The sequence below is a fragment of the Rahnella sp. RcJ3 genome (assembly GCF_009498575.1).
Lineage (GTDB): Bacteria > Pseudomonadota > Gammaproteobacteria > Enterobacterales > Enterobacteriaceae > Rahnella > Rahnella aceris.
This window is the reverse complement of record NZ_QSNX01000001.1, coordinates 345777-401577: the sequence shown is the minus strand read 5'-3', so window position 1 is coordinate 401577 and position 55801 is coordinate 345777. Positions and strand designations below refer to the sequence as shown.

55 protein-coding genes, 3 tRNA genes, 3 other RNA genes, 3 pseudogenes and 1 riboswitch (2 of these 65 only partly in view) are annotated in these 55801 nt (G+C 53.7%); of the genes and pseudogenes, 26 read left to right on the top strand and 38 right to left on the bottom strand.

The window, feature by feature from the left end:
* Together dusC and DXU84_RS01900 are read right to left on the bottom strand one after the other, a co-directional pair.
* Positions 1 to 518, bottom strand: partial view of a tRNA dihydrouridine(16) synthase DusC gene (gene dusC / locus DXU84_RS01905; RefSeq protein ID WP_015690224.1) — the 5' portion only. The gene continues 415 nt to the left of window position 1, outside the view; only the first 518 of its 933 coding nucleotides appear in the window; it begins with the start codon at positions 516 to 518; its stop codon lies off the left edge, out of view.
* Between the two features lie 58 nt (positions 519 to 576).
* Entirely contained in the window at positions 577 to 2022 is a 1446-nt protein-coding gene (locus DXU84_RS01900) for an MFS transporter (RefSeq protein ID WP_153374651.1), read from the bottom strand.
* Between the two features lie 121 nt (positions 2023 to 2143).
* Between DXU84_RS01900 and DXU84_RS01895 the strand changes: the two genes are divergently transcribed.
* Complete coding sequence (locus tag DXU84_RS01895) at positions 2144 to 2791, top strand: metalloregulator ArsR/SmtB family transcription factor (RefSeq protein WP_013576370.1); 648 nt, start codon at positions 2144 to 2146, stop codon at positions 2789 to 2791.
* A gap of 66 nt (positions 2792 to 2857) precedes the next feature.
* On the opposite strand, the gene rhlE is transcribed toward DXU84_RS01895, so the two are convergent.
* Positions 2858 to 4270, bottom strand: a complete 1413-nt coding sequence (gene rhlE, locus DXU84_RS01890) for an ATP-dependent RNA helicase RhlE (RefSeq protein WP_013576371.1) — start codon at positions 4268 to 4270, stop codon at positions 2858 to 2860.
* Positions 4271 to 4647: 377 nt separating this feature from the next.
* Here rhlE and DXU84_RS01885 point away from each other — a divergent pair, with 377 nt between their 5' ends.
* Positions 4648 to 5850: a multidrug efflux MFS transporter gene (locus DXU84_RS01885; protein ID WP_153374649.1), complete on the top strand. Its 1203-nt coding sequence runs from the start codon at positions 4648 to 4650 to the stop codon at positions 5848 to 5850.
* Between the two features lie 210 nt (positions 5851 to 6060).
* Here the strand turns inward: DXU84_RS01885 and DXU84_RS01880 are convergent, their stop codons facing one another.
* From DXU84_RS01880 to moaA, 6 genes are all read right to left on the bottom strand, one after another.
* Positions 6061 to 6771 carry a Bax inhibitor-1/YccA family protein gene (locus tag DXU84_RS01880; RefSeq protein WP_013576373.1) on the bottom strand — a complete coding sequence of 237 codons (711 nt, stop codon included), beginning with the start codon at positions 6769 to 6771 and terminating at the stop codon, positions 6061 to 6063.
* 118 nt (positions 6772 to 6889) lie between these two features.
* Complete coding sequence (gene moaE, locus DXU84_RS01875; protein ID WP_015690227.1) at positions 6890 to 7342, bottom strand: molybdopterin synthase catalytic subunit MoaE; 453 nt, start codon at positions 7340 to 7342, stop codon at positions 6890 to 6892.
* Between the two features lies 1 nt (position 7343).
* The gene (gene moaD / locus DXU84_RS01870; RefSeq protein ID WP_013576375.1) at positions 7344 to 7589 is read right to left on the bottom strand and encodes a molybdopterin synthase sulfur carrier subunit; all 246 of its coding nucleotides are present in this window, start codon (positions 7587 to 7589) and stop codon (positions 7344 to 7346) included.
* Entirely contained in the window at positions 7586 to 8077 is a 492-nt protein-coding gene (gene moaC, locus DXU84_RS01865) for a cyclic pyranopterin monophosphate synthase MoaC (RefSeq protein ID WP_013576376.1), read from the bottom strand. The genes moaD and moaC overlap by 4 nt, the downstream gene beginning before the upstream one ends.
* 2 nt (positions 8078 to 8079) lie before the next feature.
* Positions 8080 to 8592 carry a molybdenum cofactor biosynthesis protein B gene (gene moaB / locus DXU84_RS01860; RefSeq protein ID WP_013576377.1) on the bottom strand — a complete coding sequence of 171 codons (513 nt, stop codon included), beginning with the start codon at positions 8590 to 8592 and terminating at the stop codon, positions 8080 to 8082.
* Positions 8593 to 8623: 31 nt separating this feature from the next.
* Entirely contained in the window at positions 8624 to 9610 is a 987-nt protein-coding gene (gene moaA / locus DXU84_RS01855) for a GTP 3',8-cyclase MoaA (protein ID WP_015690228.1), read from the bottom strand.
* Positions 9600 to 9756: riboswitch (molybdenum cofactor riboswitch) on the bottom strand. Its footprint overlaps the gene before it by 11 nt.
* Positions 9757 to 10019: 263 nt before the next feature.
* Here moaA and yvcK point away from each other — a divergent pair.
* Positions 10020 to 10928 (top strand): uridine diphosphate-N-acetylglucosamine-binding protein YvcK, encoded by a 909-nt coding sequence (yvcK, locus tag DXU84_RS01850; RefSeq protein ID WP_153374647.1) that lies wholly within the window; start codon positions 10020 to 10022, stop codon positions 10926 to 10928.
* Positions 10929 to 10992: 64 nt separating this feature from the next.
* Here yvcK and DXU84_RS01845 read toward each other — a convergent pair whose 3' ends face one another.
* The 3 genes from DXU84_RS01845 to uvrB all read right to left on the bottom strand — a co-directional run bounded on the left by DXU84_RS01845 (position 10993) and on the right by uvrB (position 13999).
* A complete protein-coding gene (locus DXU84_RS01845; RefSeq protein WP_015690230.1) occupies positions 10993 to 11517 on the bottom strand; it encodes an isochorismatase family protein in 525 nt (174 codons plus the stop codon).
* A 40-nt stretch (positions 11518 to 11557) separates the two neighbouring features.
* The gene (locus DXU84_RS01840) at positions 11558 to 11926 is read right to left on the bottom strand and encodes a VF530 family DNA-binding protein (protein ID WP_013576381.1); all 369 of its coding nucleotides are present in this window, start codon (positions 11924 to 11926) and stop codon (positions 11558 to 11560) included.
* 66 nt (positions 11927 to 11992) lie between these two features.
* Complete coding sequence (gene uvrB / locus DXU84_RS01835; protein ID WP_013576382.1) at positions 11993 to 13999, bottom strand: excinuclease ABC subunit UvrB; 2007 nt, start codon at positions 13997 to 13999, stop codon at positions 11993 to 11995.
* A gap of 1156 nt (positions 14000 to 15155) precedes the next feature.
* On the opposite strand from uvrB, the gene DXU84_RS01830 reads away from it, so the two are divergent.
* The gene (locus tag DXU84_RS01830) at positions 15156 to 15866 is read left to right on the top strand and encodes an ABC transporter ATP-binding protein (protein ID WP_153374645.1); all 711 of its coding nucleotides are present in this window, start codon (positions 15156 to 15158) and stop codon (positions 15864 to 15866) included.
* Between the two features lie 4 nt (positions 15867 to 15870).
* Here DXU84_RS01830 and bioD read toward each other — a convergent pair whose 3' ends face one another.
* From bioD to bioB, 4 genes are all read right to left on the bottom strand, one after another.
* The gene (gene bioD, locus DXU84_RS01825; RefSeq protein WP_121020046.1) at positions 15871 to 16551 is read right to left on the bottom strand and encodes a dethiobiotin synthase; all 681 of its coding nucleotides are present in this window, start codon (positions 16549 to 16551) and stop codon (positions 15871 to 15873) included.
* 135 nt (positions 16552 to 16686) lie between these two features.
* Complete coding sequence (gene bioC, locus DXU84_RS01820) at positions 16687 to 17478, bottom strand: malonyl-ACP O-methyltransferase BioC (RefSeq protein ID WP_013576385.1); 792 nt, start codon at positions 17476 to 17478, stop codon at positions 16687 to 16689.
* On the bottom strand, positions 17462 to 18613 hold the full coding sequence (gene bioF / locus DXU84_RS01815) for an 8-amino-7-oxononanoate synthase (RefSeq protein WP_015690233.1): 1152 nt from the start codon (positions 18611 to 18613) through the stop codon (positions 17462 to 17464). The genes bioC and bioF overlap by 17 nt, the downstream gene beginning before the upstream one ends.
* A 3-nt stretch (positions 18614 to 18616) precedes the next feature.
* Positions 18617 to 19654: a biotin synthase BioB gene (bioB, locus tag DXU84_RS01810; RefSeq protein WP_013576387.1), complete on the bottom strand. Its 1038-nt coding sequence runs from the start codon at positions 19652 to 19654 to the stop codon at positions 18617 to 18619.
* Between the two features lie 128 nt (positions 19655 to 19782).
* Between bioB and bioA the strand changes: the two genes are divergently transcribed.
* Complete coding sequence (bioA, locus tag DXU84_RS01805) at positions 19783 to 21060, top strand: adenosylmethionine--8-amino-7-oxononanoate transaminase (RefSeq protein ID WP_013576388.1); 1278 nt, start codon at positions 19783 to 19785, stop codon at positions 21058 to 21060.
* Here bioA and DXU84_RS01800 read toward each other — a convergent pair whose 3' ends face one another.
* The gene (locus DXU84_RS01800; RefSeq protein ID WP_013576389.1) at positions 21061 to 22014 is read right to left on the bottom strand and encodes a LysR substrate-binding domain-containing protein; all 954 of its coding nucleotides are present in this window, start codon (positions 22012 to 22014) and stop codon (positions 21061 to 21063) included. It abuts the gene before it with no gap.
* A gap of 155 nt (positions 22015 to 22169) precedes the next feature.
* On the opposite strand from DXU84_RS01800, the gene DXU84_RS01795 reads away from it, so the two are divergent.
* Both DXU84_RS01795 and DXU84_RS01790 read left to right on the top strand, forming a co-directional pair.
* A complete protein-coding gene (locus tag DXU84_RS01795; protein ID WP_112197390.1) occupies positions 22170 to 23324 on the top strand; it encodes a methionine aminotransferase in 1155 nt (384 codons plus the stop codon).
* A gap of 41 nt (positions 23325 to 23365) precedes the next feature.
* Positions 23366 to 24145: an ABC transporter substrate-binding protein gene (locus DXU84_RS01790; protein WP_037037147.1), complete on the top strand. Its 780-nt coding sequence runs from the start codon at positions 23366 to 23368 to the stop codon at positions 24143 to 24145.
* Between the two features lie 160 nt (positions 24146 to 24305).
* On the opposite strand, the gene aphA is transcribed toward DXU84_RS01790, so the two are convergent.
* Entirely contained in the window at positions 24306 to 25019 is a 714-nt protein-coding gene (gene aphA / locus DXU84_RS01785) for an acid phosphatase AphA (protein ID WP_153374643.1), read from the bottom strand.
* 271 nt (positions 25020 to 25290) lie between these two features.
* Here aphA and DXU84_RS01780 point away from each other — a divergent pair, with 271 nt between their 5' ends.
* From DXU84_RS01780 to DXU84_RS01765, 4 genes are all read left to right on the top strand, one after another.
* On the top strand, positions 25291 to 26328 hold the full coding sequence (locus DXU84_RS01780; RefSeq protein WP_013576393.1) for an NADP-dependent oxidoreductase: 1038 nt from the start codon (positions 25291 to 25293) through the stop codon (positions 26326 to 26328).
* Positions 26329 to 26369: 41 nt separating this feature from the next.
* A complete protein-coding gene (locus tag DXU84_RS01775) occupies positions 26370 to 27065 on the top strand; it encodes a type 1 glutamine amidotransferase domain-containing protein (RefSeq protein ID WP_013576394.1) in 696 nt (231 codons plus the stop codon).
* A gap of 37 nt (positions 27066 to 27102) precedes the next feature.
* Complete coding sequence (locus DXU84_RS01770; RefSeq protein WP_013576395.1) at positions 27103 to 27585, top strand: kinase inhibitor; 483 nt, start codon at positions 27103 to 27105, stop codon at positions 27583 to 27585.
* A gap of 122 nt (positions 27586 to 27707) precedes the next feature.
* On the top strand, positions 27708 to 28988 hold the full coding sequence (locus tag DXU84_RS01765; protein ID WP_013576396.1) for a putative acyl-CoA thioester hydrolase: 1281 nt from the start codon (positions 27708 to 27710) through the stop codon (positions 28986 to 28988).
* Between the two features lie 143 nt (positions 28989 to 29131).
* On the opposite strand, the pseudogene DXU84_RS25360 reads toward DXU84_RS01765, so the two are convergent.
* The 3 genes and pseudogenes from DXU84_RS25360 to pgl all read right to left on the bottom strand — a co-directional run.
* Positions 29132 to 29182: pseudogene (locus DXU84_RS25360) on the bottom strand (hypothetical protein); the annotation flags it as partial.
* A 17-nt stretch (positions 29183 to 29199) separates the two neighbouring features.
* Positions 29200 to 30582 (bottom strand): annotated as a pseudogene (locus DXU84_RS01760) (methyl-accepting chemotaxis protein); the annotation flags it as partial.
* A 254-nt stretch (positions 30583 to 30836) separates the two neighbouring features.
* Positions 30837 to 31835, bottom strand: a complete 999-nt coding sequence (pgl, locus tag DXU84_RS01755; protein WP_013576398.1) for a 6-phosphogluconolactonase — start codon at positions 31833 to 31835, stop codon at positions 30837 to 30839.
* Positions 31836 to 32005: 170 nt separating this feature from the next.
* On the opposite strand from pgl, the gene DXU84_RS01750 reads away from it, so the two are divergent.
* A complete protein-coding gene (locus DXU84_RS01750) occupies positions 32006 to 32827 on the top strand; it encodes a pyridoxal phosphatase (RefSeq protein ID WP_013576399.1) in 822 nt (273 codons plus the stop codon).
* 55 nt (positions 32828 to 32882) lie between these two features.
* Here DXU84_RS01750 and DXU84_RS01745 read toward each other — a convergent pair whose 3' ends face one another.
* Entirely contained in the window at positions 32883 to 33152 is a 270-nt protein-coding gene (locus DXU84_RS01745) for a helix-turn-helix transcriptional regulator (protein WP_015690238.1), read from the bottom strand.
* Between the two features lie 144 nt (positions 33153 to 33296).
* Here DXU84_RS01745 and DXU84_RS01740 point away from each other — a divergent pair, with 144 nt between their 5' ends.
* Entirely contained in the window at positions 33297 to 33560 is a 264-nt protein-coding gene (locus DXU84_RS01740; RefSeq protein WP_013576401.1) for a helix-turn-helix transcriptional regulator, read from the top strand.
* Between the two features lie 12 nt (positions 33561 to 33572).
* On the opposite strand, the gene modC is transcribed toward DXU84_RS01740, so the two are convergent.
* The 4 genes from modC to DXU84_RS01720 form a co-directional block, all read right to left on the bottom strand.
* On the bottom strand, positions 33573 to 34634 hold the full coding sequence (gene modC / locus DXU84_RS01735; RefSeq protein WP_013576402.1) for a molybdenum ABC transporter ATP-binding protein ModC: 1062 nt from the start codon (positions 34632 to 34634) through the stop codon (positions 33573 to 33575).
* A gap of 1 nt (position 34635) precedes the next feature.
* Positions 34636 to 35325 carry a molybdate ABC transporter permease subunit gene (modB, locus tag DXU84_RS01730; RefSeq protein WP_013576403.1) on the bottom strand — a complete coding sequence of 230 codons (690 nt, stop codon included), beginning with the start codon at positions 35323 to 35325 and terminating at the stop codon, positions 34636 to 34638.
* 177 nt (positions 35326 to 35502) lie between these two features.
* A complete protein-coding gene (gene modA, locus DXU84_RS01725) occupies positions 35503 to 36276 on the bottom strand; it encodes a molybdate ABC transporter substrate-binding protein (protein WP_153374640.1) in 774 nt (257 codons plus the stop codon).
* A gap of 194 nt (positions 36277 to 36470) precedes the next feature.
* Complete coding sequence (locus DXU84_RS01720; protein ID WP_013576405.1) at positions 36471 to 36626, bottom strand: AcrZ family multidrug efflux pump-associated protein; 156 nt, start codon at positions 36624 to 36626, stop codon at positions 36471 to 36473.
* A 189-nt stretch (positions 36627 to 36815) separates the two neighbouring features.
* On the opposite strand from DXU84_RS01720, the gene modE reads away from it, so the two are divergent.
* Positions 36816 to 37598, top strand: a complete 783-nt coding sequence (gene modE, locus DXU84_RS01715; RefSeq protein WP_131638112.1) for a molybdenum-dependent transcriptional regulator — start codon at positions 36816 to 36818, stop codon at positions 37596 to 37598.
* 121 nt (positions 37599 to 37719) lie between these two features.
* Positions 37720 to 39189 (top strand): molybdate ABC transporter ATP-binding protein ModF, encoded by a 1470-nt coding sequence (gene modF / locus DXU84_RS01710; protein WP_037037131.1) that lies wholly within the window; start codon positions 37720 to 37722, stop codon positions 39187 to 39189.
* Here modF and DXU84_RS01705 read toward each other — a convergent pair.
* The gene (locus tag DXU84_RS01705) at positions 39143 to 39973 is read right to left on the bottom strand and encodes a hypothetical protein (protein WP_013576408.1); all 831 of its coding nucleotides are present in this window, start codon (positions 39971 to 39973) and stop codon (positions 39143 to 39145) included. The genes modF and DXU84_RS01705 overlap by 47 nt on opposite strands.
* A 138-nt stretch (positions 39974 to 40111) precedes the next feature.
* Here DXU84_RS01705 and DXU84_RS01700 point away from each other — a divergent pair, with 138 nt between their 5' ends.
* From DXU84_RS01700 to DXU84_RS01665, 8 genes are all read left to right on the top strand, one after another.
* The gene (locus DXU84_RS01700) at positions 40112 to 41059 is read left to right on the top strand and encodes a LysR substrate-binding domain-containing protein (protein ID WP_153374638.1); all 948 of its coding nucleotides are present in this window, start codon (positions 40112 to 40114) and stop codon (positions 41057 to 41059) included.
* Positions 41060 to 41259: 200 nt separating this feature from the next.
* Positions 41260 to 42276, top strand: a complete 1017-nt coding sequence (gene galE / locus DXU84_RS01695) for a UDP-glucose 4-epimerase GalE (RefSeq protein WP_112198509.1) — start codon at positions 41260 to 41262, stop codon at positions 42274 to 42276.
* A 19-nt stretch (positions 42277 to 42295) separates the two neighbouring features.
* Positions 42296 to 43345, top strand: a complete 1050-nt coding sequence (gene galT / locus DXU84_RS01690) for a galactose-1-phosphate uridylyltransferase (protein WP_013576411.1) — start codon at positions 42296 to 42298, stop codon at positions 43343 to 43345.
* Entirely contained in the window at positions 43345 to 44493 is a 1149-nt protein-coding gene (gene galK / locus DXU84_RS01685; RefSeq protein WP_153374636.1) for a galactokinase, read from the top strand. The genes galT and galK overlap by 1 nt, the downstream gene beginning before the upstream one ends.
* A complete protein-coding gene (gene galM / locus DXU84_RS01680) occupies positions 44487 to 45533 on the top strand; it encodes a galactose-1-epimerase (RefSeq protein WP_112198511.1) in 1047 nt (348 codons plus the stop codon). Before galK ends, galM begins: the two co-directional genes overlap by 7 nt.
* A 151-nt stretch (positions 45534 to 45684) precedes the next feature.
* Entirely contained in the window at positions 45685 to 46017 is a 333-nt protein-coding gene (locus DXU84_RS01675) for a PsiF family protein (RefSeq protein WP_037037122.1), read from the top strand.
* 207 nt (positions 46018 to 46224) lie between these two features.
* Positions 46225 to 46977, top strand: coding sequence for a 2,3-diphosphoglycerate-dependent phosphoglycerate mutase (gpmA, locus tag DXU84_RS01670; RefSeq protein WP_013576415.1), 753 nt, complete (start codon positions 46225 to 46227; stop codon positions 46975 to 46977).
* A gap of 247 nt (positions 46978 to 47224) precedes the next feature.
* Positions 47225 to 48490 (top strand): DUF1479 domain-containing protein, encoded by a 1266-nt coding sequence (locus DXU84_RS01665; protein ID WP_153374634.1) that lies wholly within the window; start codon positions 47225 to 47227, stop codon positions 48488 to 48490.
* A gap of 264 nt (positions 48491 to 48754) precedes the next feature.
* Here DXU84_RS01665 and DXU84_RS01660 read toward each other — a convergent pair whose 3' ends face one another.
* Positions 48755 to 49078 (bottom strand): hypothetical protein, encoded by a 324-nt coding sequence (locus DXU84_RS01660; RefSeq protein WP_013576418.1) that lies wholly within the window; start codon positions 49076 to 49078, stop codon positions 48755 to 48757.
* A 137-nt stretch (positions 49079 to 49215) separates the two neighbouring features.
* On the opposite strand from DXU84_RS01660, the pseudogene DXU84_RS01655 reads away from it, so the two are divergent.
* Positions 49216 to 49326, top strand: a pseudogene (locus tag DXU84_RS01655) (GNAT family N-acetyltransferase); the annotation flags it as partial.
* A gap of 107 nt (positions 49327 to 49433) precedes the next feature.
* On the opposite strand, the gene aroG reads toward DXU84_RS01655, so the two are convergent.
* The gene (aroG, locus tag DXU84_RS01650) at positions 49434 to 50486 is read right to left on the bottom strand and encodes a 3-deoxy-7-phosphoheptulonate synthase AroG (protein WP_112151663.1); all 1053 of its coding nucleotides are present in this window, start codon (positions 50484 to 50486) and stop codon (positions 49434 to 49436) included.
* Between the two features lie 203 nt (positions 50487 to 50689).
* On the opposite strand from aroG, the gene DXU84_RS01645 reads away from it, so the two are divergent.
* Together DXU84_RS01645 and zitB are read left to right on the top strand one after the other, a co-directional pair.
* A complete protein-coding gene (locus DXU84_RS01645) occupies positions 50690 to 51019 on the top strand; it encodes a protein YbgS (protein ID WP_013576421.1) in 330 nt (109 codons plus the stop codon).
* A 126-nt stretch (positions 51020 to 51145) separates the two neighbouring features.
* Positions 51146 to 52099 carry a CDF family zinc transporter ZitB gene (gene zitB, locus DXU84_RS01640; protein ID WP_015690251.1) on the top strand — a complete coding sequence of 318 codons (954 nt, stop codon included), beginning with the start codon at positions 51146 to 51148 and terminating at the stop codon, positions 52097 to 52099.
* A gap of 65 nt (positions 52100 to 52164) precedes the next feature.
* On the opposite strand, the gene pnuC is transcribed toward zitB, so the two are convergent.
* The 9 genes from pnuC to cpoB form a co-directional block, all read right to left on the bottom strand.
* Complete coding sequence (gene pnuC / locus DXU84_RS01635) at positions 52165 to 52887, bottom strand: nicotinamide riboside transporter PnuC (protein WP_015690252.1); 723 nt, start codon at positions 52885 to 52887, stop codon at positions 52165 to 52167.
* Positions 52888 to 52945: 58 nt separating this feature from the next.
* On the bottom strand, positions 52946 to 54010 hold the full coding sequence (gene nadA / locus DXU84_RS01630; protein WP_112198513.1) for a quinolinate synthase NadA: 1065 nt from the start codon (positions 54008 to 54010) through the stop codon (positions 52946 to 52948).
* Positions 54011 to 54327: 317 nt separating this feature from the next.
* Positions 54328 to 54447, bottom strand: a non-coding RNA gene (locus DXU84_RS01625) — RtT sRNA.
* A gap of 14 nt (positions 54448 to 54461) precedes the next feature.
* Positions 54462 to 54581: non-coding RNA, RtT sRNA (locus tag DXU84_RS01620), on the bottom strand.
* 14 nt (positions 54582 to 54595) lie between these two features.
* A tRNA-Lys gene (locus DXU84_RS01615) sits at positions 54596 to 54671 on the bottom strand.
* Positions 54672 to 54739: 68 nt separating this feature from the next.
* Positions 54740 to 54815: transfer RNA gene (locus DXU84_RS01610), tRNA-Lys, on the bottom strand.
* Positions 54816 to 54885: 70 nt separating this feature from the next.
* A non-coding RNA gene (locus DXU84_RS01605) (RtT sRNA) lies at positions 54886 to 55004 on the bottom strand.
* A gap of 14 nt (positions 55005 to 55018) precedes the next feature.
* Positions 55019 to 55094: transfer RNA gene (locus DXU84_RS01600), tRNA-Lys, on the bottom strand.
* A 197-nt stretch (positions 55095 to 55291) separates the two neighbouring features.
* Positions 55292 to 55801: the 3' portion of a cell division protein CpoB gene (gene cpoB, locus DXU84_RS01595; protein WP_013576425.1), read on the bottom strand. It continues 282 nt past the right edge of the window; only the last 510 of its 792 coding nucleotides appear in the window; its start codon lies off the right edge, out of view; it ends in the stop codon at positions 55292 to 55294.

The window sequence follows — 55801 nt, the reverse complement described above, 5'->3', positions numbered from 1 at the left end:
TCTTTGGTACGCCCGTGCACCGTCAGTTCCGTTGCACCCGCCTGCTGCACGGCATCTGCAATTTCAAAACTGTGTTCCAGCGAATCCCAGCCGAGACGCACTTTGACAGTCACCGGTAAGTGAGCGGGCACCGCTTCACGCATGGCTTTGGCGCCCTGATAAATCAGCTCAGGATCTTTGAGTAACGTTGCGCCACCGCCACTGCCGTTAACCAGTTTGGACGGGCAACCGCAGTTGAGATCGACACCGTAAGAGCCCAGTTCCACCGCACGGGCGGCGTTTTCGGCCAGCCATTGCGGATACTGACCGAGTAGCTGAACGCGCACTAACGTGCCCGAAGACGTGCGGCTGGCATGATGTAATTCAGGACACAAGCGATAGAAGGATTTGGCGGGAAGCAGCTGATCCACCACGCGCAAAAACTCGGTGATGCACAAATCGTAGTCGTTTACTTCTGTGAGAAGTTCACGAACCAGAGGATCAAGCACACCTTCCATCGGAGCCAGTAATACGCGCATCGCAGTTCAACCCTTAAAAATGACGCGCAAGATTACCGCAAGGCCCGCCGCCGGGCAATTACCCCTGAGACAAATCGCCGCTTAATGAGGTTTTCGCCCTGCCCTGCAAGCGTCTGACTCTGACGGAGCGCCAGGCAATCCACACCGCCAGAAGCGCAGGCACAGCAAACAGCAGGAACATCCAGAATGCCGCGCTGGCTGCACCGCTATCCCCCTTATCAACGCCTGCAAAGTTAGCCACCGTTCCGGCTAACGCCGCGCCAAGCGCCGCCGCAAAAGATTGCACCACGGTTATCGACGCACCGGCTTTTTCGCGATCCTCTTCCGGTGCCTGTTGCAGAACGCGGGTCAGCAAATGCGGCCAGCCGAGGCCAATCCCAAAACCGGCCAGCGTCAGCCCGAGCACTACGCCACTGATATTCAGCCACGGCAGGCCGAAAGCGACCGGTACGGTGAACAACAGTAAAAGCAAACCGGCAGCCAGGATCAGTGGCCCGCAGATAATCGCGCCATCCGCGCGACGGCCTGTCCAGCCGGAACTGGCCACTTCACTTAATGTCCAGCCCGCGGCCGCCGCGGCAGTGATGTATCCGGCAGCCAGCGGGGTCTGACCGTGTAAATGTTGCAGCAGATACGGCACAAACAGTTCGCAACCGAGGCCGATAATCAACAACGTCATCACCAGATACAGGCCATAGAGCGGTGAGGAACGGCGTAAAGCGTTGCGCGGCAGCAGTCTGACATCCGCCGTAAATTCGCGGTGGCGCAAGATTAAAATCATCACCACCGCGACCACGAAACCGAGCAAGTTAATCAGCCCTGATGAAGACAGGCTGCCCGCCGATACCACTAACACTGCGCCGGTCAGCAAGGCCAGTTGCATCAGCGGCAGCGGTTCGTCCGGCTGCCGGTCGTGCCGGGATTTTGGCAAAATCCGCCAGACCCACACCCCGAACAGCGACGTCACCGGCAACAGCAAACCAAACGCCCAGCGCCATGCATGCAGTTCGGCGAAGATACCCCCTACCGCCGGGCCGACCAGCGTCGCAATGCCCCACATCGCCGAAATCAGCGCCATGGCGCGCGGCCAGAGAGATTCTTTAAACAGGAGGTTGATCATCGCGTAGGAGAGTGCGAACAGGAATCCGCCCCCCAGCCCCTGCAGCGCCCGTCCGAGCAGCAGCACCGGCATATTCGGCGCGGCGGTACAAATGGCGGCACCGGCAATAAAAATAGCGGTCGCCATCAGATAGCTGCCACGCGGCCCGGCGGTGCGCATCAATCGTGCAGAAAGTGCTGAGCCGAGAATGGAACACACAACGTACAGCGTAGTGTTCCAGGCATACCACGCCAGCCCGCCGATATCCTGCACAACGGAGGGTAAAATCGTGATGACGATGTAGCTGTTAGTCGCATAAAGCGCGACACCTGCGCTCAGGGTAATGGCACTGCCCCGGTTTTCGGCGCTGAATAAATCCGCCCATCCGTTATGACTTCCCGACATTTTCTCTGCATCCCTTTGGTTTGTACTGTCCACGCATTGAAGCGTGCTGTGGTTATGATATGATTAAAACAAGAAATAACTTGGAATATTTTTTACGTAATCTAGAACCCGTCGAGGCAATATGTCAAGCAATGACCTGGAAAATAAAAATGACGTACGGCAAAGCGTCGCAGAGCGTTTACTGATGCTGCTGAAAACCCACGGGCAACTTCAGGCCAGCGATGCCGGCCATCTGCTGGGTACCACAGGTGAAGCCGCGCGCCAGCAGTTTGTGAAGCTGGCGAAGGAAGGACTGGTGGAAGCCAAATCTGTCTCACAGGGTGTCGGACGTCCGGCGCAGTTCTGGCAACTGACCGCCGCCGGTCATGCGCGATTTCCCGATGCCCACGCTGACCTCACCGTACAACTTTTGCAACTGATCCGCACCTCTCTGGGGGATTCGGCGCTGGATCAGCTCATCACCTCGCGGGAAAAAATCACGCAGGAACACTACCGCCAGGCGATGCTCGGGGCGGTGTCGATGGAAGACAAATTGCAAAGGCTGACGGATATCCGTACCCGTGAAGGCTATATGGCGGACTGGAAAATGCAGGAGGATGGCAGTTATCTGTTTGTCGAAAATCACTGCCCGATTTGCGCTGCCGCAGCTACCTGTCAGGGATTTTGCCGTGCGGAACGCGATGTATTCAGCGATGTGCTGAACGCCAGTGTCGAACGCACCGAACATATTTTGCAGGGTGCACGCCGTTGTGCGTACGTGATTCGTTAGATTACCCGCGAAAAAAAACCGCCTTCAGTGAAGGCGGTTTGATTGCATTACAGGGGATCCGGAAACTTATTTGTTGCCGCTGCCTGCATTGCCGGTGCGACGCTGGCCTGCATGGGCAGGACGCGAACGTGCCGGACGGTTCTCAGCTGAACCACGGTTTTCTGAACCCCGGTTTTCAGACGTGCCGCTGCGCTGACCGTTACCGCCCTGACGCGGAGCGCCTGAACGTGGAGCACCCGTACGCGGTGCGCCAGGACGCTGGCCCTGACGTGGCGCGCCACGACCACCACCGCCGCCGCTGCCCTGACGACCATTGATGATCGGCTCAGCTTTGATGCTCGGATCGGGCTCGTAACCTTCCAGTGCGATGCGAGGAATTTCACGTTTCAGCAGACGCTCGATATCACGCAGCAGTTTGTGTTCGTCCACACACACCAGAGAAATCGCTTCACCGGTGGCTTCCGCACGACCGGTACGGCCGATACGGTGAACGTAATCTTCCGGTACGTTTGGCAGCTCATAGTTGACCACGTGCGGCAACATATCGATATCCAGGCCACGCGCAGCGATGTCTGTTGCCACCAGAACACGGACAGAACCGGCTTTAAAATCAGCCAGTGCACGGGTACGTGCGCCCTGACTTTTGTTGCCGTGAATAGCAGCAGCCGTGATGCCATCTTTATTGAGTTGTTCGGCTAAATGGTTTGCACCATGTTTTGTCCGGTTGAACACCAGCACCTGTTTCCAGTCGCCTTCACCGATCATCTGAGACAGCAATTCTCTTTTGCGTTTCTTATCAACAAAATGAACGCTTTGTTCAATTTGCGCAGAAGCGGTGTTACGACGCGCGACTTCGACAGAGGCCGGGTTGGTCAGCAACTTGCTCGCCAGACCTTTAATCTCATCAGAGAACGTCGCGGAGAACAGCAGGTTCTGACGCTTGGCAGGCAGTTTTGCCAGCAGGCGACGGATATCGTGAATGAAGCCCATGTCCAGCATGCGGTCGGCTTCGTCCAGCACCAGAATTTCAACCTGAGATAAATCAACAGCACGCTGATGTTCCAGATCCAGCAAACGACCCGGCGTTGCGATCAGCACATCCACACCACCGCGCAGTTTCATCATCTGCGGGTTGATGCTCACACCACCAAATACCACCAGAGAACGCAGGGTGAGGTATTTGCTGTAGGCCTGTACGTTTTCACCAATCTGCGCCGCCAGCTCACGGGTTGGGGTCAGGATCAGCGCACGAACCGGGCGACGTCCTTTGAATTGCGCGTTGGTATGGCTGAGCATATTGAGCAGCGGCAAGGTAAAACCAGCGGTTTTACCGGTACCGGTCTGCGCACTCGCCATCAGGTCACGGCCTTCCAGCACGACAGGAATAGCCTGACGCTGAATAGGCGTAGGTTCGCGATAGCCCTGTTCTTCAACAGCACGCAAAATTTCGGCACTTAAGCCGAGGGAATCAAATGACATATAAGGAAAAGCTCCAGTCCACTCTAACCCGAACGGGGTTCGGTGCAGTTTCAAGAGTGGATGATCAGACGAGGCAAATGAGGCATTACCACGAGGATTCGGCACAAACTGCAGTGCGCCAGTTGGGGCGATAGTAGCACAAAACGCCGCTCTGCGTGAAGTTATCTCCTTCAGGCCTGTAACTGATGGTTACAGCCGCAGATTCTGGTAACAGTTTCAGGCCGCATAATCTGCCGCGATAATCCGAAACTTTGACACAGGATAATCAATTATAAACCTGATGAATGGGTTCCCACTTTTTGCGTCCCACTTCACAGATTTGATTGCTATGCTTCTTTTCTCTCACTCCTCTGTCCATAAGGCTACATCGCTGCAACATGGAAACCTGGAAAGTAAATTTAATCTCCGTCTGGCTGGGCTGTTTTTTTACCGGCATGGCGATGAGTCAGATCCTGCCTTTTTTACCCCTTTATATCGAACAACTTGGCGTAACGTCTCATGAATCCCTGAGCCTGTGGTCAGGGCTGGTATTCAGCGGCACGTTCCTGGTTTCCGCCATCGTTGCGCCGTTGTGGGGCAGTCTGGCTGACCGCAAAGGCCGCAAACTGATGTTGCTGCGCGCCGCGCTGGGGATGGCGATTGTCATGATGTTGCAGGGGTTCGCCACCAACGTCTGGCAGCTTTTCATTCTGCGCACACTAATGGGCCTGACGTCCGGGTATATTCCCAACGCGATGGCGCTGGTCGCCTCGCAGGTCCCCCGCGATAAAAGTGGCTGGGCGCTCGGCACGCTGTCTACCGGTCAGGTATCCGGCGTGATTATCGGCCCGCTGCTCGGCGGCTTTATGGCTGACCATCTGGGCCTGCGCACGGTGTTTTTCGTCACCAGCGGCATGCTGTTTATCAGCTTTCTGATCACATTATTTTTGATTAAAGAACGCGTGGTGCCGGTCACCAAAGCCAACCGTCTGAGCGGCAAAGCCGTATTTACTACGCTGCCCTACCCGTGGCTGATTGTCAGCCTGTTCGTCACCACCATGATGATTCAGCTCGCCAACGGTTCCATCAGCCCGATCCTGACACTATTTATCCGCGAACTGTCATCGGATACCAGCAATATCGCCTTTATCAGTGGCGTGATTGCCGCCGTGCCGGGCGTTTCCGCGCTGATGGCCGCCCCGAAACTTGGCAAGCTCGGCGACCGCATTGGCGCGCATCGCATTCTGATTGCCGCGCTGGTTTATTGCTTCATTCTGTTTTGCCTGATGGCACTGATCAATACACCGACCCAGCTCGGGATCCTGCGTTTCATGCTCGGTTTCGGCGATGGCGCGCTGATGCCTGCGGTACAGGCGTTGCTGGTGAAATACAGCAGTGATCAGGTCACCGGCCGGATATTCGGTTACAACCAGTCTTTTATGTATCTCGGGAATGTGGTCGGGCCGCTGATTGGCTCAAGTGCCTCGGCACTGCTTGGCTTCCGCTGGGTGTTTATCGTCACGGCGATACTGGTGCTGTTCAATACGGTGCAGGTTTGGTGGAGTTTTCGGCAGGTGCCGACGGGGCGGGTCAGGTTTTGATTTGCTCCTCCCCCTGCGAAGGGGGAGGCCGGGAGGGGGTTTTAAGGGCTGACACCATTATCCCTGCACACTTCAGCTTTCATTTTTTGATCTTAATACCCCACCCCAACCCTCCCCTTCGCAAGGGAGGGAGCTAATAAACCTAACCTGTCAGCATAAAAAAAGGGACACTTCTCAGTGCCCCTTTCTCATATTTGAAATCAAAAAACCTTACCGGCGGTTGCCGAAGATCCGCAACAGCATCAGGAACAGGTTGATGAAATCGAGATACAAGGTCAGTGCGCCAACAATCGAGTATTTACGAAAGTTATCGCGGTCATCCGCTGACAACTGCGCACCCATATTTTTCAGCTTCTGCGTGTCATACGCCGTCAGACCGACGAAGATCAGCACACCAGCGTACGAAATGATGTTCGCGAGGCCGGAGCTTTTCAGCCACATGTTCACCAGTGATGCCAGCACCAGACCAATCAGTGCCATGAACAACATGCTGCCGATCCCGGTCAGGTCGCGCTTGGTCACGTAACCGTAGACACTCATTGCGCCGAACATACCGGCAGCGACGATGAACGTTCCAAAGATTGAATCACCGGTGTAGACCAGAAAAATGCTGGAAAGCGTCAGACCGGTCAGTGCGGAATACAGCATAAACAGGCCGGTGGCGACCGTGCCGCTCAGGCGATTCACCATGCCGGAAATCACGAACACCAGCGCCAGTTGCGCGATGATCAAGCCGAAGAAAGTAATCTGGCTGGAGAAAACAAAGCTCATGATTTTTTCAGAGCCGGAAGCGTACCAGGCCACAAATGCGGTCAGCAGCAAGCCACAGAACATCCAGCCATACACTTGCGCCATGTACGCCTGAATGCCGGTATTCGCGCGTTCAACAATTGAACCGTTACTGCGTGGATATCGATCCATGATGATTACCCTTTTGCATGGAGGATGAAAAATGAGGCCAAAACAGCCTCCCGATTTGTAAAGCGTATCACAGATAGAGAGAAAAGCATGGGAGGTCTGCGTATGGTTGAGGCGCTATTTACCAGCGCGCCGCCGCCTCTTTATCACTGTCGCGGGCATCGACCCAGCGATCACCCTCTTCTGTGGCTTCACGCTTCCAGAACGGCGCGCGGGTTTTCAGATGATCCATAATGAATTCATTGGCTTCAAAAGCCATGCCGCGATGTGCGCTGGTCACGCCGACAAACACAATTTCATCGCCCGGATACATGGGTCCGACGCGGTGATAAACAGACACACGTTGCAGCGGCCAGCGGGTACGGGCTTCAGCAACAATCTCAGCCAGCGCTTTTTCGGTCATGCCCGGATAATGTTCCAGCGTTAAGGCGCTGACATGATTACCCAGATTATGATTACGCACTTTGCCGGTAAAGGTGACCACAGCACCGTCGGCGTCCGATTGCGCCAGCCAGTTGTACTCATCACCCACGCTGAACGGCGCGGCATCAACAACAATTTTCGTCTGATCCATCTCAGCCCCCGGTGACCGGCGGGAAGAACGCCACTTCATCGCCCGCACGCAGCGGATGCGCCATCGTGGTCAGCGTCTGGTTAACCGCCACCAGTAATTTCCCGGATTCCAGCGCCAGTGCCCAGCGGTCGCCGCGTCCGGTGAGCGAAGCGCGCAGCTCCTCAACCGTGGCGAAATCAGCAGGGAGTTGCAGACCGGAGGTGCCGGTCAGTTCGCGTACCTGCGCGAAGAACAGAATGTCGATCATACTTCCACCTTACCTTCCGCCTTAAAATCTCCTGATTTACCGCCGCTTTTCTCCAGCAGGCGGATCGGGCCAATCACCATATCTTTTTGCACGGCTTTGCACATGTCGTAGATAGTGAGTGCCGCCACAGAAGCCGCCGTCAGCGCTTCCATTTCCACGCCGGTTTTACCGCTCAGACGGCAGCGGGATTCGATGCGCACACGGTTATGTTCCGGCTGTGCTTGCAGATTCACTTCCACTTTGGTCAGCAGCAGCGGATGACACAGTGGGATCAGATCCCAGGTTTTCTTCGCCGCCTGAATGCCAGCGATACGCGCCGTAGCAAACACATCACCTTTATGGTGATTGCCGTTGATGATCATCGCCAGCGTGTCAGCGGCCATTTCAACAAAAGCTTCGGCGCGGGCCTCGCGGACCGTTTCGGCTTTACCGGAAACATCCACCATGTGAGCGTCGCCGGACGCATTAATATGGGTCAGTTCAGACATACTTATTTCTTCAAATGTGGAGTGAAATTGCACGGCCCCTGACGGGCATCGAGCTGCGCTTCAATAATGTTGTCCCAGGCGGTCTGGCAGGCGCGGGTTGAACCGGGCATAGCGAAAATCACCGTCTGGTTGGCGATGCCGCCGATGGCGCGCGACTGAATCGTCGAGGTGCCGATATCTTCAAACGACACCATGCGAAACAGCTCGCCAAAACCTTCGATTTCACGGTCAAACAAAGGCTTCAGCGCTTCCGGCGTATTGTTGCCCGCGTTAAAACCCGTGCCACCGTTGACCAAAATCGCCTGAATCTTTTCATCCGCAATCCACGCAGATACAACAGCGCGGATGCTGTAAATGTTCTCTTTGACAATTTGCTGCGCGACGACATGATGGCCGCCTTCGGTCACCGCTTCTTTCAGGTAATGCCCGGACGTGTCTTCAGCGTCGGTTCGGCGGTCAGAAACCGTCATGATCGCGACAGATAAAGGCAAGAACTCTTTACTGGCTTTGCTCATCAGTTTGCTCCTTAAACGATCAGTACCGGGTTTAGCCGCCGATAAACGACAGGTTCTGAGTAATTCCGGTATTGCCTTCATGCAGGAAGTGGGTTTGTTTTTTACGGCTGAGGCCGCCCTGAATGCGGTCCATCAAATCGTCCTGTTGCATGTCGTCGGCTAATAAATCGCGTAACGGAATGCCTTGCTCGCCGAACAGACACAAATGCAGATTGCCAAGGGCAGACACACGCAGCCGGTTGCAACTGGCGCAGAAGTCTTTTTCGTACGGCATGATCAGACCGATTTCACCCAGATAATCCGGATGACTGAAGACTTGCGCGGGGCCATCGCTGCGTGAGCGAAGTTGTAACTGCCAGCCCTGACGCACCAGTTGTTCGCGCAGCACCTCACCGGAAACGTGGTGTTTGCGGAACAAGTCGCCGCCGTCGCCGGTTTCCATCAGTTCAATGAAACGCAGCTGGATCGGACGGGTTTTTATCCAGTCGAGGAAGGTATTCAGGCTGGCGTGATTGACATCGCGCATCAGCACGGTATTGACTTTCACCTTGCTGAAACCGGCGTCAAAGGCCGCATCTATACCCGCCATAACGTCGCGGAATTTATCCTGACCGGTGATGGCGTGAAACTGGCGGGCGTCGAGACTGTCGACGCTGACGTTGATGTTGGTCAGACCGGCATCGCGCCATTTATCGATATCACGCGCCATGCGATAACCGTTAGTGGTCACCGCGAGGGTTTTGATGGAAGGATTTTCGCGCACTGCGGCAATGATCTCGCAGAAATCGCGGCGCAGCGACGGCTCTCCACCGGTCAGGCGCACTTTTTCCGTTCCCAGACTGGCGAACGCGCGGCTGACCCGACGGATTTCATCGAGCGAGAGAAAGCTTTTATTGCTGTGTCCGTGCGGCTTGTAGCCATCCGGCAGACAATAGGTGCAACGAAAATTGCACACATCTGTGATCGACAGCCGCAAGTAATAAAACTTGCGGGCAAAAGCATCAGTAAGTTGAAGCACCTTAACACCTTTCCAGATACGGGAGATGCGGGCATTTCTGCCATGCACCCTGGTGACTTTCGTCACGGCCAGGGCTCCATATTGTTTCTGTGGGAACGACGTCAGAAAGGCAACTTAGGAACCAGGGCTAGGAGTTGATTCATGCCGTCCGTAGCGGATCGAGAATGAATACGGGGGTAACGGGGGATATTCTAACGCCGCAAAGTCCTGAACGCCAAGATGGTTTTTCGTTATGTATTTTGATACATAACGATTTTTTACGACAAAAGGCTGCATTTTCAACGCTGAAACTGCCCGGTTTTTAATGTCCTGAGAGTGGCGTGAAGGGATAACATCTTGTTGCAAAATTAGGTAAAATCCGCCGCAGAAAACGATGTAAACCCGCCGCTCCCCATTTGAAAGGAAAACCATGCGCAACCGAACATTAGCAGACCTCGACCGGGTGGTGGCATTAGGCGGAGGTCACGGGCTGGGCCGTGTGATGTCTTCACTCTCGCTGCTGGGTCCGCGCCTGACCGGCATTGTGACGACCACCGATAACGGCGGTTCGACTGGCCGTATCCGCCGTTCCGTTGGCGGCATTGCCTGGGGTGATATGCGCAATTGCCTGAATCAGCTGATCACCGAACCGAGTCTGGCGTCGGCGATGTTCGAATACCGTTTCAGCGGCCAGGGCGAGCTGGATGGCCATAATCTTGGCAATCTGATGCTGCGCGCGCTGGATCATCTCACCGTGCGCCCGCTCGAAGCGATCAATCTGGTACGAAGCCTGCTGAAAGTCGACGCAGAACTGATCCCGATGTCAGAACAGCCGGTCGATCTGGCGGCCATTGATGCCAATGGTGAACACGTCCACGGCGAAGTCAACGTCGATAAACTGGCACAAATTCCGCGCGAACTGCGGCTGGAACCCCAGGTGCCGGCCACGCGCGAAGCGTTACAGGCCATTGCTGAGGCAAATCTGATCCTGATCGGGCCGGGGAGTTTCTTTACCAGCCTGATGCCGTTGTTACTGATGAATGATCTGACAACCGCGCTGCGCCGCAGCCGGGCGCATATCGTGTATATCGGAAATCTGGGGAAGGAACTGAGTGTCGCCGCCGCGTCGCTGACGCTGGACGACAAACTGGATATGATCGAGAAACGCATCGGCCGCCGCGCCGATGCCGCGATTGTCGGGCCGAAAGTCAAAATCGGCGGAAGCGCCACTGAACATCTGATTATTCAAAGCCCGCTCGAAGCCAGTGATGTGCCCTATCGTCATGACCGCGACATGTTACGCATGGCGATTGAAGAGGCGCTGCAAAAAATGATCTGATTGGTAAACATCAGAGATAAGAAAGGCCGCGCGATGCGGCCTTTTTTGCGTCCGAAAACTGAATTTACTGCCAGTCAGCCAGGATTTCCGCAGTGGTTTTTACCGTTACCGGATTTCCCGGCACAGATAACTCACGCCACACTTCATTATGCTGCCCGATCAGTTGCTGCGCCGTCGCGTGTGTGCGATCGCCGGTAGTGTGCGCATCTGACGCAACCGTCACGGCATAGCCTTTGCTGGCAGCGATTTTGATGGTGGTGTCTACGCAATAATCCGTTGCACAACCGCAAAGGGTAAAACGGGTCGCATTCAGTTCCTGCAGAACGTTATCGAGTGAAGTGCGGTAGAAGGAATCACAGGCGGTTTTAGTCACAGAAATCGCGCCTTCCGGCTGATGCAATTCCGGTAATATCTGCCAGAATTCGCTGCCTTCGGTCATTTCACCTTCAGCGTGCTGAATGAAAATAACCCGCCCTGCCCGGTCAATCAGCTGATTAATGCGCTCAGCCCGTCCGCTGCGGTCATAACGCGGGGAAGCGAACACCCCGTTTTGCATATCCACCACGATAAGAACATGTTGCTCTGACACGATCCTTCCCCTCAAATGAACAGAATGAAATGCGCGTAAATTACTTTTTCACCAGCGGATGGTTATTCCACGGGCTGTCGGCAGCCGGTTTGGCGGTGCTGACTTTTGGCTTTTGCGGAGCCTGTGCTGAGAGCGGTGTGCGGCGCTTGCTGCGGGTCATATCCGGGCGCAGATGACCTTCAATGAAATCCAGATACAGCGTTTCCACTTCCTTACGCGCCCACGGCGTGCGGCGCAGAAATTTCAGGCTGGATTTCACACTCGGGTCGCTTTTGAAGCAGTTGATATTCACCTGTGAGGCCAGCGCCGGCCAGCCAAAGTTATCCACCAGCGTTGTCAGCAGTTTTTCCAGCGTGACGCCGTGCAGCGGATCTTTCGCTGCGCCAGGGTTTTGTGGTGTATCAGTCATTGGCTCGCTCTTCGTTAAAATGTCTGGGTCATGATTTTTAAGCCGCGCAGTCTACCACCCTTCTCGTTACGAAATCGCAATAAACTGCTCACGCAGGGCATGCAACTCGTCGCGCGTGTTGGCCGCCTCTTCGAATTCCAGATTTTGCGCGTGCGCATACATCTTGCTTTCCAGCTCTTTGATGCGTTGCTCCAGCGCTTTCGGCGTAAGCGATTTGAAGGTTTGCGCCGCTTCGGCATCGCGTTTGTCTTTGTTCTTTTTGGTTTTCGGCTGACCGAGTTGCAGGATGTCGGAGATCTTCTTGTTCAGCCCCATCGGCGTGATGCCGTTTTCGAGGTTGTACGCTTCCTGTTTGGCGCGACGTCGTTCGGTTTCTTCAATGGCGCGGGCCATTGAATTGGTAATTTTATCACCGTACAGAATCGCTTTACCGTTGAGGTTACGTGCCGCGCGGCCGATGGTCTGGATAAGCGAACGTTCAGAACGCAGGAAGCCTTCCTTGTCCGCATCGAGAATCGCCACCAGCGACACTTCCGGCATGTCCAGCCCTTCGCGCAGTAAGTTGATGCCGACCAGCACGTCAAATTCCCCCAGACGCAAATCGCGGATAATCTCGACGCGCTCGACGGTATCGATATCAGAGTGCAGGTAACGCACCTTCTCGCCGTGTTCCTCCAGATACTCAGTCAGATCCTCGGCCATACGCTTGGTGAGCGTGGTGACCAGCACACGCTCGTTAATCGCCACACGCTTGCGGATTTCAGACAGCAGGTCATCAACCTGCGTGGTTACCGGTCGCACTTCGATGATCGGATCCAGCAAACCGGTCGGACGCACGACCTGATCGACCACATCGTCACCGGATTTCTCCAGCTCGTATTTGCCCGGCGTGGCCGAGACATAAATACTTTGCGGCGCCAGGGCTTCGAATTCCTCAAAGCGCATCGGGCGGTTATCCAACGCTGAAGGCAGGCGGAAACCGTATTCCACCAGCGTTTCTTTACGCGAGCGGTCGCCTTTGTACATACCGCCGATTTGCGGAATGGTGACGTGCGATTCATCGACAATCAGCAGGCCGTCAGCCGGCAAATAATCAAACAGCGTCGGCGGCGGCTCGCCCGGCCCGCGGCCAGACAGATAACGTGAGTAGTTTTCGATACCGGAGCAATAACCCAGCTCGTTCATCATTTCGAGATCAAACTGCGTACGCTGGCTGATGCGCTGTTCTTCCAGCAATTTGTTGTTGGCCAGCAACACTTTGCGGCGATCCGCCAGTTCGACTTTAATTTCTTCCATCGCCTGCACAATACGTTCGCGTGGCGTGACGTAGTGCGTTTTCGGGTAGATGGTGAAACGCGGCACTTCATGCTGCACCTGGCCTGTCAGCGGATCAAACAGCGAAAGGCGTTCAACTTCCTGATCAAATAACTCAATGCGCAGCGCCAGATCGTCCGATTCCGCCGGGAACACATCAATCACTTCGCCACGCACGCGGAAAGTACTGCGCTGGAAAGCCTGATCGTTGCGTGCATATTGCAGTTCCGCCAGACGGCGCAGGATCGAACGCTGATCGATAATCATCCCTTTGGTCAGGTGAAGCATCATTTTCAGGTATAAGTCCGGGTCGCCCAGACCGTAAATCGCAGAAACAGAGGCCACCACAATGACATCGCGCCGTTCGAGCAGCGCTTTGGTGGCAGAAAGACGCATCTGCTCAATGTGTTCGTTCACCGAGGCGTCTTTTTCGATAAAGGTATCGGAACTCGGAACATACGCCTCAGGCTGATAATAGTCATAGTAAGAGACGAAATATTCGACGGCGTTTTCCGGGAAGAACTCTTTCATCTCGCCGTATAACTGTGCGGCCAGCGTTTTGTTGGGGGCAAGCACCATCGTCGGACGGTTCAGATCCGCAATCACATTCGCCACGGTAAAGGTTTTTCCTGAACCGGTTACCCCGAGCAATGTCTGGTGCGCCAGTCCGTTCTCCAGCCCTTCTTCCAGACGGCGTATCGCCTCAGGCTGGTCACCTGACGGTTTAAATTCGGAATGCAGTTTGAACTCTTTACTCATGACGGGCTACCTGACTGAAATGGGAATGCATAGGGCCGTGCGCGCTGAACGGGTGAACAGTTTGCGGAAAAATAGTATGAAAGACTTCGCGATTTTTGCCAGCCCTGATTTTACCTTCGCTATAATACTGTATATAAAACCAGCTTCCAATCGATAAAAAGTGTTGGCGTTTTAACGTGCTGTCGAGGCTGCACTTTTTTAGGATATGACGAATGAGAATTCTCACCATCAGATGACATTTTTTCCCAAAATCCGCATTCCCTCCATTTTCTGACCACAGGTTGACGAAGATTGACACAACTATGACGAACGAATTACGGCTGTATTGCTTTTAACTAACTCGTTGATTAAAAACAGTATCATTAAAAAGCTGCGAATACGGGCAAACTAAGCGGAACCCGCATGCTGACTCGCCTGTAGCAACTTTTCTCACTCTCATACACAAGGTTATCCACAGGAATAGTGGATAAGTCCCAGCACGCCCCGCGCTGCGGGAGTTGGTAAAAAACTGAATTTTGCCTTCCGTGGGTCTGAAAGGTCTTTTTTAGTTATTTTTTATCTTTTTTATCTCCTTATTTATGCCTATTTTGCCTAAATTTCTGGGCTGATGTTTCTTGCAAAAAACAAAAGTGCATCTCACCAGAATTTTTTGCTCACGTTTGTCCATGTGTTTGCACCAAAAACAGTGAAGACGGCACTGGCAAAGTGCAGTTCAGCCTGGACTACTCCTTATGGGGTAATCTCAAAAACCTCAGAAATGCTAATGAATAATCCGAAATCATCAGCGGCGCGCCTGTTAACACCCCTGTAACTTCTCTTTCCCTGGCCGTTTTTACAAACTTGGCCTGAGAGTTGCAACGTCTCTGCATGTGGAGGTTGCGACAGCCGGAACTGCTTTTTTCGCCCCGCCATAAAAAATGAGAATTTCCCTGCTTTCAGGCAGGAAAAATCATTTTTAGCGCAAGGAAATGCCCCTTAACCCCATTTATCACTGATTAAGGGGGATTTATCTGTAATTGATGCTGTCAGGTTAGCCGTCAACAAACGGAATTAAATTCTGCGTTGGGGCATTAACAGCGGAACATAAATGTCAGAAATATGACAGTGGCCGTCAAAATGAAGTTCAGCGGAAGGCTCCGTGCGGGAGGGAGGTCTGATGTTAAGTGTAAAATCAGTTAATCAGTATTATGGGCAAAAACATATTCTGTGGGATATCAATCTCGAACTGTACCGCGGTCAATGTACCTGCCTGATCGGGCGAAATGGCGTGGGAAAAACCACGCTGGTGAACTGCATCATGGGGCATCTTCCGGTGAAAAGCGGCGCCATCTCCTGGCAGTCGCGTGACGAAGAGCCGCAAAGTCTGCTGAATTTTCCGGTCGAAAGCCGCGCGCAAATGGGGATTGGTTATGTGCCACAGGGACGGCAGATTTTTTCGCAGATGAGCGTCGATGAAAACCTGCAAATCGCCATGATGGCCAGCCGGAATAAGACCCGTCGCGTGCCGGAAGAGGTGTATGACCTGTTTCCGACATTAAAGGAGATGGGGGCGCGCAAAGCCGGTGAGCTCGATGAAAGCCAGCAGCAGCAACTGGCAATCAGTCGTGCGCTGGTTCAGGAACCTGAATTACTGATTCTGGATGAACCGACCGAGCACACCAGCGCATCGATGGCGGCAAACATGGGCAATATCATTCACCGCCTGAACCGTGATCTCGGCCTGACATTGTTGCTGGTCGGTCATAAACTGCCGTTCATCCGCAGCGTTGCCGACCGGTTCTGCCTGGTCGACGGCGGACGCAACATCGCGCAAGGCACACTGGCGCAGCTTGACGATACATTAGTCAAAAATTATCTGACCGTCTGACGTCTCATGCCGTGAGACGGTTAAGATGAAGATACTGTCCCAAATTAACGTCAGTTCCGGCACTCAGGTACGGGATCTCGCCCAGCAAAGGCGCAGGCAGCATACGCGTGAGCGTATCCATGTATGCCTGATGATGCTTCCCCGTTTCCTGTACGTCGTTAGCTATCCAGCCCGCCAGATGCAATCCGCTTTGTGCGATGGCCTGCGCCGTCAGCACGGCGTGGTTAATGCAACCCAGCCGCATGCCTACCACTAACACTACCGGCAACTGCTCGGCGATAACCCAGTCAGCAAAGGTATAATCTGCCGTCAGCGGTGTGTACCAGCCGCCTGCGCCTTCCACCACCACCCAGTCCGCCAGCGGTTCGAGATGACGTAATCCGTCTGATAGCACCCGCGGATCAATCGGCCGTTTTTCCAGTTCGCTGACGATATGTGGCGAAGTCGGTTCGATAAAGGTGCAGGGGTTCACTTCGTCATAACGCAGCCCGACGGTGCTGTAAGCCTGTAACGCCAGCGCATCACTGTTGCGCGGGCCTTCGCCGGTCATTTCACTGCCGGATGCCACCGGTTTGTATCCGGCTGTTTTGTGTCCTGCCTGCGCGGCAGCCTGCAAAAAAGCGGTGGTCGCGACGGTTTTACCGACTTCAGTGTCGGTGCCGGTAATAAAGTATTTTTGTTTCATGAAAAGCCTGGTGTTGGTTTTAGCTCCCTCCCCTGCGAAGGGGAGGGTTGGGGTGGGGTATTAATGGCAACTCTGACTTTCAAGTTGCCTGCAAAACCCCCTCCCAACCTCCCCCTGCGAAGGGGGAGGAATAAATCAGCGTGGGATCAGTTCTTCGACCTGCAAAATGCCGTAGACCAGCCGGTAGTTGAGCGGCAGGATGCCGTCGCGGCGGACATAGTGTTTGTCCAGCAATTGCAGACGTTCACGCCCGCCCAGACCGCCGAGGCGGCCATTTTTGATGTGCGTCGCACCGATGCCTTTCAGCGAGCGCAGCAGCGACATCACATCGGGGAATTGAGCAACATGATCGCTGAAGGTCACATCATGGCGATACGGCGCGCAGGCTTCGGCGATTTTGTCCGGCGTCAGGAACTGATTCACGTGACGTCGGCCATCGACCTTCATCCATGCCGCGGCCAGCTCATTGAGCGAACCTTCTGCCAGCGTGGAAAACAGCACCAGCCCGCCGTTGCGGGTGACGCGGTGCATTTCTTCCAGTGCGCGTGGCAGCGCGTTACACCACTGCACCGCCAGATTGCTGAAGCAGATATCGACAGAGTTGTCGGCAAACGGCAAACGTTCGATGTCGCCCGGCACGTATTCATCAGCAGAATCCAGCTCACGGGCGCGATTTAACATGCCCTCAGAGAGATCCAGCGCAATGACATTTTTACCCTGCGCACGCCAGTAACGGCTGAAGTGGCCGGTGCCACAGCCCGCATCGACGACAATCTTACCGGCGTCTTGCAGATACGGCGCAGCCAGCGCCAGTAATTCCTCACCCACATCACGCTGCAACTGCGCGGCGTTTTCGTAACTGATGGCGGCACGACTGAACGCATCGGCCACCGCTTGTTTGTTCACTAATTCAGTGACTGCACCCATGAAGGGACTCCAGCAAAAAATCGATATCTTCCGGCTCATGCGCCGCTGTCAGGGTAATGCGCAGCCGCGCACTGCCCGGTGGCACCGTCGGTGGACGGATGGCGCTGACCCACAATCCGCGATCGCGCAAGGTGGATGCCAGATCCAGCGCGGGCTGGTTTTCACCCACAATCACCGGCTGGATCGCCGTCTGTGAACCGGTCAGCGGATACGGCAAACCGGCGGCACCCGCGCGAAAACGGGCAATATTGGCGGCCAGTTTATCACGCAGACCGTCATCCTGCCGGACTCGTGCCAGTGCAGCCTGTAACGCGCACACCTGCGCGGCGGGCATCGACGTGCTGTAAATCAGATGGCGGGCAAACTGCAACAGGTAATCGGCGGTAGCATCATCACACAACACCGCCGCGCCGCTGCAACCGAAAGCTTTTCCGAATGTGACCACCAGCAGTTCCGGCCGGATGCCCTGTTGCCAGCAACTGCCGCGCCCTTCTTCACCGGTAACGCCCACACCGTGCGCGTCATCGACCATCAGCCAGCTACCGTGCGCTTTGGACAAGTTATGCAGATCAGCCAGCGGCGCGGCGTCGCCGTCCATACTGAATACACCTTCGGTCACCACCAGCGTTTCACCGGCTACCGGTTTTTCCAGCAGGCGCTGCAGGGAATCCGGCTGATTGTGGTGAAAACGCCGCAACTGCGAAGGTGCATGGGCTGCGGCTTCCAGTAAAGACGCGTGACTGAGTTTGTCAGCCAGCACGCGATCCTCAGCCTGCATCAGCGCCGCGAGAATCGCCTGATTCGCCGCAAAACCGGAGATAAACAGCAAAGCCCGCGGATATCCCTGCCACTGCGCCAGTTGTTGCTCAAACGCGGCATGCACCTCGCTGTAACCGGTGACGTGTCCTGAACCGCCGCTGCCGACACCGTATTTAGCCGCGCCCTGCTGCCACGCGGCGATCACCTCAGCGTCCTGACTCAGGCCAAGATAATCGTTACCGGAAAAATTCAGATAACGCCGCCCGCCCTGCGTCAGAAAACGCGCACTGCCGCCCTCATTCGGCTGCCGTACACGAAATGCCGCCGCCTGTTTGCGCGCCGCCACCGCGTCGTTGATCCGCGTTTGCCAGCTCACCGGTTATACCGCAGCGTTGTAGAACTGATCGGTATCGGCGTGGACCAGCTGCTCGGCAAGCGCGGCCTGCTGCTGGTTATCGCCCATTTCTGTTTCAAATGACTGCGGGTTAAGCCCCAGCTTGCCGAACAGAATCAGGTCTTTATCTTCTGCCGGGTTTGGCGTGGTCAGCAGTTTGCAGCCGTAGAAGATGGAGTTGGCACCGGCCATAAAGCACATCGCCTGGGTCTGCTCACTCATCTGCTCACGTCCGGCAGACAGACGCACATAAGATTGCGGCATCATGATGCGCGCGACCGCGATCGTGCGGATGAAATCAAACGGATCCACATCGTCATTATCCGCCAGCGGCGTACCTTTCACTTTCACCAGCATGTTGATCGGCACACTTTCCGGCGGCACCGGCAGGTTCGCCAGTTGCATCAGCAAACCGGCGCGGTCTTTGACGGTTTCACCTAAACCCACAATGCCGCCGGAACAGACTTTAATGCCCGCACCGCGCACTTCCGCCAACGTATCCAGACGTTCCTGATAGCTGCGGGTCGTTATGATGCTGCCGTAAAATTCCGGCGAGGTATCAAGGTTATGGTTGTAGAAATCCAGCCCGGCGTGCGCCAGACGCTGTGCCTGCGTAGTGTTCAGCGTGCCGAGGGTCATGCAGGTTTCCATGCCCATTTCTTTCACGCCCTGCACCATCTGCTCGAGGTACGGCATGTCACGATCGTGCGGGTTTTTCCACGCCGCGCCCATACAGAAACGGGTTGAACCGGCGGCTTTCGCCTGTCGGGCAGATTCGAGCACCTGCTCGACTTGCATCAGACGTTCAGATTCCAGCCCGGTTTTGTAACGGGAACTTTGCGGGCAATATTTACAGTCTTCGGGACAGGCACCGGTTTTGATCGACAGCAAGGTGCTGACCTGAACCTGTCGCGGGTCAAAATGCTGACGGTGAATTTGCTGCGCTTCGAACATCAGCTCCAGGAATGGCTTATCGAACAGGGCCTGCGTTTTTTCCAGCGTCCAGTGGGTGCGGGCAGTCATTGCGACTCCTTTAAAAAGTGTTCAGTTGTATTTTTTTCATAATCCGTAAACCATTTTTAATTTGTTTTGGTTTACCGTCAACGTTAAAATTATTTTTTAGTTTACAGCTTACGCCTCAGGATTCGTTTATGACCCCCGCCGATATTGAATTCGACCAGCGCCACATCTGGCATCCGTATACCTCTATGACCAAACCGCTGCCCGCCTATCCGGTGGAATCCGCGTCCGGCGTGATGTTGCAGCTGGCTGATGGCCGCAAACTGGTTGATGGCATGTCGTCCTGGTGGGCGGCAATCCACGGTTACAACCATCCGCAGTTGAACCAGGCGGCCATCGAACAAATCGGAAAAATGTCACATGTGATGTTTGGCGGGATCACCCATCCGCCGGCGGTTGCGTTGTGCCGCCGTCTGGTAGAAATGACCCCCGCCGGGCTGGAATGCGTGTTTCTGGCGGATTCTGGTTCGGTGGCCGTTGAAGTAGCACTGAAAATGGCGATGCAATACTGGCAGGCGCGCGGTGAAAAACGCCAGACGTTGCTGACCCTGCGCAACGGCTATCACGGCGACACCTTTGGCGCGATGTCAGTCTGTGACCCGCAAAACTCGATGCACAGTTTGTATCAGGGTTATCTGCCACAGCATCTGTTCGCCGATGCGCCGCAGAGCCGTTTTGACGGGGAATGGGATGAGGCGGATATCGCGCCATTTGCCAAAATGCTGGACGAAAATCACCGCAAAATCGCCGCAGTCATTGTAGAACCCATCGTTCAGGGGGCGGGCGGGATGCGGATTTATCACCCGTTGTATCTCAAACGCGTGCGTAAGTTATGCGATGAATATGGCGTGTTGCTGATTGCCGATGAAATTGCCACCGGATTTGGCCGCACCGGCAAGCTGTTTGCCTGTGATCACGCCGGGATTTCGCCGGATATCCTCTGCCTCGGCAAAGCCCTGACCGGCGGCTACATGACACTTTCCGCCACGCTCACCACCCGCCATGTGGCACAGGTGATCAGTGACGGCGAGGCGGGATGTTTCATGCACGGCCCGACATTTATGGGCAATCCGCTGGCCTGCGCGGTCGCCAGCGCCAGCCTGCATTTACTTGCGGAAAACCGCTGGCAGGCGCAGGTATTGAGCATTGAGAAACAGCTGAATGCCGGTTTACAGCCGCTGGCAGCACATCCGGCGGTCGCCGATGTGCGGGTGCTCGGGGCGATTGGTGTGGTGGAAATGCGCCAGCCGGTAGACATGGCGCAATTGCAGAAGCATTTCGTCGGTCAGGGCGTGTGGATCCGCCCGTTCGGCAAGCTGATTTACCTGATGCCGCCGTACATCATTTCACCTGAAGAACTGAGCAAACTGACCGGCGCAATCGCCAGCGCACTGGCTGCGCTTTACTGATTAGCCTGTGGTGACTAACCGGTGCGAGGTAGATAACAGCGCGCTCAGTTTTTCCCGGCTGAGCCGCGCTTCTTCATTAAGAAAATCAATTGCCACTTTCAGCGCAGGGGTCGGATTTTCCGGATACAGCAACGTATAAGACGCGCCGCTTGCCACGCACAGCGGGAACGGCGCAATCACCCTTCCCGCCTGCAAATCATCTTCAATTAATGTCAGATCGCCTATCGCCACACCGTAGCCCTGCAACGCCGAATTGATCGCCAGATCCAGCGTATCGAAATGCTGTGATTTGGCTGACGGCAATCCCTGTACGCCCTCCTCCCGCAGCCACAACAACCAGTCGCGACGGTCACGCGTCGGGTGAAGCAGCGTTTTATCGGCCAGATCCGCCACTTTCGTTTTCCCTTTATGACGCGGCAGAAACTCCGGCGTACACACCGGCGTCAGCACTTCATCAAACAGATGATGCGCCCGGCGCTGTGATTCCGGCGGACGACCAAACACTACGGCAGCATCAAAATGTTCGTTGCTGAAATCCACGCCGTGGGCGATGGAAGCTGTCAGCTCAATCTGCAAATCCGGCCTGTCGTTTTGTAGCTGGATAACACGCGGCAGCAGCCAGCGCATGGAACAGGTCGGGCATTTAATGCGTAAGGTATCCGGATGCGAACCCACACGTTGCAGGGCTTCTCCCATCAGCGCCAGCGCCTGTTGTACCGGCGGCAACAACTGCGCCCCGCGCGGGGTCAGCGTCAGCCCGCGGGCCTGACGTAAAAACAACGGATAACCCAGCGTGGCCTCAAGTCCGGTGATCTGGCGACTGACCGCGCCCTGGGTGATGTGCAGCAACGCCGCCGCGTGTGTCAGATTCAAGGTTTGCGCAACCACGGCAAAGGTTTTCAGCACGTTGAGCGAGGGTAAATTCAGATACGGCAGTTCAGGAGAAAAACTCACAGTTACCTCGTCAGAAACGTTATAAAGCCATGACTTCAGATCATAACGAGTATGACAAACTTTCCATTGTCGGCACAGGGGAACTATTGCTTAATCATTCAACACCCGTTTTTACCTTCTCATGGCCACCCGGCCTGCTTTTTGGGGAAAATGCTATGAAGAGCGCCATGTCGCCCCTGTCAAAATTACCTGACGTCGGCACCACCATTTTTACCGTTATCGGCCAGCTCAGCGCTGAACATAACGCCCTGAACCTGTCACAGGGGGCACCGAATTTCTCATGCCAGCCCGCGTTAATCGACAGCGTCGCAAAAGCCATGCGCGAGGGGCATAACCAGTACGCACCAATGAGTGGCGTGGCGGCATTACGCCATGCGTTGTCCGCCAAAGTCGAAGCGCTTTATGGCTGCAAATATGATGCCGACAGCGAAGTGACGGTGATTGCCAGCGCCAGCGAAGGCCTGTATTCCGCCATCAGCGCCCTGGTACATCCGGGCGATGAAGTCATTTATTTCGAGCCGTCATTTGACAGCTATGCACCGATCGTCCGTTTACAGGGCGCGAAGCCGGTGGCTATCGGCCTGTCGCTGGATGATTTCAGCATCGACTGGGATCAGGTCGCCAGCGCGATCAACAGCCGCACGCGAATGATCATCATCAACAGTCCGCATAACCCGACCGGTGCCATTTTCACTGAATTTGATATCGAACGACTGACCGCGCTGACCCAAGACACCGACATCGTGATTTTGTCCGATGAAGTGTATGAGCACGTGGTGTTCGACGGCGAGCGCCACGAAAGCATGGCCTGCTATCCGCAACTGGCTGAGCGCAGCGTGATTGTGTCGTCTTTCGGCAAAACCTATCACGTCACCGGCTGGCGTGTGGGTTATTGCCTGGCACCGGCAGAACTAATGGATGAAATCCGCAAAGTGCATCAGTTTATGGTGTTCTCTGCCGATACGCCGATGCAGGTCGCATTCGCCGAAGCGCTGGCTGACCCGCAAAGTTATCTGGGACTGGCCGATTTTTATCAGCAAAAACGCGACCTGCTGGCCGAAGCCCTCAGCGAATCCCGCTTTGAATTACTGCCAAGCCGTGGCAGTTTCTTTATGCTGGCGCGTTTTAGTCATTTCAGTCCACTGACCGACGACGAATTTGTGCTGAGCCTGATCCGCGATCATCAGATCGCGACCATTCCGCTGTCAGCCTTTTACAGCAATAACCAACCAACAGGGCTTATCCGTCTGAGCTTTGCCAAAGATAACGACACGTTGTACGAAGGCGCACGCCGGTTGTGTCGCGTCTGAACCTTTGTATTCATCTCAATAACGCCGGGGAATTGTGAATAATGAAAAAATTGAAAATCGCATTGCTGTTAGGTTGTGCCGTCGCGTCTTTCTCCGCACTGGCGGACGGTTCCACGCTCAAATTTGGTCTGGAAGCGCAATATCCACCGTTCGAATCGAAAAGTGCGACCGGTGAATTACAGGGTTTTGATATCGATCTGGGCAACGCCGTCTGCGCCGCCGCCAGTGTGAAATGCGACTGGTACGACACTTCTTTCGACGGCCTGATTGCGGCCCTGCAGGCGCGTAAATTTGATGCGATTAACTCGGCGATGAACGTGACGGATAAACGTCGTCAGGCGATTGATTTTACCAACGTGATTTACCGCGTCCCCACCAAACTGATTGCGAAGAAAGATTCCGGCCTGCTGCCGACCACGGAGTCGCTGAAAGGCAAGCATATCGGCGTGTTACAGGGGTCGATTCAGGAAAGTTATGCGCAGGCACACTGGGCACCGAAAGGCGTGGATATCGTCTCTTATCAGGATCAGAATCAGGTGTATCTGGATCTGTCATCCGGTCGTCTCGACGGCACCTTAGTGCTGGCCCCGGCCGGTCAGACCGGTTTCCTGTCGCGTCCGGACGGTAAAGATTACGGCTTCGTCGGTGACGCCGTACGCGATGATAAAATTCTCGGCAGCGGCATCGCCTTCGGCCTGCGTAAAGGCGATACCCAGTTGAAAGAAAAGCTGGATACAGCGATCGCTAAAGTGCAAAAAGATGGCGTGGTGAAAGAGCTTTCGAAGAAATACTTTGGTGATATTGATGTGAGCGTGAAGTAAAGCCGCCAGGAAGACAGGTTTTACTTTTGCGCCTCCCTCTGCGAAGGGGGAGGCCGGGAGGGAGTTTTTAAGGGCTAACACCTTATCAAAAAAACCTCAACCCATTGATTTTGCTTTAATACCCCACCCCAGCCCTCCCCTTCGCAGGGGTGGGTGCCACTTAATACTCAGAATTCACAATGACTTCTTCTCCAAACGCACCGGCTTGTGGCAGCGGTTTATAGCTGGAGTTTGACGCACGCAGTACGCGGATCCCCCTCGCGCTCACGGCCTGAGCGGCAGTGATATCATTGTCAGAGTCGCCATAAAACACTTTAATTTGCTTATCTTTCAGCCACTGCGTTTTTGTGTTCTGACCGGCTTTGTCACCGGCGAAAATAACCGCATTCACTTTGTCCTGCGGGATTTGGAAATCGTTCTGCAGCGTCTTCGTCACGGTCTCAGTTTTGGTTTCGCTGCGGCCGGTCACGAAGTAAATGCTGTCGCCGCGTTTGAGGTGCATGGCAATCAGCGCCTTCGCCACGTCTTTTGGCATGCTGAAATCATCCCAGCCGTTGTTCATTTTCTCCCAGAATTTCGGGTTCTTCAGATAATCCTGTTTTCCGGGGGAAAACTCGACCTGCCCGCGGTAAAAGCCCGGCGAGGAAAACAACACCGTGTCATCGATATCAAAACCGACAGCTATTGGCGGGCGGCCGTTCAGACTGTTTTCAATTTGCGTGACCGACACCCAGTGAACCGGCGATTGCTGCGCGAGTTGCGCCACATTGACGCCCGGCCAGAGCGGCGCGGGCGCGGGCTCTTTGGCGAAGGCAGACTGATTCAGGCTGAGCAACAGGAAAACGGCACTCAGTGCCAGAGAAGTTTTACGCATTAGGATCCCTTTTTTATGCTTATTAATCTTGCAGATAAAGTGGAGCAACGGGTCAAAAATCTTACCGACCATACCTGTGCAACCTGCAGATTTAAAGGAATTTTCCGGCAGATGTCATAGGAAAAGATGATGGTCACATTTCAGGGAAAAATCGCAGGGTTTATTCAAACATGGCATAAAGCGCTTGGTTCGAAAACTGTTTAGCGTCCTATACTTATTCCCAATTACGTTAGCTTTTAACTTTCTTATAAGAAAACGAAAAGGAATGACTATGCCCCAGTTACAGTCTGAAAACCGCCGCATCGTGCTGGCTTCACGCCCTCACGGCAAACCCGTCGATGACAATTTCCGTCTGGAAAAAGCGCCGTTACCGCAGGCCAGAGACGGTCAGTTATTACTGCGTACCGTGTGGCTTTCGCTCGACCCGTACATGCGCGGACGTATGAGCGATGCGCCTTCTTACGCTGCGCCGGTACAAATCGGTGAAGTAATGACCGGCGGCGCAGTTTCCCGCGTGGTGGAATCAAAAAGCCCGGATTTTAAAGCCGGGGATTTCGTGGTCGGCAGCACCGGATGGCAGGATTATTCCGTGGCCGACGCCAAAGCCGTGAAGAAACTCGAAGGCGCGGCACTCAAACAACCTTCCCTTGCACTCGGTGTTTTAGGCATGCCGGGCTTCACCGCTTTTATGGGGCTGCTGGATATTGGCGAACCCAAACCGGGGGAAACGCTGGTCGTTGCTGCAGCGACCGGGCCAGTCGGCTCGCTGGTCGGACAAATTGGTAAAATCAAAGGCTGTCGCGTGATCGGGATTGCCGGTGGTGAAGAGAAATGCCGCTATGCCGTTGAACATTTCGGTTTCGATGAGTGTCTCGATCACCGCGCCCCGGATCTGGATAAACGCCTGAAAGCGGCCTGCCCGGATGGCATTGATGTGTATTTTGAAAACGTCGGTGGCGCGGTGTTTGATGCCGTATTGCCGCTGCTCAATACCAAAGCGCGTATTCCGCTGTGCGGGCTGGTTTCCCAATATAACGCGACCGGTCTGAAAGAGGGACAAGATCGCCTTTCCCTGCTGACCGGCACCATTCTGAAGAAACGCATGCGTGTGCAGGGCTTTATTATTTTTGATGATTACGGCCATCGCTATCCGGAGTTTGCAAAACAGATGAGCGAATGGTTTGAACAAGGGAAAGTGAAATTCCGCGAAGATATCGTGGAAGGATTAGAGAATGCACCGCAGGCGTTCTTTGGCCTGCTTGAGGGTAAAAACTTTGGCAAACTGGTCGTTCGTGTCGGTCAGGACTGATTACTCCTTAACTAAAGCTGACGGCGTCCACAGGAGGTAACATGAAATTACTGATTGTATTGACATCACACGATAAGCTCGGCGAAACCGGTAAGAAAACCGGTTTCTGGCTGGAAGAATTTACCGCGCCTTATTACGAGTTTCTGGATGCAGGCGCCGGGCTGACGCTGGCCTCGCCGAAAGGCGGACAGCCACCACTCGATCCGAAAAGTGATGAGCCGGATGCGCAGACCGAAACAACCGAACGCTTCCGCAGTGATAAAGATGCGCAGAAGGTGCTGGCGAACACGCACAAACTTGCTGATGTTAACGCTGATGACTTCGATGCCATTTTCTATCCGGGTGGTCACGGACCGTTGTGGGATCTGTCTGAAGACCCGCATTCCATCGCGCTGATCCAGGCTTTCTGGGCAGCGGGCAAACCGGTTTCTGCGGTCTGCCACGCGCCAGGGGTGTTGCGCAATGTGCTGGTGGAAGATGGCACGCCGCTGGTGAAAGACAAGCGCGTAACCGGCTTTAGTAACAGTGAAGAAGACGCGGTTGGCCTGACCGACATCGTGCCTTTTTTGGTTGAAGACGAGCTGAAGAAAAATGGCGGCGATTACAGTAAGGCGGCGGACTGGCGGCCTTATGCCGTCACCGATGGCAAACTGATCACCGGTCAGAATCCGGCCTCTTCCAGAGCAGTCGCGCAGGCATTACTGAAAATGCTGGGCGGCGGCGAGGTCGGCAAGTAATCTGCCCGTGACTATTTCATCATCTGAAGAGGGTTCTATGGCATTTACACTCACCAGTAATGATTTGCGCGATGGCGACAAAATGCCGGAAACGCAGGTTTTTAACGGCATGGGCTACAACGGCGACAACCTTTCGCCGCATCTGGCCTGGTCCGGTGCCCCCGAGGGCACCAAAAGTTTTGTGATAACCGTTTATGACCCGGATGCCCCGACCGGCTCCGGCTGGTGGCACTGGGGCGTCGCGAATATTCCGGCAGACGTCACCGAATTGCCGCAAGGCGCGGGCTCCGGCAAAGGCGGTTTACCTGCCGGTGCCGTGCAGACCCGCACCGATTTTGGCAAAGCCGGTTATGGCGGCGCAGCCCCTCCGCAGGGCGAACACCATCACTATCATTTCACCGTATACGCCATTGATACAGAAACGCTGGAAGTCGATGAGAATGCCAGCGGCGCGTATCTCGGCTTCAATGTGCATTTCCATACTCTCGGCAAAGCATCACTGACAGTGATATACAGCTGATTCCTGTGGTATAAAAGACGCAGAAAAGGTGGTCAGTTTTACTGGCCACCGTTTTTTTATTGCGGCGATGACCGCAACATTGAAAAAAAAGAACAATCTTCTTCATCAAGGAGTCAGTCACAGTGAAAATTTCCACCCTGTCGCGCGCGTGCGCTATGTTGTCTGCCAGCCTGATCCTGGCGGCATGCAGCAGCAGCCATCAAGGCTTATCCAGCCAGGTTGCTCCGGGCACCGCGTCACTGCCCGTGTTATCAGCGGACGAAGCGGCCAATTTTACAACGAAAAATTATCTGGCCTTTGGCGGCCCTTCTTTGCAGGTTCAGCAACAGGGCTGGTTCCCTAAACTGGCCAGCACTGACGGTGTGAACACCCATTTCGTGGTCGGCCCGCAGTTAGGCACCGACGGCGCAGAATACTCTAACGTTCAGATGGCGGTAAACGCAGCACTGGCTGTGCGTAACCACGGTGAACGTATCTTCATTAAAATCCTGCCAGGCACTTACAACGGCGCCGTGTACATCCCGGCGGGTTCACCACCGGTCACCTTATTCGGTGCGGGCAACAGCTCTGCTGATGTGACCCTCGCACAAGGTCTGGAAGCCGCAGCGGCACCCGCCACTTACCGTTCAACCGTCAGTCCTAACGGCCAGTTCCTGCCGGGCGATCGCGCGTTCTATATGTTCCAGAACTGCGCCACCCTGACCACTGAAACCATCGGCACCGGCTGTACCGCGACCGTGTGGTCACAAAGCAACGGTGTGCAGATTCAGAACCTGACCATCGGCAATTCCCTGCTCGATACTGTTGACGGGGGCGATCATTCCGCCGTTGCGCTGCGTACCGACGGTGACAATGTGATTCTGGATAACGTGCGCCTGATTGGCCGCCAGAATACCTTTATGGTGAACACCGCCAACATCCACAACCAGACTGACAACAGCCGTTACAGCCGTGCATACGTGCATAACAGCCTGATCGTGGGTGATGTGGATTACGTATTTGGCCGGGCGAATGCCGTCTTTGACCACGTTGAATTCCACACCGTCAGCAGCCGTGGCGTGAAACAGGCGTCTGTCTTTGCGCCAAACACGCCAGCCGCTGCGCCGTATGGCTTCCTGGTGATCGACAGCAACCTGACCGGCGACCGTGGCTTCGAGCAGGCTGCGAAAGCGAAAATGGGGCGTGCGTGGGATGCTGATGGCGCAAGCAGCCAGCTGGTAATCCGCGACAGCAGCTTCGACAACAGCTATGACCAGATGAATCCGTGGGGCGCTTCTGTCTTCTCCGGCCAGCCATTTGCCGGCAACGTGCCAAAAGATGAGAAACAACAGCGCAATCTGAATGACACTAACTTCAACCGCCTGTGGCAGTACAACAACGTGCTGACACAGCCTGCGAAGTAATTCAGTCTGATGCCATGAAAAAACCGCCGGGGTTGCCTCCGGCGGTTTTTTTTCGTTCTGCGGACTTCGTTCTGCGAAAATGTTACAACGTTTCGTTGCCCAGACGGAATACCGACACCGTGCGTTCCAGATTCACCGCCTGCTCATCGAGCGAAGCCGCCGCACTGGCAGACTGTTGAACCAGCGCCGAGTTTTGCTGGGTGACGGTATCCATCTCTGCCACCGCCTGCGCAATCTGACTGATGCCGCGACTTTGCTCGTCAGACGCCGATGCGATCTCATGAATGATTTGCGTGACATGACGGACAGAGCCGACGATTTCTTCCATGGTGTCACCCGCTTTGCCAACCAGCACAGAGCCGTTATTGACGTTAATCACCGATTTACCAATCAGCCCTTCAATCTCTTTCGCCGCCTGCCCGCTGCGCTGCGCAAGGCTGCGGACTTCGCTGGCGACCACGGCAAAACCGCGGCCCTGCTCCCCTGCCCGCGCCGCTTCAACCGCAGCATTCAGCGCCAGAATATTGGTCTGGAAAGCGATGCTGTTGATGACCGTGGTAATTTCGGAAATCTGCTTCGAACTGACAGTAATCTCTTTCATCACGCCCACGACATCGGCCACCAGTTTACCCCCCCGTGCCGCCGTATTGGCCGCATCGGAGGCCAGCTGACTGGCCTGCGCGGCATTGTCGGCGTTCTGTTTCACCGTTGAGGTCAGTTGTTCCATGCTGGCCGCTGTTTGCCCCAGCGCTGCCGCCTGCTCTTCGGTACGGGCTGACAGATCGATATTACCTGCGGCTATTTCGCCCGAAGCGCGGGTCACCTGCGTTACGCCTTCGCGGATATCACCGATGATGCCGTGCAGGTTCTGGTTCATGGTTTCAATGGCGCGGCTCAGTTGCCCCACTTCGTCAAAACTGTGGCTGGTGGCATGAGTAGAAAGATCACCGGCAGCGATACGTTCTGCGGTTTGCAGCGTGCGGCGCAGAGGAAGTGTCAGCTGACGGGTCATGCGCCACGAAATCAACACACCGGCAACCACAGTCGCCACAATGATCACCAGCATTTCAGAAATGGTGCGCGTCACTTCGTTATGCAGATTGCTCATCTCATGATCGAGCAACGTGTTAGACGCAGAGGTCAGGGCCAGCCCGGCTTCGGCCAACTGCGCGGTGATTTTTTCCGCATCGCTGCCTGCCGGAGGATTCAGCGTGTGCTGCCAGCTTTCACGATAACGGCGGATATTTTCCGGCATGGTTTCCACCAGACGCTGGTCTTGCGGATCCCAGGAGTACGCCTCAACATCAGCCTGACGGGCTTCCAGTTTATCCAGCGCCTGGCGGTTTTCTTCAACAAATTTGGGGTCTTTGCTGGCCATATATGAAAGCCGGGTAAATTTGGCATCGCTCAGCAAATCGTTAACGGTCTTAAGCAAGGACGCCTTTTCAGCGCGTTGATTGATGCTGGTCAGATGGTAGACACCGGACACAGCGATAAAGGATCCCAGAAGCAACACCAGCGCAAATCCTGCACCGAGCTTGCTGGCAATTGAGGCATGGCGAACCCGGCCAGCGATCCCTGAAAGTACATTCATTTTCTTCTCCCTGATAACCAAAAGGACTGACTCTGAAGTGGCAACGCCACCGAAAAATCAGTGAATAACGGGAGAGTTATCGACCAGCAATGTTCAACATTTATAGAAACATTAAAATATTTCTTATCAATAGCACGTATAGCACAGGCAATAAAAAAGCCCCTTATTACAGGGGCTTGATCATTATTTCAGAGCGGTATTATTGATCAGTTAAAAATAAATCATTAGGTAAACTAACCAGTAAACAGCCGTGATTAATTAATTTCCAGAATGCTTACCCACATCGGGCCTTTACCCACCGCGTAGGTTTTCAACGTCGTCAGCTGACCGTTTTGCGGATCAATTTTCGCAACTTCAATCGCATCCGATTTCTGCCCTGCGGTGATCACATACTGGCCGGAGTGATCAATATTGAAACCACGCGGCTGTGTCTGGGTGGCGTGATGCCCGGCCAGCTCAAGCACGCTGCCATCTTCTGAGACGGTCAGCACAGAAATCAGGCTGGCAGTACGGTCTGAGGCATACAGGAATTTGCCGTCCGGCGTGATGTGCAAATCGGCCGCCCAGCAGGTGCCGGTGAAATCAGCGGGCATAATCCCCAGTGTCTGCACCTGACGGTATTCGCCGCTGGTGACGTCTTTCTGGTACACATCCACGCTGCTGTTCAGCTCATTTACACAGTAGGCAAAATGATGATTCGGGTGGAATGCCATATGACGCGGGCCCGCACCCGCTGCGGTTTTCAGCTCCGGCGCGTTATGCGGCGTCGCTTCGCCGTTCACACTGAAGTCAAACTGGCGGATACGGTCTTCTTTCAGCGCCGGGATCATCAGCACCTGATTGGTCGGGTCAATATTGGCTGAGTGCGGAGCCTGGATGTTTTCCAGCACCTGCACCGGGGCCAGTGCGAGGCCTTTTTCATCCAGCGGATGAATGCTGACATTGTTAAAGCTGTAGGACGCGGAGAACACAAAACGCCCCTGAAGGTCTATACCCAGATGCGTCGGACTGCCCGGCAGAGGTGCCATCGCGGCTTCTTCCAGTTTACCTTCATGGTCGATGCGGTAGGTCAGCACGCCGAACTCAGGACGTACGCCGACGTAAAGACGATGACCATCGGGATGAATCACCATCGGCTGAACCTGTCCCGGAACGTCCACCGTTTGCAGCAGGCTCAGTTCACCATTGTCTGCCAGACGAAAAGCGTGGATTTGCTGGCTCTCAGGGCTGGCAATGTAGACAACTTGCTTCATCACATCTCCTTATTAAGACTGAATGAGTCGTTATGTTTTTTACAGCGTAGCTCAGGTTAGCACGATACGACGGCACCTTTAGTGCCGGATACCCGGTTTAATTAGCAGGCTAAAAAAGGTAATATGGCGATAATTTCCCCTTATTCCCCCTCACTTACGATGGACTGCTCATGACTTATCGCATTATTGCGCTCGATCTCGACGGGACGCTGCTGGACCGCCAAAAACGTATCCTTCCAGAATCCCTTGCCGCACTGGCCGATGCCCGTGCACAGGGAATCAAAGTGGTCGTCGTGACCGGACGCCATCATGTCGCTATCCATCCGTTTTATCAGGCATTGCAGCTCGATACACCTGCTATCTGCTGTAACGGCACCTATTTGTATGATTATCAGGCACGTAAGGTCTTAACTTCTGATCCGCTGGATCCGGTCAAAGCAAAAAAAGTGGTCGACTTGCTGGAATATCACGGCATCCACGGTCTGTTGTATGTCGATGACGCCATGCTGTATCAGCAACCGAGCGGCCACGTCAGCCGGTCCATTGCCTGGGGGCAAACCCTGCCGGAACATCAGCGCCCAAACATTATTCAGGTGAACAGTCTTCGCGAAGCCGCTGATGATGCGCAGTCGATCTGGAAATTCGCCACCTCACATCAGGATCTCGATGCCCTGCATACGTTTGCCTCGCAGGTTGAAAACGAGCTGGGTCTGGCCTGCGAATGGTCATGGCATGATCAGGTGGATGTGGCGAAAGGAGGCAACAGCAAAGGTCGCCGCTTGCAGGAATGGGTCGAATCGCAGGGTATGAGCATGCAGGATGTGGTGGCGTTCGGTGATAACTACAACGACCTGAGCATGCTGGAAAATGTCGGTCTGGGCGTGGCGATGGGCAATGCAGCAGATGCTATCAAAGAACGTGCCGCGCTGGTGATTGGCGATCACGAAACACCCGGCATTGCTGAGGTTATCCGCAATAAAGTGTTGAACTAATTTTACCAATGCACCTTCCTCTGCCACAGAGGAAGGTGTTTTTTTTGCAGGATAATCAGTCGCTTTTCAGCGTCTTATTTCTGACCGGCCGGACGGCGCGGGTAATTAATTGCTGATTTTCGTCGAAGTACCGGCTGGGCCAGATCACCGACGGATGGATATCCAGAGCCTGAGCAATGATCAGTTCCCCTTTCGGCCACGGACGCGCCAGCGCATTGGCCAGTGTGGATGAGCCTAAACCGGCTTGACGCGAGACCGCCGCCAGTGAGGATTTTTTCTTACGTAATGCAGCAATGATATCTGCCGGATGCCAGTCATTTTCCATTTTTATCCCTCTTCCTTATGTTGTTTGTTCAACTATCTGAATTGTGAATTACACTGACATATAACGATGTCCAGTAACTCTAAACAACAATAATGTTAAGTGATGCTAAACATAACGTCAATACAGTTTCTATGGTTATTGATAATGATCCCACATCGACTGAAATCCGCACGGACAAAAGCCAGACTTACGCAGGAAAAATTGGGTGTTTTAGCCGGAATAGATGAGAGCACTGCGCGTTCGCGGGTGTCGCAATATGAAAACGGCACGTACAGCCCGAACTTCGACACCATGTGTCATTTCGCCCGGGTGCTTAACGTGCCGGAATGCTATTTCTATATTATTGATGACGCGTTTGCCGAAGAGGTTCTGGTGCTTTACGCCGCCTTTAACCCGTCAGAAAAGTAAGACGCAATACGATTAACGACTGACCGACACACTTTTGATCTGCGCATACAACCACTGGCCTGCGCGGATCATCAGTTCGTCCCGCGCCCACGGCGAGATCCGCGCCCAGATGATGTGATCGGCCATCGCCAGTTTGACCTCCACCTGATTCCCCAGATCCAGACATTCGAGCACTTTCGCTGGCAGAATATTGCGGATACTGCTGTTGTTAGCCGTCGGTTGCAGCACCAGCGAAACGTCCGTGGAATTCACGCGAATGCGCAACGCCGTGCCGGGCGCCTCTTCGACTTTACTGATCCATAAACGCTGATCGCCAATGGCCAGTGCGGTCATTTCATAGCGCGGATGATGTTCCAGTACGCTGACATTCAGCACGCTGCTTTGCTCTTCTTTCGGCAGCCACGGCCGCATCACATTGCTCGCCCACACGTCTTCCAAAGTGCCCATGGCCAGCACTTTACCGCCGTCGAGCACCAGCACTTTTTCCGCCAGACGTAAAATCTCATCGAGGCTGTGCGTCACATACAAAATCGGAATGCTGACTTCCTGCGCCAGACGCTCCAGGTAAGGCATCAGTTCGCGTTTACGCGGGATATCGAGCGCGGCCAGCGGCTCATCCATCAGTAAAATTTCCGGTGCTGTCAGCAGCGCACGACCAATTGCCACGCGCTGTTTCTCGCCACCTGAAAGCGTGAGCGGGAAGCGGTCCAGTAAGGGGGCGATACCGAGCAACCGCACGATGTTATCGAACTGTCCGCGCATCGACGGCGCCATGCCGTATTGCAGATTGCCTTTCACACGGTAATGCGGGAACAGTCGCGCATCCTGAAAAACATAACCGACGCGGCGTTTTTCTGGCGGCAGGAAAATGTTGTTTTGCTTATCCGATAAGATGCGGCCGTTCAAGGTAATGCGGCCACTATCAGGTTGGGTCAGGCCGCCGATCGCATTAATCAGCGAGGTTTTTCCTGCGCCTGACAAACCAAAAATGGCCGTTATCCCCTGCGCCGGTAAGGTCTGCGATACCTGTAATTCCAGGCTGCCCAGCGTCTGGCTGAAATCGAGTTCAAGCATGTCAGCCTCCCAGCCGGATACGGCTGCGTTTTGCCAGCCAGTCAGAAATCAGCAATGCCGCCAGAGACAGCAGGATTGCCAGCACGCAAAGCCGTGCGGCAGCGCCTTCCGCGCCCGGCGTTTCAATCAGGGTATACATCGCCAGCGGAATGGTGCGGGTCTCACCCGGAATATTCGAGACGAAGGTGATCGTTGCACCAAACTCGCCCAGCGAACGGGCAAATGCCAGCACCACGCCGGCAATGACGCCCGGCACGGAAAGCGGCAGTGTGATGGTGAAAAAGACCCGCCACGGCGAAGCACCGAGCGTGCGGGCGGCGAGTTCAAGTTTGGGGTCAACCGCCTCCAGCGACTGGCGTATCGCCCGCACCATCAGCGGAAATGCCACCACCGCCGAGGCCAGCACTGCACCGTGCCAGCTGAAACTGAAGCTGAAACCAAACCATTCGTACAGACGCTGGCCGATAAAGCCGCGCCGCCCCATCACCACCAGCAGCAAATAGCCAATCACCACCGGCGGTAATACCAGCGGCAAATGAATAATACTGTCGAGCAGGGACTTGCCGGGAAAGCGACCGCGGGCGAGGACCCACGCCATCAGAATACCAAGCGGCAGACTGCAAACAACGGCCAGGCTCGATACTTTCAGACTAAGAAGTACCGCCTGCCACTCATATTCACTCAACATCATGTCGGTTTCTTAATCCTGAATTTATGTGTCGCAGAGATAAAATATCGGCAAAAATTTCGCAGGCTTTAATTTACGTCAAAGTATAGAGAATCACACACGGGGAAAGAAACCGGGATGGACAGATAAAGCCTCCTGGCGCAGCGCAGGCTTTATCTGTTTTCAGCAACAGCGATGAACTTAGCCGCGAGGCGTGAAACCGTATTTTTTGAAGATTGCAGCCGCTGCCGGGGTTTTCAGATAATCATAAAAACCGCTGACGGTGGCATTTTCGTGCCCTTTCACCATCGCCATCGGATACTCAACCGGCTTATGGCTGGAGGCAGGGAAAATACCGATCACTTTCACTTTTTTACTGGCGACGGCGTCAGAACCATAAACTATGCCCACTGGCGCTTCTTCGCGTTCAACCAGCGCCATGGCCGCACGGACGTCGCTGGCGCGCGCCAGTTTAGGTTCCAGCGTGGTCCAGGCCCCCAGTTTTTGCAGCGCTTCTTTGGCATAAATCCCGGCCGGGACATGATCAGGGTCACCCACCGCCAGGCGGCTGTCGCCCGTCAGTTTGGTCCATTCGGTTTTCTCAGAGATGTCGACTTTGTTGATTTTGCTGTTAGCCGCAGAAATCAGCACCAGTTCGTTGCCCAGCAACGTGTAACGGGTGTTATCGACCATCTGCTGCTTGCTGATGGCATAATCCATCCATTGCTGATCGGCAGAAATAAACAAATCTGCCGGCGCGCCCTGTTCAATCTGGCGGGCCAGTGTCGAAGATGAGGCGAAGGATGAGACCACCTGCACGCCTTTTTCTTTCTGGTATTGAGTGGCGATATCCTGCAAAGCATTGGTGAGTGATGCAGCGGCAAACACCGTGATTTTCTCTGCTGCCTGCGCCTGAACGCCAAGCCCTGCGACCAGAACGGTTGCGGTGAATACTTTACCCCATTGATATGTCATCGTTTTCCTTCGCCTTTATGAAGAGATATTCGCTATGTAATCTTCAATATAGCGCGACGAAAAACGATGTCATTCATTTTTATGAGTCAGGGGGAGATAACCTATGTTTTTTTGATCTGAACTATAAAAAGAAAACCCGGAAAAAAGAAAACCCGGCGCAAGGGCCGGGTTCCGGAAACAAACAGTCTCATTAATCAGTAATGAGGTTTCTCACGGGATTCTTTAGAGTGGCCCACGTGTGAGATGATGTTGAATACTTCGCCCAGCCCCCAGATCAAGCCCAGGATCACAGCGATGAAGACCGGCACCATGATGGCAGCGAAAATCAAACTTTCTAATAGTTCTAACATGATAGCCTCACTTAACTGGCTGAATCGCCCTGAGGCGATGTTGGACTTCGTACATGAAGTCAAAAACGAAAAATCAAACTGTTGCGGATAATAACAGCACGGGACGGTAATTACTTTAGCATTTAGCCAACTTGCCTGCCTGCAGGTTTAGCGGCGACAATAAGCCATGATTCTAACAAGGAAGCTGCGATGCAAGCCGAAATTCTCTTAACCCTTAAACTTCAGCAACGTTTGTTTGCCGATCCGCGCCGTATTGAATTACTGCGGCAGGTGCGCCACACCGGTTCAATCAGTCAGGGGGCTAAGCTCGCGAACATCAGTTACAAAAGCGCCTGGGATGCCATCAATGAAATGAATCAGCTTGCCGATCAGACGCTGGTCGATCGCAGCACCGGCGGGAAAGGCGGTGGCGGCGCAGTGCTGACACCTTACGGCGAGCGCCTGATCCAGCTTTATGAATTACTGGCGCAAATCCAGCAAAAAGCCTTCGACGTGCTAAAAGAGGATTCGCTCCCTCTCGACAGTTTGCTGGCGGCCATTTCACGCTTCTCCCTGCAAACCAGCGCGCGCAACCAGTTCTTCGGCAACGTGATTGACCGCGATAACAGCACCGTTCAGCAGCATATTGATGTCCTGCTGGCTGACGGCAAAACAAAAATCCGCGCCGCGATCACTGAACAAAGCGCAGACCGTCTGGCGTTAACGCCCGGCAAGGAAGTGCTGGTGCTGATCAAAGCGCCCTGGATCACCCTTGGCTTCACCGCAGAAAATCCGCATAACGCCTTGCAGGGCAGTGTCACCCACATCCAGCGCGGTGAAAACAACAGCGAAGTGCTGATGAAACTGCAAAGCAGTGAAATTCTGTGTGCGACGGTACCGAATGCCGAAGCCGATAAACTGGCTCTGAAAAACGGTCAGAGCGTTTACGCGCAGTTTGATGACGACAAAGTGATCCTGGCCACCCTGTGCTAAAAGCAGAATTTAATCAGTATCTTGCAAAATCAGCGTTTTCATTTTGCAGATTTGTCAATTGACTTGCGAAGGTGCAGCGCTTATCCCTTGTTTTATAATCATTTGAAAATGAGAGATTAAGATGTCGTCGTTACATATCTCGCAAGGCGTTTTCCGTCTCAGTGATACCCGAACCCTCACACTTTCTGATCTGAATATCCAGCAGGCCGACAGCTGGGCGTTTGTCGGCTCAAATGGCAGTGGAAAATCCGCACTGGCACGAGCGCTGGCAGGCGATTTAACCCTGCTGAAAGGTACCCGGGAAAACAATTTTCCGCATATTGTGCGTCTCTCATTCGAACAGTTGCAGAAGCTGGTGGCCGATGAATGGCAGCGTAACAACACCGACTTACTGAGCGAAGGTGAAGACGATACCGGCCGCACCACCGCTGAAATTATTCAGGATGAAGTGCGCGACCCTGCCCGCTGTGCTGCCCTTGCCGCGCAGTTTGGTATTGAGAAATTGCTCGACCGCCGCTTCAAATATTTATCGACCGGCGAAACGCGCAAGACACTGCTGTGTCAGGTGCTGATGCAAAAACCCGATTTGCTGGTGCTTGATGAGCCGTTCGATGGCCTCGACGTCAACGCCCGGGCGCAACTGGCACAGTTGCTGGAAACCTTGTCCGGCGAAGGTCAGACGATGGTGCTGGTGCTTAACCGCTTTGACGACATTCCTGCATTTGTGAAAAATGTCGGCGTACTGGCTGACTGCACGCTGGCCTCTGTGGGTGCGCGCGAACAGGTGATGGCTGATGCGCTGGTCGCGCAACTGGCACACAGCGAAAGCCTGAACGGCATGGCTGTGCCGGAAGCAGAAGATCCGACAGCCCGCGTCAGTCCGCCTGCCGACAGCCCTTTGATCGTACTGCGTGACGGCGTGGTGCAGTACAACGACAAGCCGATCCTGCACAATCTGAGCTGGCAGGTCGATCACGGTCAGCACTGGCAGATCACCGGCCAGAACGGTGCCGGGAAATCCACCTTACTGAGCCTTATTACCGGCGATCACGCACAGGGCTACAGCAATGATCTGACGCTGTTCGGTCGCCGGCGTGGCAGCGGTGAAACCATCTGGGACATCAAACGCCATATCGGCTACGTCAGCAGCAGTCTGCATCTGGATTATCGCGTCAGCACCAGCGTGCGCAATGTCATTACTTCCGGCTTCTTCGATTCGATCGGCATTTATCAGGCGGTATCTGACCGGCAGAGATTGCTCACCTCGCAATGGCTGACACTGCTCGGACTGGACGGCGATGCCGGTGATAGCCCGTTCCACAGTTTATCCTGGGGACAACAGCGGCTGGCGCTCATCGCCCGCGCGCTGGTCAAGCATCCGGCGCTGTTAATTCTGGATGAACCTTTGCAGGGTCTGGATCCGATCAACCGCCAGCTGGTGCGCCGTTTTGTCGATATTCTGATCGGCGAAGGCGAAACCCAGTTGCTGTTTGTTTCGCATCATGCGGAAGATGCGCCGGAATGTATTACTCACCGGCTGAGCTTTATTCCTGATGGCGAAATCTACCGTTATCAGATTGACGCGCTGTAACGTTATTTTGCTTCGCCTTTGCGGGAACCATCAGCGCGGTCACGACACCAGCCAGCGCCAGTGCCGCCAGCAATGCAAATCCGTTTTCAATCCCCTGCTGGCCGGGGTTATTTCTCAGTAGCAGAATGAGCAGTGCCAGTATCACTATGGTACTGCTCACCCGAACCCAACCTCCCAGCAGGATTGCATAATGGTATTCGGCCCCGGTGAGCAGATCCCTTTCTGCCGCGGCGGCCTGGCGAACCATACCCGCCCCGAATCCGGTCAGTAACAATCCCGGCAGCAGCACCGGCCAGAACGAGGGTGTCATCGCCATCCCCTCCAGTCCGCCCGCCACAATCATAAAACCCCACAGCAAGGTGCGGGCAGATGTCATTCTCCGCCCGAGCTTTTCGCTGAGCGCTTTGCCCGGCAGCATTATCAGCAATAAGGCAACAAAGCTGAGAATAATGCCCGGTACGCCCAATCCGTAAAGCTGATACATCGCCACCGCCAGCATGAACCACGTGGCATAAGTGACCGCTGTGACGAAAATACGCGTCCAGAGACTTATCTGTAACAGCAACGACGACCGCAGATGACGTGGCAGTAGCGGTTCGGGGTGATAACGTTCGCTGATGATAAACAGTACAAAAAAGAGTGCGGCAGCCCCCGCCAGCGAGTGGGACAGCGGTGTGTCCAGACCGTAAAAGGCGACGCTCAGCAGTGTCAGCGCCAGGTTCAGCACAAACAGCGTGCCCAGCGCAGAAGCCAGCAACGGCATGGGTAATTTTTTGGCGTTCATAGCAAGTTCCTTTATCAACATTCATCGGCTCAGCAGATGAATATGCTTCATCTTCATCGTGTTGATAAAAGAGCTTACACCGCCTATTTTAGCTAACTCAAAGTCATAGATTTCAGCAATGGATGAAAATAACTCATCATGAAGAAGATCCGTTTACCGCCGCTGGGTTCGCTCAAAGCGTTTGATGTCGTGGCGCAGCAAAGGAGTTTCAAACGCGCGGCAGAAGATATCGGCGTGACGGCCACCGCCATCAGCCATCAGATCCGTGTGCTTGAAGACGCACTGGGCACGGCGGTGTTTGAGCGCAGCGCCCGTGAGGTCAGGCTAACCGCTGCGGGGAAAATTCTGCGCCACGCCACCCGGCAGGCATTTGCCGGATTACAGGCAGCCGTCGAAGAAATCCATCACGCCGGGTTGCCTGCGGCACTGACACTGACCACCACGTCCAATTTCCTGACGCACTGGCTGGTGCCACGGCTGGCGGACTTAAAAGCCGCTGCGCCCGAAATGGATTTACGCCTGCACACCGGCATTGAACTGGTGGATTTAACCCGTAATACCGTGGATGTGGCGATCCGTTACAGTGAATCCGCCAATGAAAACCTCGATTCAACGTTGCTTTATCACGACACTTTTGTGCTGGTTGCCAGTCCTGCACTGGCGCTGAAAACGATGGAAGATCTGAAGGAAGTGACGTTGTTTCATGTGGAAAACCGTCATATTCCCCATCCTTCTCCCGACTGGGAAAACTGGAAAAAACACGTTGGTCCCGCGCAATTAAATACCGACAGCGGCCTGCGCTTTACAGATGAAACCCATGCCATTCAGGCGGCAATTGCCGGTCAGGGCGTGGCGATTGTCAGCAGTTTGCTGGCACATGACTTCATTGAAAAAGGCATTCTGACCACGCCATTCCCTCAATATCTTCCCGGCGCAAACTATTATCTGGTGACCGCAAAAGAGAAAGCACTGCGCGAGGACATCGTGACGCTCCGCCGCTGGTTACTGGACAAAATGTCGGCATTTCCCCGGCTGGAGTCTGAAAATGAGCACGGAAAACTGATTCAGACAAAGCATAAACGTTAGTGTAAGCGATTACACAACCCATCCTTTCTGGATTGCTGCCAGCTGCAGAAGGCTTTCTGCATGGCACGCAGCACCTGTTGAGTCATGTTGAAAGGTGGTAAACTGTTTGTGTAAGCGATTCCATTTTATTGGGGATGGATCACCTTTTTCAGCCTTGCAGCGTGATATCGTTGCATCAAGATAATCATCGGGGAGCTCTTATGTACGTCTTAGTCACAGGTGGTAGCGGTTACATCGGTAGTCATACTTGCGTGCAACTGATTGATGCAGGCTTTACGCCAATCATTCTTGATAACCTTCATAACAGCAAAGTCAGCGTACTGGAACGCATCCACAGCCTGACCGGCAAAACGCCGCTGTTCTACGAAGGTGATATTCGCGACCGCACGCTTCTCGATAAAATTTTCAGTGAGCACCCTGTTCATTCCGTCATTCATTTCGCTGGCTGGAAAGCCGTGGGTGAATCGGTGGCAAAACCGCTGGCTTATTATGACAACAACGTCACCGGCACGCTGGTGCTGGTTGAAGCCATGCGTGAAGCTGGCGTTAAAAACCTGATTTTCAGCTCTTCGGCGACCGTGTATGGCGATCAGCCAAAAACGCCTTACGTTGAAGATTTCCCGACCGGCAATCCGTCCAGCCCGTACGGCCGCAGCAAACTGATGGTCGAGCAAATTCTGCAGGATGTGCAGCGTGCAGAACCTGAATGGAGCATTACGCTGCTGCGTTACTTCAACCCGGTCGGCGCGCATCCGTCTGGCCTGATGGGTGAAGATCCCCAGGGCGTGCCAAATAACCTGATGCCATTTATCGCGCAGGTAGCGGTAGGCCGTCGTGAGTCCGTGGCGATTTTCGGCAACGATTATCCGACCCCGGACGGCACCGGCGTGCGTGATTATATCCATGTGGTGGATCTTGCCGACGGCCATCTGGCGGCAATGAAAACCCTGCACAACAAAGCGGGCGTACATATTTATAACCTGGGCGCGGGCTTCGGCCACAGCGTGCTGGATGTGGTAAATGCCTTCAGCAAAGCCTGCGGCAAGCCCGTGAATTACAAGTTTGCACCGCGCCGTGAGGGCGACTTACCGGCTTACTGGGCGGATCCGACCAAAGCGGCGAAAGAGCTGAACTGGAAAGTCACCCGAACGCTTGAAGACATGGCCAACGATACCTGGCTATGGCAGTCGAAAAACCCGCAAGGCTACCCGGACTAAGGTGCACTAAGGAAAGTTTATGACCACGTTTAACCCGATTGATCACCCGCATCGCCGCTACAACCCGCTGACCGATCAGTGGGTGTTAGTCAGCCCGCACCGCGCAAAACGTCCGTGGCAAGGCCAGCAGGAAGCCGTTTCGCAGGAAACGCTGCCTGCGCATGACCCGGACTGTTTCCTGTGTCCGGGCAACACCCGTGTGACTGGCGATGTGAATCCGAAATACACCGGCACGTTTGTGTTTACCAATGATTATGCCGCGCTGATGCCGGATACCCCTTTTGCGCCGGAAAGCGACGATCCGCTGATGCGCGTTCAGAGCGCACGCGGCACCAGCCGGGTGATCTGTTTCTCGCCGGATCACAGCAAAACGCTGCCACAACTGTCGGTTGAAGCCCTGACGGAGATCGTCAGAACCTGGCAGGAGCAAAGCGCGGATCTGGCAAAAACCTATCCATGGGTGCAGGTTTTCGAGAACAAAGGCGCGGCGATGGGATGCTCCAACCCGCATCCGCACGGTCAGATCTGGGCCAACAGCTTCCTGCCTAACGAAGCCGAACGCGAAGATCGCCTGCAACGCACCTATCTTGAACAGCAAGGTTCGCCGATGCTGCTGGATTACGTGCAGCGCGAACTGGCCGATGGCAGCCGTACGGTGGTCGAAACCGAACACTGGCTGGCGGTGGTGCCTTACTGGGCAGCGTGGCCGTTCGAAACCTTGCTGTTGCCGAAAGTTCACGTCAAACGCATTACCGAACTGAGCGATGCACAACGCGGTGATCTGGCGCTGGCGCTGAAAAAGCTGACCAGCCGTTATGACAACCTGTTCCAGTGCTCTTTCCCGTATTCGATGGGCTGGCATGGCGCGCCATTTACCGAAGACGACAACGAACACTGGCAGTTGCACGCACATTTCTATCCGCCGTTGCTACGTTCAGCCACGGTGCGCAAATTTATGGTCGGCTACGAAATGCTGGCTGAGACCCAACGCGACCTGACAGCGGAACAAGCCGCCGAGCGTCTGCGGGCGGTGAGTGATGTCCATTATCGTGAGGCCGGAGAAAAATAATGAAACTGAAGACCAAAACCCTGGAAATCTTTGCCGATAAATTCGGCTACCCTGCCACCATTACCATCAAAGCACCGGGCCGCGTAAATCTGATCGGCGAACATACCGATTACAACGACGGTTTCGTGCTGCCATGCGCCATCGATTATGAAACAGTGATTGCCTGTGCACAGCGTAATGACCGCACCATCCGCGTGATCGCCGCCGATTTCGATAACGACGAAGACAGCTTCTCGCTCGACGAGCCTATTTTGCACAGCGATGCGCACCCGTGGGCCAACTACGTGCGTGGCGTGGTGAAGCATCTGATGCTGCGTAACAAAGATTTCTCCGGCGCGGACATGGTGATCAGCGGCAATGTGCCACAGGGTGCAGGCCTGAGTTCATCCGCATCGCTGGAAGTGGCGGTCGGTCAGGCGCTGAAATCATTGTACGATCTGCCGCTGGACGGCGTTGCGCTGGCACTGAACGGTCAGGAAGCGGAGAACCAGTTTGTCGGCTGTAACTGCGGCATTATGGATCAGCTTATTTCTGCGCTGGGCAAAGAAAATCATTCACTGCTGATCGACTGTCGCTCGCTGGAAACCCGTGCAGTGTCCATGCCGAAAAACGCCGCGGTGGTCATTATCAACTCCAACGTGAAACGCGGTCTGGTGGACAGCGAATACAATGCCCGTCGCGAACAGTGCGAAGTGGCGGCACGCTTCTTTGGCGTAAAAGCGCTGCGTGACGTTGACCCTGCCCTGTTCTTCTCCATTCAGGATGAGCTGGATCCGGTCGTTGCCCGCCGTGCACGTCACGTCATCACAGAAAATGACCGTACGCTGGCAGCAGCTGATGCGCTGGCCAGTGGCGACCTGAAACGTATGGGCGAGCTGATGGCAGAATCTCACGCCTCAATGCGTGATGATTTTGAAATCACCGTGCCGCAAATCGATAAGCTGGTGGAAATCGTTAAAGAAGTGATTGGCGATAAAGGCGGCGTGCGCATGACCGGCGGCGGCTTTGGCGGTTGCATCGTGGCGCTGGTGCCGGAAGACATGGTGGAGAAAGTCCGTCATGCCGTTGAACAGCAATATCACGCGCACAGCGGTCTGAAAGAAACCTTCTACGTTTGCACAGCTTCCCAAGGAGCAGGCGTATGTTAAAACCTGAAAACACGCAGCTGGCGCCCGATGGCCAGCCGTTTGAACAGGTTACGCTACAGAATGCGGCAGGTGCCACCGCCACATTCATGGACTGGGGCGCGACCTGGTTATCCTTTACCCTGCCGCTGACGGATGGCTCCACGCGTGAACTGCTGCTGGGCTGCCAGTCGCCGCAGGAATACATGAACCAGAGCGCGTATCTGGGCGCGACCGTCGGACGTTACGCCAACCGTATCGCCCGCTCGCAGTTTGATATCGACGGCAAACCGCATCTGGTGGTCGCCAATCAGGGCGTGCATCAGCTTCACGGCGGGCCGGAAGGTTTCCATGCGCGTCGCTGGACTATTCTCGAACAGACCGCGCAGAAGCTGACGTTCCAGCTATTTTCGGCCGACGGCGATCAGGGTTATCCGGGCAACATGACGGCGAAAGTGCATTACCAGCTGACTGACGATAACCGTCTGGAAATCCGTTACGAAGCGACGGTTGATAAGCTGTGCCCGGTCAATCTGACCAATCATGCCTATTTCAATCTCGACGGCGAAGGCACCGATGCGCGCCAGCACAAGCTGCAACTGTTTGCGGACCGTTTCCTGCCGGTCGACAGCGATGGCATTCCCTGTGCGGATCCGACCCCGGTTGAAAACACCGGCATGAATTTCAACGCAGCCAAAACGCTGGCGAAAGATTTCCTCACCGACCGCGACCAGCAACGCGTGAAAGGCTATGACCACGCCTATCTGCTCAACCGCACCTGCAACAGCGGCAGCAATCCGGCAGCGCATTTGTGGTCTGCCGACGGCAAAGTCAAAATGACAATGTTTACGTCTGCGCCCGCCGTGCAACTCTACAGCGGTAATTTCCTGGGCGGAACACCGAACCGCAGCGGCGGTGAATACGCCAGTTACAGCGGTGTCGCACTGGAAAGCGAATTTCTGCCGGACAGCCCGAATCACGCCACCTGGCCGCAACCGAGCTGCTGGGTCAAACCGGGTCAGACTTATAAGTCCTCGACGACGTATCAGTTCTTCGCGTTGTAATTCGTTCAGGACAGGGCTTCCAGGCTCTGTCCTTTTCCCAAACTTCTTCGAATTTGTGACTGACTGCGCATCTGCTTCCGCACTTTCTCAGCTAAACATCTAAACTCAGAGGGTGTCCTGCATAAAAGGACGTTTATTAAGGAGTTTTGATATGCGTTTACCTGTTGTGCTATCCCTGCTGGCAACGCTGTGCGCGGCGGGTTCCGCTCTGGCGGCGGACCCGGTGAAAGTCCCTTCTCCTGCTCAGACTGAGCAACGCCAAAAAATGACCGATTGTAATCAGCAGGCCACTACGCAGTCCCTGAAAGGGGATGAACGTAAAAAATTCATGAGCAATTGTCTGAAAGCAGAGGCTAAAACTGACGATAAAATGAATCCTCAGCAGATGAAAATGAAAACCTGTAATGCCGATGCCGCGAAGCAAAATCTGAAAGGCGATGCGCGTAAATCCTTCATGAGTACCTGCCTGAAAAAAGCCAGCTGATCACGCTGACCTGCTTGTACAAAACGCGCTGTCAGGGTGACCTTCTGCGCGTTTTGTTTTACATCGTCGCAGCAAATTCGTTATGTTTAATACAAACAGCGTCCCGCAAAGATTTCCTGAGGAAGTTTCAGATTGCTGAGTGGGATGCCCAGACCCTATAATGATAACTGTTATCATTGAAAATTGAGTTAACTGAGGAGTTTAGCTATGGCTGTAACCAAGCTGGTGCTGGTAAGACACGGTGAGAGTGAGTGGAATAAAGAAAACCGCTTTACCGGTTGGCATGATGTTGAACTGTCCGATAAGGGCCGCACCGAAGCAAAAGCTGCTGGTCAGCTGCTGAAAGACGAAGGCTTCCAATTCGATTTTGCATACACCTCTGTGCTGAAACGTGCCATCCACACACTGTGGAGCGTTTTGGACGAACTGAACCAGCCATGGCTGCCAGTTGAGAAATCCTGGAAACTGAACGAACGTCATTACGGTGCGTTGCAGGGTCTGGATAAAGCAGAAACTGCACAGAAATACGGTGACGAGCAAGTTAAACAATGGCGTCGTGGTTTTGCTGTGACGCCACCAGAACTGGATCGCGCTGACGAACGTTTCCCTGGCCACGACCCACGTTACGCTAAACTGACTGCGGCAGAACTGCCAACGACAGAAAGCCTGGCGCTGACCATCGAACGCGTCATCCCTTACTGGACTGAAGTGATCAAACCACGCATCGCCAGCGGCGAGCGCGTCATCATCGCGGCACACGGTAATTCCCTGCGCGCACTGGTTAAATATCTCGACGACCTGAGCGAAGAAGAAATTCTGGAACTGAACATCCCTACCGGTGTTCCACTGGTTTACGAGTTTGACGAAAACTACAAACCAATCAAACGTTACTATCTGGGTAATGCCGACGAAATCGCAGCGAAAGCAGCGGCCGTAGCAAACCAGGGTAAAGCGAAGTAATTTCACGTTTTCTTCTGCGTTAAGCAGGAAGATTGGCAAAGGCACGCACACGCGTGCCTTTTTTGTTTTCTGAATCCGACACTCCCCCGCCCTTATCCGGATTTCCGGTAAATCCTCCCTGTTGTGAAAATCGTGATCCAACGCCGGCTTTTCAGATAACAGTTTTGCTACATTCATTTAAACTTTCGAATGAAAGTAATTTAATATTCGTACGAAATAATTATTTCAGCAACCTGCCGGAGGTTTTATGGATAACAGATTTACGTCAACGACATTACCTGTTGATTATAAAAAGAATATTATCGAGATGAAAAAACAACTCCGCGCACAGATTGGCGATGTTGAAGGACTCTTCCGTCAGGTATGCGAAAAAATTGAAACGGAGATCGCCGCAGCACGGGCGGAGGAGGCAGCGAACGGGACTGCATGGCCACAAATCAGCTGGGCAGCGCTGGCGGAAGGCCGGGTTTCTGATGCGCAAATTGCTCAGGTGAAACGCCGCGGCTGTCTGGTGGTCCGTCAGACATTTGACCGCGATGACGCGCTGGCGATGGATAAATCCATGCTGCATTACCTCGATGCCAACCATTTCGATGAGGTCTACCGCGGGCCGGGTGATAACTTCTTCGGATCGCTGGAAGCTTCCCGGCCTGAAATTTATCCGATCTACTGGTCTCACGCGCAAATGGAAGCCAGACAGAGCCAGGAAATCGGCACGGTTCAGTCATTTTTAAACCGTCTCTGGAAGTTCGGGGACCATCAGGGCGCATGGTTTAATCCTGACGTAAATATTATCTATCCGGACAGGATCCGCAGGCGTCTTCCGGGCACCACTTCTAAGGGGCTGGGCGCGCATACCGATTCCGGCGCGTTAGAACGCTGGCTGTTACCGGCGTATCAGAAAGTCTTCCGCAAGATTTTCACCAACCGTTTTGAGGAATACGATCCATGGGATGCGGCTTTCAGACCCGACGTCAATGAATACGATGTGGAAAACACGACGAAATGCTCAGCGTTCCGGACATTCCAGGGCTGGACTGCGCTATCTGATATGCAAACCGGACAGGGCTTGCTGCACGTCGTTCCGGTGCCTGAGGCGATGGCGTATGTGCTGCTGCGCCCGCTGCTTGATGATGTGCCGGAAGATGAACTCTGTGGCGTTGCGCCTGGCCGCGTTTTACCTGTTTCAGAAAAATGGCATCCGCATCTGATTAAAGGCCTGTGCAGTATTCCGGAACTTCAGGCGGGCGACTCGGTATGGTGGCATTGTGACGTCATTCATTCCGTCGCGCCGGTTGAAGATCAGCAAGGATGGGGAAATGTGATGTACATTCCAGCCGCGCCGCTGTGCGAAAAGAATGTCGCTTATGCCCGTAAGGTACACGAAGCGCTGAAGACAGGCGCTTCACCAGCGGATTTCCCCCGCGAAAACTATGAAGCAAACTGGACAGGCCGATTCCTTGAACGAGATCTCAACGCTAACGGACGGCTGGGCGTAGGGCTGAAGAAGTAACTCCGCGGCTACGTTTTCAGTAATGCATAAAACAATAAGCCCCGATAATTAACCGGGGCTTTGACTTTCTCATCAGGCAAAATCAGAAACACGTTAGCACTGAAAATAACGTTGTATTAATTGCGCAAGGAAAGCCATAAACAAGCCAAACCACAAGATTTTGATAAACCAGCGAGCGTACCGCCAGAGATAACGTTCCCTTTCATTAGCTTTGTGAATGGCTTTATCCAGTTCGTCTTCTGTCATCATCCTGCTCTTGCTTTATCAGGTATTTGAATCTTCTACTATCCTGATATTCATCCGTTTAATACGTGAGTAAATCCACAATCCCAGGCAAATAAATGTTCCAAAGAATAGCGTGAACACTTGTGACATTAAGCAGGCAAGGACCGGCGCGGTGATAAACGCTGTAATGCCATAGACGTATTCGCCATTAAGTAAAATCACGTCATACCCAAAAGCCCCCATAACTCCCATCAGCAAACCCACAGGTAAGGCTGCAAACAGCATGCCGACAGACACCAATTTATAGACAGTCCCGGCGGTGATTTTTCGGATTTCTATTGTTCTTATCTGTACTGCGTTCATCTCTCATCCCTGTCAGTTTTTATTGTTAGCAAAAGATAATGTTACACCTCGTGGTGAAAAAATAAACTTCATATTCAACACATTGAGCGATGAATTCATGTAAGTTATTTCTGAACGCCATCAAAAAGGAGATAACAATGCCCGTCAGACTCGCCTGCCCCGATGAAGCGGAAATACTCTGGGAAATCAGAAATCAGGCTATCCGCCACGGATGTAAAAATACCTATGGCGCAGACATTGTGATGGCGAATGCCGATTTGCGTTGTATGGATATGAAATGCACGCTCTGAACATATTCAGGTAATAAAAAGCCCCGCAAAAGCGGGGCTCAGAAAGATATGCTGGCGTTAAAGAATTATCCGCGACGCGCTTTAACGGCGTTCGCGAGATTACGCAGCAGCACTTCGGTATCTTCCCAGCCGATGCAGGCATCGGTCACGCTCTGGCCGTAAACCAGTGGCTCGCCGCTGTCGAGGCTCTGATTCCCTTCGACCAGATGACTTTCGACCATCACGCCCATCACCGCCTGTTCGCCACCCGCAATCTGACCACAAACGTCTTCACACACTTCCATCTGCTTTTTGAATTGCTTACTGCTGTTGGCGTGGCTGAAATCGATCATAATACGGGCTGGCAGTCCGCCTTTTTTCAGGCCTTCTTTCACTTCCTGCACATCCTGAGCACTGTAGTTTGGCTTTTTGCCGCCGCGCAGAATAATATGGCAGTCGTTGTTCCCGCTGGTGTTCACGATAGCGGAGTGACCCCATTTGGTGACAGACAGGAAGCAATGCGGCGCGCCAGCCGCGTTGATGGCGTCGATCGCCACTTTAATGGTACCGTCGGTGCCGTTTTTGAAACCAACCGGGCAAGATAAGCCGGAGGACAACTCACGGTGTACCTGAGATTCCGTGGTACGTGCGCCGATGGCGCCCCAGCTCATTAAATCCGCCAGATATTGTGGCGTAATCATGTCCAGGAACTCGCCCGCCGCTGGCAGACCGCTGTCATTAATATCCAGTAACAGTTTGCGGGCAATGCGCAAACCGTCGTTAATCTGGTAGCTGTTATTCATGTGCGGATCATTAATGAGCCCTTTCCAGCCTACCGTAGTGCGCGGTTTTTCAAAATAAACACGCATCACCACTTCCAGCTCACCTTGCAGCTCTTCACGCATTTTCAGCAAACGGGCAGCGTATTCTTTCGCGGCTTTCGGATCGTTAATGGAGCACGGCCCGATGACGACAAGAAGGCGATCATCGTTTCCTTTCAGTATCTTATGAATGGCATTGCGAGCCTGAGAAACTGTTTTTGCCGCTTTGTCAGTGGCGGGAAATTTTTCGAGCAGGGCAACCGGAGGTAAAAGTTCTTTGATTTCTTTAATGCGTAAATCGTCGTTTTGATAATTCATAACTGTTCCATTCGGGTGTTCATAAGAGACAAAGCGAAACGCTGACCGCGTTCAATCTAGCCGTATTGAATGTCAGTGTAAACCTGCTTTTACACTTACGATTCGTCTCATTTTGATTTAGGACATAATTTATTTAGCTAGGCTTTTATCAGGCACATGAAAAACGACCATGGACCTTTAACGAAACAATGGAGATGAACATTATGAAAAAGCTCGCAATCATGTTACTGACCGCAACCATGGCTCTGACCACCGGCGCTGCTTATGCTGCCGGCGAATCCTCAGCCAGCGATAACAATGGCCAGGCAAATCAGTCCGGCTCGCCGGGTTCAATTCAGAAAATTGCGCCAAAAAGTGTGAGCAACGATCAGATCAACAATACCAGTAAACCTGTGAATGAAGTGAATACCAAAACGGATACCACTACGCATCACATGAGCAAAGACAAACAGCATAAGAAAACCATGTGCAAAGATGGCCGTTGTCCGAATCAGACCCCGGGCACAACACCGTCGAAAGAAACCGGTAACTAATCCCGTCACGGTTGTTCACACAGGAGGAACTTTGTTTCCTCCTTCTTCCTTAACTTCCCCTTCTTGCAACACGTTATGATTACGCTATTGTGATTGTCTCGGTTCATCATTTTTGTGAATATAATTATGTCTTCTTCCCTGTTACCACAGGACAAAAACAGTCGCCGTTTGTTGCTGGCTTTCCTCGTTACTGTGATTTTCATGGTGGCCGAAGTGATTGGCGGGCTGGTCTCCGGCTCTCTGGCGCTTCTGGCCGATGCAGGACACATGCTGACTGACGCCGCCGCGCTGCTTGTCGCATTGCTTGCCGTACGCTTTGCTAAACGTAAGCCGAATACCCGCCATACTTTTGGCTATTTGCGCCTGACGACCATGGCGGCCTTCGTCAATGCCGCTGCGCTGCTGGTGATTGTCGTTCTGATTGTCTGGGAAGCCATCGCGCGATTCTTTAATCCACAGCCGGTGATGGGCACCACTATGCTGGTGATCGCCATCGCTGGCCTGTTTGCCAATATTCTGGCCTTCTGGCTGCTGCATCAGGGCCAGGAAAAAGCCAACATTAATGTGCGTGCCGCCGCGCTGCATGTTCTGGGTGATTTGCTGGGGTCAATTGGGGCGGTCGCTGCGGCGCTGATCATCATGTATACCGGCTGGACACCTGTGGACCCGATTTTATCAGTGCTGGTTTCCTGCCTGGTGTTAAACAATGCCTGGCGGTTGCTGCGGGAGAGTTTCCATGAGTTGCTGGAAGGCACACCGGAAGAGATCGATATCAATAAACTGCGCCGGGATTTATCCCTGAGCATCCCGGAGGTGCGCAACGTGCATCACGTTCACGTCTGGCAGATTGGTGAACAGCGTCTGATGACCGTGCACGTGCAGGTTGTTCCACCGCACGATCACGACGCGCTGCTTTACCGCATTCAGCACCATTTACTGGAAAAATGCCGCATCGGCCATGCCACGATACAGATGGAATATGGCCAGTGTGAAGCACCGGATTGTGAGATGAATGAAATTCCGGTGACCCGCGCCGGGCACGATCATCATGGTCATAGCCATGCACATCATCACCACTGATTCCTCAGGTCAGAACGAGAAAGCAAAACGCCTCCGTTATGGAGGCGTTTTTTATGGTCGCAAAATCAGGCCGGTTGCAAAGGCTGAGAACCGTTTTGCTTTGCACTTTTGATCCACAGCCACGAACCGTTCAGTGCAATCAGCGTCAGCAGCACGTATTCAAGCGCCATCGCATAAACGCCCTGATAAGCGAAAATCGCGACGCTGATGACATCAATGATGACCCACAGCAGCCAGTTCTCGACATATTTTCGGGTCATCAGCAGCATTGCCACAATCGACAACACCATCATTGACGAATCCCAGAACGGGAAGGCATCAGGTTGCAGTTCAGGCATCTGCACATTCAGCCCCAGCGCCTGCATCAGATTCACCGCCACTAGCGTCAGGGTGGCAAAAACGCGGTCAATGTTGAAGGTCATCAGCAGAATGCCTGCGACGCACACTACGCCCCATATCAGCGCTTTGCCACGCGGCAACCAGCGGATCTGCAACTCAGCTTCCTGATCGGCTGTCTGACGACTCCAGGCATACCAGCCGTAGATATTCGCGGCAAAGAAGAAAATCTGCAGCAGCAGGCTGGCGTAAAGCTGGATCTGGAAAAAGATGATCGCAAACAATGTGACGTTGATCAGACCGAACGGATAGTTGATCAGCTTTTCTTTGCTGGCGTACCAGATGCAGAGCAATCCAAAAAGGGTGCCTACAGCTTCAATCCACGACAGGTCATATCCGCCCTTTCCAAGCGGTATATGAACCAGAATATTGCTGGTACTGAAAAAATCCATCATCACATCCTTTTCCTTTTATTGTCAGTCACAAGACATTATCAGTCACAAAAAATGCTTACAGCGCTTTAGCCTGCGTCCGTAATCTAAGTTGGGCAGCAAAATCCAGCATGCGATTCAGGGGGATCAGTGATTTCACACGCAGCGCTTCGTCAACCTCGATAGCATGTTCCGTGCCGCCGTGTTCCAGACCTTCAGCAATGGCTTTAAGGCCATTCATCGCCATCCACGGACAATGTGCGCAGGTACGGCAACTTGCGCCCTCACCCGCCGTCGGCGCTTCAAACAATTCTTTGTCCGGGCACGCCTGCTGCATTTTGTAAAAAATACCACGGTCAGTGGCGACGATCAGTTGCTTCTGAGGCAACGTTTTTGCCGCCTGAATAAGCTGACTGGTAGAACCGACCGCATCAGCCATATCAACGATCGCCTGAGGAGACTCCGGATGCACCAGAACAGCGGCGTTCGGATACAAGCCTTTCATTCGGGTCAGGGCCTGTGTTTTAAACTCGTCATGGACGATACAGGCGCCCTGCCAGCACAAGACGTCTGCCCCCGTCTGCTTACGGACGTAATTTCCGAGGTGCCGGTCAGGTGCCCAGATTATTTTTTCACCCAGACTATCGAGATGTTCAATCAGCTCAACCGCAATGCTTGAGGTCACGACCCAGTCGGCTCTGGCTTTTACTGCTGCTGAGGTATTAGCGTAGACCACAACGGTGCGGTCGGGGTGCTGGTCGCAAAAATCTGAGAAAGCTTGCTCCGGGCAGCCCAGATCCAAAGAACATTCAGCGTTGAGGGTTGGCATCAGCACGGTTTTTTCCGGGCTGAGGATTTTGGCCGTTTCTCCCATGAAGCGCACACCCGCGACAAGCAGGGTCGAAGCAGGATGCTGGCTGCCAAAACGCGCCATCTCTAAAGAATCCGCGACAATACCACCGGTTTCTTCAGCGAGCGCCTGAATTTCAGGATCGGTGTAATAATGCGCCACCATCACGGCATCACGTTCCTTCAGCAGTTTTCTGATCTTCTCTTTATAGAAGGTCTTTTCATCTGCAGTCAGCACCGCGGGTTTCGGAGGGAAAGGATAAACCGTCGCATTCAGATCCAATGTTTCGCTCATACTCGTTATCTCATTCAGTCAGGCAACTTGCCTGGATAGCCATAAGCCACAACAGATCCCACCCGGGAATCCTTAGTTTTGTATGCTAAACAAAATACCGCAAAAAGCAGGGAAAGTCGTCCAAATAATAGACGCAGGGCTTAAAATGTTTACTGGACTTAAAAGAGTCTCGAATGAGACACGCAACGGGGGAACAAAAAGCGAAGACTTAAGAAAAAATGAGGTCTTTTGGGACTCACATGCGAAAAAAGCGCCAAAAGGCGCTTTTCTCTGAATTCTGCAATTTAGATGGCTTCACTGCATTTCCACTTTAACAGTGGTGGGCCGTGCTGGATTGACTCGATTTCACCTCGCCCTGCGGGCAACGCTTGCGCGTTGTCGTCTCGCTTCGCTCGGCTCGAACTTGTGGTTCTCATCCTGCACTGCTTCACTACATTTTCCACTTTGAAAGTGGTGGGCCGTGCTGGATTGACTCGGTTTCACCTCGCCCTGCGGGCAACGCTTGCGCGTTGTCGTCTCGCTTCGCTCGGCTCGAACCTATGGTTCTCATCCTGCACTGCTTCACTGCATTTTCCACTTTAAAAGTGGTGGGCCGTGCTGGATTCGAACCAGCGACCAATTGATTAAAAGTCAACTGCTCTACCAACTGAGCTAACGGCCCATCTAAATGCTGCGTACTGCTTTTACTGTCGGCTTCTAAAATTATTCAGGACATTACACTCTAAAGAGTGGTGGGCCGTGCTGGATTCGAACCAGCGACCAATTGATTAAAAGTCAACTGCTCTACCAACTGAGCTAACGGCCCTTCCTGAATACTGCTTATTGCCAGCGTGTCTTGCAGTTGGTGTGCAAGCCACATGCAATGCTGATTTAGATTGGTGGCCGTGCTGGATTGACTCGGTTTCACCTCGCCTGCGGGCAACGCTTGCGCGTTGTCGTCTCGCTTCGCTCGGCTCGAACCTATGGTTCTCATCCTGCACTGCTTCACTGCATTTTCCACTTTAAAAGTGGTGGGCCGTGCTGGATTCGAACCAGCGACCAATTGATTAAAAGTCAACTGCTCTACCAACTGAGCTAACGGCCCATCTAAACCTGCTGCATATTGCCTAAATCTCTGACAGCGTTAGCCGTTTGGAGTTGTCTGGGCAACGGCGGCATATATTACTTATTTAACTTTTCAGTGCAACTTTAATTTTCAGAAAGAGTGCTAACTGATGGCGTTTCACACACTCAAGCCCAGAAAATGCACGATATGTACATTTTCCGGACCTGAACGAGGAACTATTTTGCAGATAAACGTTTTTGAGCTTGTTTTGCCGCATCGGTATTTGGGTACTGTTTCACGACCTGTGCGAAGACGGCTTTGGCTTTATCAGCCTGCCCTTTCTCCTGCATGATCACCCCAACCTTGAACATTGCGTCAGAACTTTTTGGAGACTTAGGGTAGTTTTTGACCACAACCGCAAAATAATAGGCAGCATCGTCTTTTTTACCCTTGTTGTAATACAACTGTCCCAGCCAGTAATTGGCATTAGGCTGATAAGTTGAATCAGGATATTTTTTTACGAAACTCTGAAAAGCCGCAATGGCTTCATCATACTGTTTCTTTTCCAGCGCCAGTGAAACTGCAGCATTGTAGTCACTGTTCACGTCACCGGTGCTTGCCGGGGCTTGTGCAGCACCCGCATCAGGCGTTGTGGCAGCAGAACCGGAAGCGTCACCTGTGGCTGCTGCAGCACCCGTGCTGGCGGCTCCGGCAGAACTCTGGCTTAAGCTGTCCAGTTGATTAAA

What these genes read in the sequence shown, in the direction of transcription:
- modB (WP_013576403.1), bottom strand. Translation starts at nt 35,325, where the DNA reads ATGATGTTGAGTGAATATGAGTGGCAGGCGGTACTTCTTAGTCTGAAA.
- moaC (WP_013576376.1), bottom strand. Translation starts at nt 8,077, where the DNA reads ATGTCTGAACTGACCCATATTAATGCGTCCGGCGACGCTCACATGGTG.
- bioB (WP_013576387.1), bottom strand. Translation starts at nt 19,654, where the DNA reads ATGACTGCCCGCACCCACTGGACGCTGGAAAAAACGCAGGCCCTGTTC.
- DXU84_RS01895 (WP_013576370.1), top strand. Translation starts at nt 2,144, where the DNA reads ATGTCAAGCAATGACCTGGAAAATAAAAATGACGTACGGCAAAGCGTC.
- modC (WP_013576402.1), bottom strand. Translation starts at nt 34,634, where the DNA reads ATGCTTGAACTCGATTTCAGCCAGACGCTGGGCAGCCTGGAATTACAG.
- DXU84_RS01720 (WP_013576405.1), bottom strand. Translation starts at nt 36,626, where the DNA reads ATGTTAGAACTATTAGAAAGTTTGATTTTCGCTGCCATCATGGTGCCG.
- DXU84_RS01705 (WP_013576408.1), bottom strand. Translation starts at nt 39,973, where the DNA reads ATGAACGCCAAAAAATTACCCATGCCGTTGCTGGCTTCTGCGCTGGGC.
- bioC (WP_013576385.1), bottom strand. Translation starts at nt 17,478, where the DNA reads ATGGGTGCAGTCACTGAATTAGTGAACAAACAAGCGGTGGCCGATGCG.
- gpmA (WP_013576415.1), top strand. Translation starts at nt 46,225, where the DNA reads ATGGCTGTAACCAAGCTGGTGCTGGTAAGACACGGTGAGAGTGAGTGG.
- moaB (WP_013576377.1), bottom strand. Translation starts at nt 8,592, where the DNA reads ATGAGCAAAGCCAGTAAAGAGTTCTTGCCTTTATCTGTCGCGATCATG.
- DXU84_RS01840 (WP_013576381.1), bottom strand. Translation starts at nt 11,926, where the DNA reads ATGACTGATACACCACAAAACCCTGGCGCAGCGAAAGATCCGCTGCAC.
- moaD (WP_013576375.1), bottom strand. Translation starts at nt 7,589, where the DNA reads ATGATCGACATTCTGTTCTTCGCGCAGGTACGCGAACTGACCGGCACC.
- yvcK (WP_153374647.1), top strand. Translation starts at nt 10,020, where the DNA reads ATGCGCAACCGAACATTAGCAGACCTCGACCGGGTGGTGGCATTAGGC.
- DXU84_RS01770 (WP_013576395.1), top strand. Translation starts at nt 27,103, where the DNA reads ATGGCATTTACACTCACCAGTAATGATTTGCGCGATGGCGACAAAATG.
- nadA (WP_112198513.1), bottom strand. Translation starts at nt 54,010, where the DNA reads ATGAGCGAAACATTGGATCTGAATGCGACGGTTTATCCTTTCCCTCCG.
- pgl (WP_013576398.1), bottom strand. Translation starts at nt 31,835, where the DNA reads ATGAAGCAAGTTGTCTACATTGCCAGCCCTGAGAGCCAGCAAATCCAC.
- DXU84_RS01675 (WP_037037122.1), top strand. Translation starts at nt 45,685, where the DNA reads ATGCGTTTACCTGTTGTGCTATCCCTGCTGGCAACGCTGTGCGCGGCG.
- DXU84_RS01900 (WP_153374651.1), bottom strand. Translation starts at nt 2,022, where the DNA reads ATGTCGGGAAGTCATAACGGATGGGCGGATTTATTCAGCGCCGAAAAC.
- galK (WP_153374636.1), top strand. Translation starts at nt 43,345, where the DNA reads ATGAAACTGAAGACCAAAACCCTGGAAATCTTTGCCGATAAATTCGGC.
- modA (WP_153374640.1), bottom strand. Translation starts at nt 36,276, where the DNA reads ATGACATATCAATGGGGTAAAGTATTCACCGCAACCGTTCTGGTCGCA.
- modF (WP_037037131.1), top strand. Translation starts at nt 37,720, where the DNA reads ATGTCGTCGTTACATATCTCGCAAGGCGTTTTCCGTCTCAGTGATACC.
- aroG (WP_112151663.1), bottom strand. Translation starts at nt 50,486, where the DNA reads ATGAATTATCAAAACGACGATTTACGCATTAAAGAAATCAAAGAACTT.
- rhlE (WP_013576371.1), bottom strand. Translation starts at nt 4,270, where the DNA reads ATGTCATTTGATTCCCTCGGCTTAAGTGCCGAAATTTTGCGTGCTGTT.
- DXU84_RS01645 (WP_013576421.1), top strand. Translation starts at nt 50,690, where the DNA reads ATGAAAAAGCTCGCAATCATGTTACTGACCGCAACCATGGCTCTGACC.
- DXU84_RS01880 (WP_013576373.1), bottom strand. Translation starts at nt 6,771, where the DNA reads ATGGATCGATATCCACGCAGTAACGGTTCAATTGTTGAACGCGCGAAT.
- DXU84_RS01745 (WP_015690238.1), bottom strand. Translation starts at nt 33,152, where the DNA reads ATGGAAAATGACTGGCATCCGGCAGATATCATTGCTGCATTACGTAAG.
- DXU84_RS01780 (WP_013576393.1), top strand. Translation starts at nt 25,291, where the DNA reads ATGCCCCAGTTACAGTCTGAAAACCGCCGCATCGTGCTGGCTTCACGC.
- DXU84_RS01665 (WP_153374634.1), top strand. Translation starts at nt 47,225, where the DNA reads ATGGATAACAGATTTACGTCAACGACATTACCTGTTGATTATAAAAAG.
- moaE (WP_015690227.1), bottom strand. Translation starts at nt 7,342, where the DNA reads ATGGATCAGACGAAAATTGTTGTTGATGCCGCGCCGTTCAGCGTGGGT.
- DXU84_RS01885 (WP_153374649.1), top strand. Translation starts at nt 4,648, where the DNA reads ATGGAAACCTGGAAAGTAAATTTAATCTCCGTCTGGCTGGGCTGTTTT.
- pnuC (WP_015690252.1), bottom strand. Translation starts at nt 52,887, where the DNA reads ATGGATTTTTTCAGTACCAGCAATATTCTGGTTCATATACCGCTTGGA.
- DXU84_RS01740 (WP_013576401.1), top strand. Translation starts at nt 33,297, where the DNA reads ATGATCCCACATCGACTGAAATCCGCACGGACAAAAGCCAGACTTACG.
- aphA (WP_153374643.1), bottom strand. Translation starts at nt 25,019, where the DNA reads ATGCGTAAAACTTCTCTGGCACTGAGTGCCGTTTTCCTGTTGCTCAGC.
- galM (WP_112198511.1), top strand. Translation starts at nt 44,487, where the DNA reads ATGTTAAAACCTGAAAACACGCAGCTGGCGCCCGATGGCCAGCCGTTT.
- galT (WP_013576411.1), top strand. Translation starts at nt 42,296, where the DNA reads ATGACCACGTTTAACCCGATTGATCACCCGCATCGCCGCTACAACCCG.
- uvrB (WP_013576382.1), bottom strand. Translation starts at nt 13,999, where the DNA reads ATGAGTAAAGAGTTCAAACTGCATTCCGAATTTAAACCGTCAGGTGAC.
- DXU84_RS01830 (WP_153374645.1), top strand. Translation starts at nt 15,156, where the DNA reads ATGTTAAGTGTAAAATCAGTTAATCAGTATTATGGGCAAAAACATATT.
- DXU84_RS01790 (WP_037037147.1), top strand. Translation starts at nt 23,366, where the DNA reads ATGAAAAAATTGAAAATCGCATTGCTGTTAGGTTGTGCCGTCGCGTCT.
- bioA (WP_013576388.1), top strand. Translation starts at nt 19,783, where the DNA reads ATGACCCCCGCCGATATTGAATTCGACCAGCGCCACATCTGGCATCCG.
- DXU84_RS01700 (WP_153374638.1), top strand. Translation starts at nt 40,112, where the DNA reads ATGAAGAAGATCCGTTTACCGCCGCTGGGTTCGCTCAAAGCGTTTGAT.
- DXU84_RS01775 (WP_013576394.1), top strand. Translation starts at nt 26,370, where the DNA reads ATGAAATTACTGATTGTATTGACATCACACGATAAGCTCGGCGAAACC.
- galE (WP_112198509.1), top strand. Translation starts at nt 41,260, where the DNA reads ATGTACGTCTTAGTCACAGGTGGTAGCGGTTACATCGGTAGTCATACT.
- DXU84_RS01750 (WP_013576399.1), top strand. Translation starts at nt 32,006, where the DNA reads ATGACTTATCGCATTATTGCGCTCGATCTCGACGGGACGCTGCTGGAC.
- modE (WP_131638112.1), top strand. Translation starts at nt 36,816, where the DNA reads ATGCAAGCCGAAATTCTCTTAACCCTTAAACTTCAGCAACGTTTGTTT.
- DXU84_RS01660 (WP_013576418.1), bottom strand. Translation starts at nt 49,078, where the DNA reads ATGAACGCAGTACAGATAAGAACAATAGAAATCCGAAAAATCACCGCC.
- bioD (WP_121020046.1), bottom strand. Translation starts at nt 16,551, where the DNA reads ATGAAACAAAAATACTTTATTACCGGCACCGACACTGAAGTCGGTAAA.
- DXU84_RS01795 (WP_112197390.1), top strand. Translation starts at nt 22,170, where the DNA reads ATGAAGAGCGCCATGTCGCCCCTGTCAAAATTACCTGACGTCGGCACC.
- zitB (WP_015690251.1), top strand. Translation starts at nt 51,146, where the DNA reads ATGTCTTCTTCCCTGTTACCACAGGACAAAAACAGTCGCCGTTTGTTG.